Source organism: Sphingobacterium sp. UBA7625 (assembly GCF_002484085.1).
GTDB lineage: Bacteria > Bacteroidota > Bacteroidia > Sphingobacteriales > Sphingobacteriaceae > Sphingobacterium > Sphingobacterium athyrii.
This window is the reverse complement of record NZ_DLJD01000045.1, coordinates 1-57,671: the sequence shown is the minus strand read 5'-3', so window position 1 is coordinate 57,671 and position 57,671 is coordinate 1. Positions and strand designations below refer to the sequence as shown.

Genomic DNA, 57,671 nt, shown 5'->3' with positions numbered 1-57,671 from the left:
AAAAATCACTACAAGAACTTAGTAGCGCCAATGCAAATGATGCAATTATTATTTTGTTAAATTTCTTAATCATGGCTTTTCGTCTTAAAATGTTACATTTAAACCAACTACCCATTGTTTCATTAAGGGATAAGAGACACTGGCGTTCTCCGGATTATAACCTTTGAACTTTGTGAATGTAAAGTAATTCTCCAGATTAGCGAATACACGTAACCTATCCACTTTAAATTTTGCCGAAGCCTCTTTTGGCAAAGCATAGCCCAGCTGTAGCGATTTTATTCTCAAAAACGAGGTATTATGCAGCCAGTAGTCACTGTATACGGTATTTAAAGCACTGCCCGAAGTACGCAGTCGCGGATATTCGGTAGAATGGTTTTCAGGTGTCCAGCGGTTTAATATTTCCGCATTCTGCAAGAAACCTTCATTGATGTTGAAGGTATTAAAACCATCGTTACCCCAATATTGCTTCACACCACTAACACCTTGTGCCACGACGTTCAGATCAAAACCCTTAAAACCTGCATTCAGACTCAATCCATAGGTAACTTTAGGCAATCCCGAATAATTCTTGACAACCCTATCCTCCTCATTGAACACCTTGTCGCCGTTCACGTCTTTGTACAACATATCCCCCGGTTTAGGCTCTCCGCCCACATATGTCCCAAAAGTATAACCATCTGTCTTCAATTGATCAATTTCACTTTGGTCCTGTATAATTCGATCAAATTCAAGCATATAAAAACTATTGAAAGGCTTTCCTTCCATGGTAATATAACTTTCATTGATTGATCTATTGCCGTTGAACTTAATCACTTTATTATTCAGGAAGGACAGGTTACCATTTAAACCGTAGGACCAATCTGCACCTATTTTCCCAAAATATCCAAGCTGAAGATCAACCCCTCTGTTACGCATCTCGGCAATATTCTGCCAGGGTGGCGAGAAGTTACCCATAACCATCGGAATAGGGATCTTTGTCAGGATATCCGAGGTGTTACGATCAAAATATTCCGCGCTAAAAGTCAACCTATTATTTAACAAAGCAAGATCCAAACCGATATTAGCGATCGTTGTCGTTTCCCACTTAATTTTACTGTTCGCAATTTCCTTTGGCGCCACCCCTTGCTTCAGCTGACCACCAAATGGATACAAATAGGAACCGTATACGACTTGATAAGTATAATCGCCGATTCTATTATTCCCCAGCTTACCCCATGAACCACGAATTTTAATTTCATCAAATATAGCTTTCAAAGGCTGCGCAAACTCCTCTTCCGTTACACGCCAGCCCGCTGAAAAGGACGGGAAGAACCCCCACCTATTCTCCTTTGCAAATCGGGAAGAACCGTCATAGCGTGCATTTGCTTCAAATAGATATTTCCCTTTAAAATCATAATTCAAACGGCCAAAATAAGACTGAAGGGCATCATCTGTTCCGGAACCATTGATCGCTTCAAGGTTTGCCCCCGCATCCAGAATATAGATCGCATCATCCCCCAATATATCATTCTTTTTTGCATCAAATTTGTCCATACGGTTATACTGCTGATCAAAACCCAGCAATACCGCCAAATGATGATTGTCCGCAATTGTTTCACGGTACCGCAACAGGGTATTCAGCACCGTTGTATAATTACGGATGCTACCATTGAACAAACTACTTACGCTTGGCTTTTTTTGATATTCCAATCCGGTCTGTAAGTTCCACAAGTAGTAAGGCCGCACATATTCCCAATTCCGGTTATTATTGTAATTAAAGCCAAAACTACTCTCCCACTCCAGATTTTCCATGAAATTCACTATACTAAAAAACTTAAGCCCAAGCTTTTGCCTTTCGTAGTCACCCCGAATATTATCTACATAAGCTCTTGGATTAGACCCCTGAGGCAGCCCTGGAAACATCTCCCCTCCATAACGGCCGTCCTCATACTGTGGCACAACTCCCGGCGTCGTATTACGGATCGCTCCAAAAAAGCTATTCACATCCAGAGGCTGCCGGTTTGACCAGGTACCAAAAACATTTCCGCCCAAGGTCAAGATATTCTTGATCTTCGTATCGGCATTGATCCGAAAATCATATTTTTTGAAACCGGAATTATCCACCACTCCCTTGTTATCCAGAAAACCCAAGGACATGGCAAAATTTCCTTTTTTACCGCCGCCACGAACAGACAGTGTATGTTCGGTTAACGGCGCGGTATTCAGCATTTCCTTGTACCAATCTGTATTTGGATACAGCGGATTACCTGCCGCCGACTCCTTTCTCCAGGTATCAATTAATTCAGCGCTATATTTTTCCCGCCCTTCCGACTCGTTAACAAGCTCCATATGGGTTGCCATATCAGTTATAAAATCGATATTTTTAGCCACTTGCTGGCGCCCGAAGTACCCATTATAGGTTACAGTAAAATCTTCTCCCTTCCCGCGCTTGGTAGTTACCAGTATAACGCCATTCGCAGCCCGGGAACCATATATTGCAGCCGATGACGCATCCTTCAACACGGATATACTTTCCACATCATTGGGATTGACATCATTCAATGCACCGGGCACCCCGTCAATGACAACCAAAGGGGAAGCATCATTCATTGTCCCCTTACCACGAATCAACAGATCAAATCCTTCTGCACCGGGACTACCGGAGGTCTGCGCAATATTAAGTCCAGATGCCTTACCGACCAAAGCGGATGCCAAATTCATGTTTGGCCGGCTCACCGTTGACTCATCAAACCTAACACTGGAAACAGAACCCGTCAGCGTCTCTTTCTTCTGCTTACCATAACCAATTACAACGACTTCATCAAGCGTACTTTCATTCGTTTCAAGCACCAAAGCCTGCACATCCCTTGCCAAAGCCACCTTTGTACTAAAACCGATCAGGCGAAACTGAATCTGATCCGAAGAAGACCCATTCAATTTGAACCGCCCCTCCTGATCTGTCACCGTAACGGATGAGTTTTTAAGATTGCGCACCTCCACTCCAGCCAGTGGCTGACCTTTCGCATCGAGCACCTGCCCAACGATCTGCTGTTGAAAATTTGCTGCGCCCCCTGTCGAAGTAAGAACGCGTTGAATGGGAATCTTTTCCAGGTGAGGAAAAGAGGGAACAGTGGCAAACGCACCCATTGAAATAAAAGGCAGTCCAACCAAAAGGCAGTTCCTGTTTATCACATCCCGGATTTTAATCTGTTTTAGTATCATGAATACTCAGGTTAAAGTGGTTAAATAAATGATTTATAAGCTCTTCAGTTTATTGGTATTTTAAAGAAGCGGCATTTCGTTTTATAATTTACAATGACTTCGCTCCTATACTTTATCATAGTGAATACAATAATATATATTTTTTGTATACAATTCAATATTTTTTTTACTTTTTTACAAAGCATCCTCCCTAATAAACATAGGCCAACCTAGTAAAACTATCTATAGAATTAACTAATAACAACACTAAATCGAATTTAGCAATGCGTATCTAATAATTTTGTATACAAATTACATTATTTTTTGTATATTTATTTTTAATAAACTAATTTTGACATAACCAGATAAATCAAAAAAGTAACCATTGACCGACAATGAAACAACAAATAAACTATGTTTGGTTATTGCCATTGATGTTCTTCCTGTCTTCCTGTTCTACAAGGGACGAAAAGGAGACAGTGATAATCAATAGCATCCAATTGGAGAACAGCATACTTTCTTTATCCAAAGAGGCCACTGGCCTACAAGTTCCATGGGACTTACAATACGATCATGTAAACGGGGCTATTTTATTTTCGGAAATTGGCGGAAGTATCCGAAGGCTGGATATACAAACAAAAAAGGTCAGTTTAGTCGACAGCCTAAAAGACGTCTACCATCAGCGTACGCTCGGCTTGTTAGGTATGTCCCTGTATCAGCCTGAACACGAGCAGGCCTACCTCTATCTGTCGTATACCAGTAAAAGAGACAGCCTTATTTTTTCAAATTTATACCGCTACGATTATAGCGCCGATGGCAGACTGTCCAACCCAAAGCTCCTGTTGCAGATACCCGGCAATAGCGGACACAATGGTTCGCGCGTCATTGTATCTTCTGACAAGAAAGTGTATTGGGCGACAGGCGATGCGGCAAGTGATACCTTTGCCCAGGATAGCAGTTCGTTAAATGGAAAGATCTTACGGTTAAACTTGGATGGTACGATTCCTTCGGATAATCCGATAGCAAACAGTTATGTTTATGCCTGGGGTTTCCGTAATATGCAGGGACTTACCCATAACGACAAAGGAACAATCTACACCTCCGAACATGGGGATGCCATTGAAGATGAGATTAATCTTATCCAGCCCCTTAAAAATTATGGCTGGCCGCAAATTGAAGGTATGATTGATACCGAAAAGGAAAAAGCTATAGCCAAGCTAAGCCCTCGAACTGAACCGATAAAATCGTGGACACCAGTGGTTGCCCCCTCCGGAATGGCTTATTATGGTGCCGCAACCATTCCTGAATGGCAGAACAGCTTGATTTTAGCAACGCTAAAAAACCAGTCCTTACGGATTCTGAAATTATCAGCCGATGGCAAAAAGATAACCGATGAAAAAGTTTTATTTAAAGATCAGCTTGGCCGCTTGCGCTCGGTATTGGTTTTACCCAACGGCGATATCTATTTCTGTTCGAGCAACCGTGACTGGAATCCGCAAAAAGGATTTCCAAAGCCAGATGACGATGTTATTTATCGGCTTCGGCTTTCAGACAAGGCGGCCGCTCCCATCCTTAAGCCACAAACGGCCAACAGTATCGCGCCGACCGTAAAAAACGGGCAAACATTATACGATTCCTATTGCGCTTCCTGTCACAAATCTGACGGTAAGGGACTGACAAATACATTTCCGCCATTAACACAGTCAGCCACGGTCATTGGTGAGCCCAAACCCCTATTAAAGCTGCTTTTACATGGACTGAACGGTCAGTCGATCAATGGGGTCAACTATGAGGGTGCAATGCCGGCATTTTCGTTTCTCAAAGACGAGGAGATCATCGCGGTTGCAAATTATATTCGAACTCATTTTGGGAATAATGCCTCTAAAATCAACCAACAGAACTTAACCTCATTACGCTAAATTTATGGAACAGCAACAAGCTCCCAAACGCTCCTTATTCAAGAACTGGTTATCCATCCTGGGACCGGGTGTCATTACTGCGGCTCTGGTTTTCGGCCCAAGTAAAATGACCATTACATCAAAAATGGGCGCCGATTACGGTTTTTCACTCCTTTGGGTCGTCGTTGTCGCCATCTGTTTTATGACAGTTTTCACCAATATGGCGGCACGTATCGGCATTGCCCGTGACGAATCCCTCCTCACTTTAATCCGAAATAAATTCGGGAAGACAATATCCATTGTTATTGGCATCGGTATTTTTCTCGTCGCCACCTGCTTCCAATCGGGCAACGCCACCGGGGTATCCATTTCCATTTCGGAGGCAACAGGAACAAATCCGCAAATTTGGATTATTGTGTTCAATGTGATCGGTATTCTGCTACTCTTCTTTAAATCATTCTACGCACTGCTGGAAAAATTAATGCTGGCATTGATTATTCTTATGCTCTTTGCCTTTCTTTCAACAGCGATTATGATTGAGACCCCTGTAGGCGACTTTCTTAAGGGATTTGTACCAAGTATCCCACCCGGCTCAGTCGGCCTGATCATTGCTTTTACGGCTTCCTGTTTTTCCATTGTGGGCGCTTTCTATCAGAGCTATCTCGTACAATCCCGGCGCAAATTATCCGGCGACCAGCAGACGACCCAAAGGCAGCTCATGGGAAGCCGGATCGGTATCATTATCCTGGGCATTATGAGTGCCGCCGTAATGGTATGTGCGGCGAACACACTCCATCCTCAGGGCATCAAACTGCGTTCGGCTGCTGAAATGGGTCGTGCGCTGGAGCCACTTTTGGGAACTTATGCTTCGCACCTCTTTTTCGTCGGACTGTTTGGAGCCTCTTTTTCGTCCTTAATTGGAAACGCCGTCCTCGGCGGATCATTACTCGGTGATACCTTTGGTTATGGCAATAACCTGAACCATCCGAAAGTCAAGCTGTTCATTTCCATGGTTATGATTTTTGGTTCTGTCATTGCCCTTATCTTCGGAAACCTACCCTTGGAACTAATTGTTTTTGCACAAAGCATCACCATTTTCCTTGTCCCTTTTATTGGTATTATCCTATTTCTCATCGCCAACGATCAGGAGATCATGGGCGATCTCCGAAACAAACCATTGACGAAATTGTGGGCCGTCCTGGGACTTGTATTGCTCGTCGCCCTCGCTATCAGTAATTTTTACAATTTAATCAAATAAATCAGCTATGGATAACAACACTTTAGCAGCATTAGAGCAACAGATACTCGCGCCATCGGCGGAGCTCATTGAAGACATAAAAAAAATCCAGGGAGACATCCTATTCTTAGGAATCGGCGGAAAAATGGGGCCAAGCATGGCTAAATTGGCTATTCGGGCGATTGAGGCTGCTGGCATTGAAAAAAAGGTTATTGGCGTATCGCGCTTTTCAACGACAGAATTACAGCAGGAATTAGAAGATATCGGTGTCTCGACTATTGCCTGCGACCTATTAGATCCCAATCAGCTCAAGGAGCTTCCGCAGGTCCCCAATGTCATCTATCTGGCTGGCCATAAATTTGGCACAACGGGAAATGAGGACTTCACCTGGGCGATGAACACCTACCTCCCCGGAATGGTTGCCTCCCATTTCGAAAAATCCAATATTGTCGCCTTTTCATCGGGTAATGTGCTTCCTTTTGTGCCCATCAATCGTGCCGGAGTATCCGAAGAAACTACCCCAGAACCTGTGGGTGAATACGCACAATCCTGCTTGGGCCGAGAGCGCATTTTCGAATATTTTGCCAAGAAAAACCATACACCGACCCTTATCTATAGACTAAACTACGCTGTCGATTTTCGCTATGGTGTATTGGTTGAAATAGCAAAAGCTGTCAAGGAGCAATTGCCCATAGATCTGACAACCGAAAACGTGAATGTAATCTGGCAAGGGGACGCGAATGAAATTGCTTTAAGATCCCTATTGCACTGCCAGACTCCTGCAAAAATATTGAATGTGACCGGTCCTGAAATCCTATCTATACGTTGGATTGCTGAGCGATTTGGCGAACATTTCAACAGTACACCGGTATTTATAAACCAAGCTGCAGGAACAGCCCTGCTCAACAATGCCTCTGAATGTCACCGCCTATTTGGCTATCCAAAAACGACCATCCGGGAAGCCATTGCTATTACGGCACACTGGTTAATGAACGGCGGTGAGCTCTGGAACAAAGACACCCATTTTCAAGAAAGAAAAGGGAAATTCTAAAGAAAAACAATTATTCCAATGAAAAAATTAGACGCTAATTTACAACAACATCTCCAGGCCGGAACAGTCATCCCCGCCCATCCCCTGGCTCTTCATGAAGACCGCAGCATAGATGAAGAGTCTCAACGCCTTTTGACAAAATATTATATCGCAAGCGGAGCTGGAGGAATTGCCGTCGCCGTACATTCTACCCAGTTCGAAATTCGTGATCCAAAAATCAACCTATTCGAAACTGTTTTAAAATGGGCCAGCGAAGAGGTGGACAAGGCGCAGCTTCAACGCCCCTTCCTTAAGATTGCGGGCATCTGCGGACCTACCGAGCAAGCGATACAGGAAGCAAACACAGCACTTATATATGGCTATGATATTGGCTTATTAAGTATGGGCGGGCTCAACGGATGGACAGAAAAGGCTATACTTGATCGGGTACGTGCAATTGCCGCTGTCATTCCGGTATTTGGATTCTATCTCCAACCCTCGGTGGGCGGACGTATTTTTTCCTATTCCTTTTGGCAGGAGTTTGTTGCGATAGAAAATGTTGTTGCTATCAAATGTGCTTCTTTCAATCGCTACCAAACACTGGATGTCATGCGTGCGCTCGCAAATTCAAATCGTAGTGATCAAATCGCCATGTATACAGGCAATGATGACAATATTGTCAATGACCTAATGACCACTTATCAATTTCCAGTGAACGGGAAGATTGTTGAGATTGATTTTAAAGGGGGCTTACTGGGTCATTGGGCCGTGTGGACGCAAAAAGCAGTAACACTTCTGGATGAAATTAAGGCCTACAAATGCAATCCTGATAATCAGACAGCAAGTCACCTATTAAGCAAAGCTATTGCAATAACCGACAGCAATGCTGCATTTTTTGATCCGGCAAATGCTTTTCACGGCTGTATACCGGGGCTCCATGAAGTCCTTACGCGTCAGGGCTTGATGAAAGGTACTTGGTGTATCAATCCAAAGGAACAACTATCGCCGGGGCAAAAAGAGGAAATCGACCGTGTGTACAGCGATTATCCAGAACTAAACGACGATGCATTCGTACAAAATTTCTTAGGTCTAAGATAACTTACTGCGTACTACTTTATAAACTAAATTATGGCAAAATTAACCAATATCTCCTGCCTTTTGCTCTGCGCAACATGTGGCGCCAGCCCGCTGTTTTCAGTAGCCCAACAAGCAATAACCTACGATGGTTTAGTCAAGGATAAGCAGCTTAATGTTGGACTAGCTGGAGCTACCATAAGAACCTCCAGCGGAAAGTACACCTCAACAGATAACGAAGGAAAATTTAAGCTCTTGGCATCACCTGGGGATTCCCTGACCATCACCTCCGTGGGATATGATAGCTATCGGGTAGCTTTGACCAGTACCCCAACGCTTATTATCCCCCTAGTCAAGTCGGCCACCCAGTTGGAGGAAACCGTTGTCATTGGCTATGGTTCGATCAAAAAAAGCTCTCTAACCGCCTCGGTATCAAAAATTGAAAATAAAAATTTGGACCAGGTTCCAAGCGCACGGCCGGAGACCGCACTTCAGGCTAGATTACCAGGATTAAATATCTCGCAGACCCGAAGTACCCCTGGTGCCGCTCCCGTCATACGGATTCGTGGTATAGGCTCAATTTCTGCTGGAAATGATCCGCTTCTGGTGGTTGACGGATTCCCCGGGGCGAGCTGGTCCAATATCAATGCAAATGATATTGAATCCATCGAAGTATTAAAAGATGCATCAGCGGCATCAATATATGGGTCACGAGCCTCTGGTGGGGTCATCATCATTACCACAAGAACAGGGAAAGCGGGCAAGCCCGTTGTACGTGCAAATGTCCTGGCAGGATGGTCACAACCTATCCTACATGACGATTTTATGAGCAGCCAAGAGTATTATGAAACCATTATTAAATATCAGAATCGGGAATACTTTTATGTAGGTGGCGATACCAGCCTCCCACTGTGGGGGGACTCACGCCGCCCGGCAGGCTACCAGGTGAATCCGGACATACTGAATGGTAACGACGTCAACTGGCAAAATGCAGTAACCAAAAATGCGCCTTTTCAAAGTTATGATCTTTCTGTAACCGGGGGTACTGAACAGACTAAATATTACCTCTCTGCAGTTTATAAAGACCAGCAGGGAACGCTGTTAAACACCTTTTTCAAGAGTTATGGCATGCGGGCTTCCGTAGATACGAAAATCAACGAACGGTTCCAGATCGGTGCAATGCTCAACCCAACCTATCAGTCAGCTCGCACCTCCCCGTTGACAATGGACTCCTACAATAAATACCCCCCTTTTGTTGCGATCCAAAATCCGGATGGAAGCTACCCTAAAGCACGTGATTATTGGGGCTTCAACGTATCCTCACAAGCCAACCCAATGGGAATCTTGATGGGAACCAATAATCAGGGACAGACACTCAGTGCATTGGGCAATATCTATGCCGTCTACAAAATCCTCGATGGCCTGACATTTAAAACGACCCTGAATGCAAATATGTTTTACAACAATACGGATAAGTTTCAGGCTTCTTGGGCATCCAATACCGGACTTTCCTCAGGCAATGCCGCAGATTCCCGCATCATCACGCTGCTCAATGAAAACACGTTAAATTATAACAGGACGTTTGCTCAACATCATGATGTTTCTTTAATGGCAGGCGCTTCTTACCAAAAAGCTACAAGCCGAAATATCAATTTGCTGGCCGTCAACGGAACATTCAACAACAATATAATTGAAACATTAAATAATGCCTTGATCAATCCCAACGGAAGCAATACCTTAAAATCCGTCTGGGGAATGATTTCTTATTTTGGACGTGCAAATTACGCTTATAAAGAAAAATACTTACTCTCTGCGTCCATCCGTACCGACGGTTCGTCGCGGTTTGGACCCGATAACAAATGGGGGCTGTTTCCCTCAGCCTCCGCGGCCTGGCGCATTAGCAAAGAAAACTTTATGCTGGACCAAGATCTGATCTCAGACTTTAAATTGCGTGCAAGCCTAGGAAATTCAGGCAATATGAACATTGGCGATTTCGCTTATTTAGGCCTGGTCACTGGCGGATTATATACGGTAAATGATCAAACACAGAACTGGCTAGCACAAAGCAGTTTTGGCAATAATAAACTAAGCTGGGAAAAAACCAATGAGTTTGACCTTGGCATTGACCTGTCGTTTTGGACAAATCGACTTTCGATCACCGCCGACTACTACCGTAAACGTACAAAAAACCTGCTCTACCAAGTCTCCATCCCCGGTACAACCGGCTTTACCAGCTCTCTATCCAATATTGGCGAAATCGAAAACAAGGGCTTCGAATTTGATCTGAACAGCAAAAATCTCATTGGCAAATTGAAGTGGAACACAAATTTCAACTTCTCCATCAACCGCAACAAAGTGATTAATCTGGGCGGTGTCAATGAAAGGATGACGTCCATTTCCTATGGTATGAACTGGCTACTTCGCGTGGGCGAGCCGATGTTTTCCTACTACGGATATAAACATATTGGCGTTTTCCAGAGTGAGGAACAACTAAACAGTTTACCGAAACTGACGGGCGAAAAGCTTGGTAATCCCATTTATGAAGATATCAATAAAGATGGTAAAATAACAGCTGACGACCGCAGCATCCTTGGTAACTTTATGCCTAAAAGTTACTGGGGGATGACCAATACATTTTCTTACCGCAACTTCGATCTTTCTTTCACCCTGCAGGCCGTAATCGGATCAAAAATGTACAATTTCGAGAATCAGTTTTATCAGGGTTCTGTACTGGGGAATATGAGAAAATCGCTGGTTGCCGGCTCTTGGTGGTCGCCACAAGACCCTGGCGATGGCCATACTCCAGCCTTGTCTCTGAGCCAACTAAGTTTTAACGCCAATTCGGACCTTTACATTGAAGATGCCTCCTTTTTGGCTTTACGTAATATCAATTTTGGGTACACTTTCCCGACAGATTTATCTTCAAAAATGGGCATAAAGAGCCTTCGGCTATTTACCTCGGTAAACAATGCTTTCTTGTTGACAAAAAAAGGTTTTCACGCCTACAATCCTGAAGGTTATACGGGTGGTGAAGTCGGTGGTATCAGCAGTACGCCCGGTTATAATGTGGGCTCTGAACCCATAAGCCGTGTATACACCTTTGGATTAAATCTCAGTTTTTAATTATTAATGTGTGCCTATCATGAAATTAAACATAACAACCCTGCTACTGGCTTCAAGTTTGCTGTTCGGCAGCTGCACGGATGAATTATTGAACACAATTCCACCATCATCACTGACAGACATCAATTATTACAATGATGCCAACGATATGGAAAAAGCCGTCCTCGGTATTTATGCTAAAATGCAAAGCCGAAAGCCAAATGATTATCAGTTGCTGGAGCTTTGTTCCGATAATTTATATGGATCAACCAATACCGGTTTTGCGGGTATTCCTGAAATAGATGCATTGGCCATCTCTCCGACCAACCCTATCCTGACCGCTTTCTGGCAGGAAAGCTATGCGGGAATTTTTAGGGCCAATGCCGTGATTTCGAATATAGACAAACCTAAAGATTATACCGAGAGCAAAAAAAATCAACATCTGGGCGAAGCTAAGTTTATGCGGGCTTTATTTTATTTTGATCTGGTCCGAACTTTTGGTGCTGTTCCTAAAGTACTTACAGCATTGTCGATTGACGAAGCCAGACAATACAAAAGAAGTGCTACGGAGGCGATTTACGATCAAATTATTCAGGACCTGAACGATGCGATTGAAAAACTTCCGTTAAAATCCGCTTTATCCAGAAATCGGGCAAGCAAGGAAGCAGCTCTTGCACTGCTTGGCAAAGTATATGTGGCAAAAAAAGACTGGACGAACGCTGAGACAGTGTTGCGACAATTTTTCACCAGTTATGGAGATAATTATACGCTGGTCGCTGATTATAATCAGTTGTGGTCACTGGAAAATGAGAACAATAGTGAGGTTCTTTTCAGCATTGGCTATACGGACGGTACCAACGGTCAAGACCTGTCTACAGCATTTGTTCCTAATGGCGGAATTTATAATTTGGTGTCCCGCGGTTCTGAGGTTGCACTCCCTTCCTGGAGTCTACATAAAAAGATTCAGACTGATGATAAACGTCTTCGCAAAACGATTGAATCAAATTATTTTTCCGCAGTATCAGGTGGACAAAATGCCATCTATTTTCCATATGCCTCCAAATTTATTGTCAAACACACGGCATTGGCAGCGGGATTGGATCTTCCCATTCTTCGATTGGCCGATATCATTTTACTGTATGCAGAAGCGCTGAATGAAAACGGCAAACTTGGCGATGCAATAACACAACTCAATAAAATACGTCAAAGGGCATTCGGAAATCAAAATCATAACTACAGCATTGATCAGCTGACGCAAAAAGACCAATTTGTTACCGCATTGCTCGATGAACGACAGATCGAGCTAGCCTTTGAATGCGAACGCTGGTACGATTTGGTCCGTAAAGGAAAAATGACGGCAGTGATGAAGGTCGAAGAACGTAATTACAATCCTTCCTCACAAATCGCTCAGAAAGTCACGTTATCACCCAAAGATTATATGCATCTTTTCCCGATTCCACAAACAGAAATCGATCTGGTCGGAAAGACCATCCTTGAGCAGAATCCAGGCTATTAAAACGCATATATAGCAATGTTGGCCATTGCCAGCATTGCTATCCTGGAAGTTTGCCGCACAGGCTGTTTGATTTTCACAATAATTTGTTTGAATTCTATATATTTTGTTTCCATCAATGGAATTATTTTTGTCGACAAATTATCAAGATGAAAAAAAACGCTAAACCCCGCCAATCTTTTATTCCGACGATACTGGCTTTTGCACTTGTTCCCATAACAGGGCTTGCTACTGACATCTATCTACCTTCGATGCCACAAATGGCTCTGGAACTCGGTCTCAGCGAAGGTCACATCCAGTTAACGCTTTCATTGTTTCTAATCAGTTATGGTGTCGCACAATTCTTCACTGGCGCACTTGTAGATGCCTGGGGACGATATAAAATTAATCTGATTTCACTGTTTCTCTTTGTCCTTAGTTTTTGGATAACCGCAACTACACATGATATCTGGGTCATTTACGGTATGCGTATTCTCCAGGGAATTCTGTCTGCGTTCGTTGTGATTTCCAAACGGGCCTACTTTGTGGATGTGTATGAAGGAGAGCAGCGCAAACATTACCTCAGTATTATGACCATCGTCTGGTCGATCGGACCTATTATTGCTCCTTTTATTGGCGGATACCTGCAAACACAGTTTGGATGGCGGTCTAATTTTATGGTTCTTGCCGTTTATAGCGCTATCCTTTTTGTGCTGGAATTGATCTTCTCCGGAGAGACGATCAAACAAAGAAAACCATTGCACATCAGCTATCTTATCGGCGAATTTAAAATGATGTTAAAGACAAATGACTTCACGTTCGGCGTATTGATGTGCGGGATATCTTATGGACTTGTTATGTTTTATAACCTTAGTGGTCCATTTTTCATCGAGCACCAATTGGGTTACGGGGCAATCACGACGGGGTACATATCGCTTATCATGGGATTGGCCTGGATGTGTGGAGGCTTTATTGGAAAAGTATTGATCAAAAGAGCCCTCCTCCCTAAATTGCGAATGGCAAATTTTATTCAGATCATCTTGGTGTTAGTCATGATTGTGGTCTCTCCCTATATAGCAAATTTATATACCTTGACATTCTTTGCGTTTGCCATCCATTGTACAGCCGGATTTATATTTAACAACTATTTCAGTTATTGTCTGGGCAGATTCCCCTTGTCGGCGGGGATTGCAGGCGGATTAGTCGGTGGAATTACCTACCTGGTCACATCCTCCTTAAGTTATGGCACTGTCAGCTTGGTCAACCCTTCGTCTCAGCTTGAAATCGGACTGGGCTATGCTTTATTTGCGGTACTGGGCTTGCTCACTCTTCTTTTCATTAGTAAGTTAGCTAAAACGAATAGGCTGTAATATAAACAGATAAAACTACATTGTAGATTTTAAGCCACACATTCCGATAAGGGTGCTATTTTATTTTTGGAATAAGTTTAAAAACAGTTATCTTTGTATCATCATAATTTAGGTTTATAATTGGTTATTGAAGGTTTTCATTCTCCCCGTTTGAAAACCTTTTTTTATGCGATACAATTTCTCTTAATTTTCTTTCACACTCAATTTTTCGATGTACGTACGCGGGCTTTCTTTATAGAATTTCTTAAAGGTCTTACTAAAATATTTTGGATCATTGAAACCGACTTGATAGGCAACTTCACTGATACTCAGTTCGCTGTTGTGTACTAATATGTGGGCGGCCTTTTTTAGACGGACCATATTGATAAATTCGACCAGATTGAGACCAGTTTGCTGTTTTATTTTGCGGTATAAAACGGATCGGCTCACCCCTATTGCCTTCGTCAATTCCTGTACCCCGAAGTTTTCACAGCCCAGGTTTTCCTCCACGATACCCAATACCTGATCCAAAAAACGCGTTCTTTCGGTTGTCTCTGTTCCCTGGCCTCCCAGCAGATAATTCTGCACAAACTTTTCTTCCAAACGTTTTCTTGTCTGTATAATGTTGGCTATTTTCTGAATCAGGTGTGGCATACTAAATGGTTTGGTAATATAATCGTCGGTACCAACTTCAAAGGCTTCAGTAATATAAGGATCTGCCGTTCGGGCAGTCAATAAAATAACAGGGATGTGGTTTGTGCTATTATCATTTTTTATTTGCTGCAACAATGTTATCCCATCGCAATTGGGCATCGTTACATCAGAAATAATAATGTCAGGTTGCCTCGTATGAACTAATGCCAGCGCCTCATTTCCGTCATTGGCCTCTAAAACCACATATTTCTTGCGTAAATTTTCAGAAAGGAAACATCTGAGTTCCACATTATCTTCGGCAACGAGAATAACCGGTTTTTCATCCGCTATGTGCTCCGCCTCGATATCGTTTTTGTCGTGATTATCCACCTGTTGATCCGTGTGTACGGTCACGTCGGATTCAGCCATATCTGTTAAAAGATCCGTGGTACTTGAGGTATCCATACTCAAATTCTGCTGTGGCAGACTAATCCGGAAAACAGTATTGTACGCCAGAGCTTCTTTTGCCATATTACTTTCAACAGTTAACAAGCCCCCATGTAAATGGATGATGGATCGTGACAATGCAAGTCCAATGCCACTGCTGGTGGCGACGATTCTGTCGGTATTTGCCTGGTAAAACTGTTCGAATACATGGGGAATATCTTTTGCCGGAATCCCTCTACCGGAATCCCATACGGAAATAAGTAGTCTGGTATCACCTCCAACATCCTGCAATTCGCTTTGTACTTTTATCCGTCCCCCCTTATCTGTAAATTTAAAGGCATTGTAGATTAGATTGACAAGTACTTTTTCAAACTGTTCAGGATCCAGCGTTGTCCTGTAATCGACGGGGATATTATTTTCGAGAAAAAACTGGATATTATTCTTTTCTGCGATAAAATGGAAGTTTAATAAAACATTTTTAAGGTATTCGGCGACCAGGACTTTCTGATAATTCAGTTTCATTTTTCCACCTTCCTGTTTTCGAAAATCAAGCAGCTGGTTAACCAGATTCATTAAGCGGTCAGCATTCCGTGTGGCATATCCCAAATGTTCTTTTGCGTACTCCGATAGGGAATAATCCGTTTTCAACTGGTTCAAGGGACCTATAATCAACGACAAAGGTGTACGGAACTCATGTGAGATATTTGTAAAGAAATTCAGTTTAGCCTCGTGCAATTCTTCTTGTTTTTCTGAAGCGAGCTTCCTGATCAAAAGGTCGCGTTTTAGTTTATTTCGACCATGAAAAAAACGAATAATCAAAAATACAACAAAGCCTAAAATCAAAAAATAACCGGTATAGGCCCACCATGTTTTCCATGGCGCAGGGAGAATCCTTATTTTTAATACCCGTGGCTTTTCATTCCAAATGCCATCGTTATTAGATCCTTTTATCCAGAGTTCATAATTGCCCGGATCTAAATTCGTGTAGGTTGCTACCGGATTTGTTACGTAATTCCAATCCTGATCAAAACCTTTTAAATAATAGGCATATTGGTTTTTTTCGGGATGAACATAATTTAACACGCTGAATTCTAAGCTAAATACATTCTGATTATGATCCAGCACCAATTCATCAATCATGGAAATATCCTTGGCGATTACGCCATCCACGTCAGGCCTGACAGTACGGTTAAACAATTTGAGATCAGTAAACTGTATCGGCGGCACATAACTATTCACACTCAGACTATCGGGATTGAACAGGGTAAAGCCGGAAAAACTACCGAAAGCGAATTTTCCGTTGCGCAGTATCGTGGCTGCATTTTGAATATACTCATTCCCCGGCAAGCCATCCACTTTTGTATAACTTCTAACACTCCCCGCTTGCGGATCGAAACAGGTAATCCCAGTGTTGGTACTCAACCATAATTTGTTTTTAAGATCGCTCAAAATACCAAAAACATTATTTATCGGTAGACCATTCTGTTTATTGAAACGCTTAAAGGCTTTCTTTTCGGGTAGATACCGATTTAAACCACCCATATAGGTTCCAATCCAGATTTGTCCTTTTCTATCTTCATGAATACTAATAATATCATTACCACTAATCGAAAGGGAGTCATTTTTGTGATTCAAAAACGATATGAATTTATCGGTACCTGCTATTTTAAGATTTAGTCCATTAGAAGTGCCGATCCATAAATTACCTCTGGAATCCTCCATGAGTGCTCTGACCATATTTGAGCTCAACTGTTTACCGGCGACGTTGAAGGTCTGGAAATAACCGGATTTTTGATTTTTCCGCTGTACCTGCAAACCGCCACCAAATGTTCCGATCCAAATATCGCCCTGGCGATCTTCCAACAGCGCATAGACATTATTGTTAGCTAGCCCATTTGCCGCATTTGGATCAAAACGAAAATGTTCGTATACCTGCTGCCCCTTGTGTCTCAAATTTAATCCACCATCATAGGTACCGACCCATAAATTTCCCTCCCGATCGCGACAGATAGATTTCACATTGTTATGGCTTAAGCTTCCAGCATTATTTTTATCGTGTCTTTCATTAAAAAATGAACCATTATATCGGTTAAAATAATTCAATCCACCACCTTCTGTGCCTATGACTAGCTCTCCATTCGGGTTCTCCAAAAAAGCGCTGACAACATTATAGCTCAAGCTATTTCTTCGGGACTGATGCGTAAAATTTTGAAAATTAGGTATATCCTTATCATAGATATTAATTCCGCCAAAATAGGTTCCGATCCAAATAGAACCTCTTTTATCCTGAAAAATTGGTCGAATAGAGTTGTTACTTAAACTATTGGGATTATTATCGTCAGCCTGTATAAATAATAGCTTTCCATTTCGATACAGATAGAGACCGTTGAATGTTCCAATCCATATGCTGCCATCATCAGCCTTCTTTAGTGAACGGACATCTTGGTTTGCTAAATTTGCAGTCTGGCCATCATGCCCCATCAGGGAAGATACTTCGCCCGTATTTTCATTGATTATTTTTATTCCATTATATTTTGTTCCCACCCAAAAGACTCCGGGAGCAAATTCCAGTACAGCCTGAAATCGCTGATTTACTTTATTAATCAATCCTTTCTGATTGAAATAGGTGCGTAACACTTTCAACCTATTGCCGCCTCTAGAAGCTGACTGCATGAGTACAATTGCATCATCTGTGCATAACCATAATCTTTTCTTCCCGTCTTCGTAGATTGTTCTAAAATTCCTAAAATACGAACGCCCATTGCTCCCTTCTACCGTAATCTCATTAAAAACAAGCTCAGCTTCCAAATGAGCTCCTTCTTTTATCCGATATAATCCAACATTTGTTGCGATCCAAATTAGGTCTTTAGAATCCTGAAAAATCTGATGCACATTTACTTCTATTTTCCCACTGTTGCTCTCTACTACGGGCAAGGAGATCCGCGCAAAATTATCTGCATCACGATTGTATAAGTTAAGACCGCCTGTTGTACCTACCCAAAGTCGTTTTTTTTTGTCTTCAGTGATCGCCTGTATAAAATTATGCTCTAAAGAAAGACTATCCTGCGGATTGCTTCTATAAATTGTAAACTTGCGGCCATCATATTTATTCAGGCCGTCGCGGGTGCCGATCCACATAAATCCCAAGTGGTCCTGTTCAATAGCAAAAACACTCCCTTGCGATAAACCTTCGTTTACATCCAGATGTAAAAAACGATAGTTCTTTTCCTGTGCATGAGAAATAGAAAAGGTAATCAGTGAACTAAAAACCCAGAGTATATAAATACGCAATGGCATCATAAGGAATATAATTGAAATGGATAGGCTAAAAATAATCATTCCATTTTATAAAGCACCAATAGTTATTTATTTAACCTATCGTTTAATTGTTGCTCATAAAGCGACTCAATCTGCATTTTTTTGTTTTGATTTTCCCAAAATCCAATGGGCCTATCTTTAAATCTTCCGGGGATTTTTTCGCCGCTTACTCCTATTGCAAAATTTTGTCCTGATGCCCAGGGTCGCTGTACCGCCGCTCCCCGGACTTTGCAATTCCATAATACCTGTGTGACTCCGGCCCAGCCGTGCCCACTTCCCCAGTTGCCCCGGTCCTGAACATTAATTTCGCCATCGGTCGTAATCTGATCGTACAAGGTACCTACAGCCCAACGATGATGTGGACCAATATCCGCGTGCGTATCCGTTGCAGCAGAAATACTAAATACATTTGGCCCCAATGTTCTCGCCCCAGTGACGTAATCATGCCTTCCTTCTGTGGTATATAATTGCGTAAACAGATTGAGCTGTCCATTGTTATTGAAAGAGTACCGACGCCCCCCTGTAATTTGAGATTTAGCATCAAGACATTTTGACCTGATGACTGTTGTCTGTTTTGCTAAGGGTCCCAAGCTTACTGCCGCATAGCCGAAATAGCGAGCTGTAACGTTGCGCACCCAGGCATTTTCAACTTTATCAAGCTCAACGGCTATCCAGCCATGATTTTCGTCCGTTTCATTGGTAAATTCGGATTCAAAACGTAGATTTTCAACCCCTACTTCCTGAATACGTCCCGGAAACTTAAAAGGTACGACCGATACTTTACCAAACTGCGGATCTATGGCCATAACGACCGGATTATCCAAAAACAACGTATCTCCGCTAATGGCTGCGATAACACGTTCAAATTTCAATTTATATTCTTTGGTTGTCCATTGTTTTGTTCCTTCCCTTGCTATAATTTGGTCCATTTTAACTGCTTTAATCCAGTCCGCATTGAGTTCATAAGAAAGAAGTATTGATGCCCCTTTCTGAAAATCGCGACTGTCGTCCACAACGACATACTTACTTCCGACGGGGATATATATTGACTGAACCACATGTCCTTTAGCCTGGTCTTCGACATAGTTACCATCACCTGAAATTTTCAATAGGCTACGCTGTTGCTTTCCTGTGGCACGCAATAGCGTTTCACCTTCATCATCCCCTTCTCCTCTCAATACGATACCACTCGATTTGATCAGTAGACTGCCGGGTATATTGTAAATTCCTTTTTTCAGCGTTATCGCCCCTCTATATCCGTTTTTATCAAGGGGTTTGTTTGAGATTTCATCGATGGCACGTTGTATCATCTGCTGATCAGTTCCATCTGCTGTAGGATGCAATGAAATAGTGCTGGCAACAGCTGGGAGCGGTCGATCGCCCTGATGATAACCAACCCGACTGAAATCAGGTACCATATTTCCCTTATCATCCGGAAAATAGATGAGTTTACCTTCGGGGTCTTTTCGAACCAGGCTTGATTGTGCCCGTCCCGAACGCAAACTTTCCTCCCGAAGCAGGGCTTCTAAAAAATAGTAATCTGCGTAACTTAATGGCTTATCCACCTCTGAATTAGAGGGTTTCGACCCGGTACTATGCAGTAATATAAACCCTTTATTTTTATTTGGAGGAGACATATAGTGGTCAATCAGATTAGACATTATTGTCCGCGCTTTGCTCAAATAGTCTTTACCCTGATTGCTAAATGTACTCAGCTCCAATAGTCCCGACGCGATTACGGTGGCAGCTGAAACATCCCTCGGTTCATTCGGAATATGAGGTGCATCGAAATCCCAATAAGGGATTAAATCCTTGGGCATACGTGGATGGCCAAAAAGCCAGTGTGCAACCTTTTCGGCTTGCTGCAGGTATTTTGGATCACCGGTCTCGCGATAGCACATGGTATAACCATAGAGTGCCCATGCTTCTCCCCGAGCCCAGGTAGACTCATCACTAAACCCTTGATGTGTATTTTTGTGTTGTACTTCACCTGTTGCAGGATTATAGTCAATAACATGATAGGTACTATAATCCGACCGAAAATGATTTTTCATCGTTGTGTTTGCATGACTTACAGCGATATGATAATAGCTAGAGTCCCCAGTCAATTTTGTTGCTTCAAAAAGCAATTCCAGATTGAGCATATTATCAATAATGACCGGGAAATCCCAACGGTGGCTATTATGATCCCAGGAACGGATGCATCCGACCTTAGGATTAAAGCGTGTTGCCAAAGTTTTAGCGGATTGGATAATGACATCGCGATAATGTGCATTGGCCGTAAGACGATAACCGTTACCAACACTACAGAAAATCTTAAAGCCCATATCATGGGTTTTCCCGTTATACTGTTCGTCTTCGATACCTCCGGTCAATTCACCCGCCAGTTCTTTCCATTTATGTTTTCCGGATTTCTCGTATAAATACCATAAAACCCCAGGATAAAAACCACTTGTCCAATCGCCACGTTTAACGGCCACCAACTCGTTATTTTCGGAGAGTGTACGTGGAGATGCTAATGTAGAATCAGCTTTTTTTAGCACCTGTAGTTCTTTATAGAGCAATTGCGACTGTCTATCCGCACGATCCCAAGCTTTTTTCAATTGGTTTGCGCTCTGCGCTTTTGTTTCCTGAATGCCACAAAGGATAGTTGTCAAACTCAGTATCGAAACAATAAATCGTCTTTTTCGGATAAAACGATTCGAAACATCGACATGTTTTGACAGCAGTATATTCATATTGAAAATCATATTACATTTAGGTTTGTTTAAATAAAAGGTTAATTGGTAAGATTTATAGCTGGATAAAATTGGTATCCCAGCATTACAACCATATTAAAGGATTACGGATGGGCAAGTTACGAATGACCTCTTCCTCCTTGGGATTATGATCGAGCTCAACCCAAAGTTTCAAATAGCTGCCGTCTTGGTAAGCGGTTGCAGCAAAGATAAGAGCAGGTTGAGCAATAGGCCATTGCTCCCAGTACATCACGTCTTTTTGATAAGGCCATTTGTTCTTATCACTAATATAAGGTATCATAAAATCCACCCCTTTTTTGATTGTACGTCCATCGGGTAACGTATATTGCCACAACGGTTCATTTGTTGTAGACAGGATATGGCAAATCATGGTCATGGCATCTAGATTAAAGAGGGAATATCCAAAAGGCTTGGTCCGTTGGAGCTCCCGGGGAAAGCTACCATCTTTTTCCATCTGGCTGGGTAATAAAATTTGCTGGTAGCGTTCAGCGCACATCTTGAGCAAAGCTGTATCCTGCACTAGACTGGCAAAGGATGCGACCTGCATAACCCAACAGGTGCCATGATTGTTTGCTGCATTCATTTCGTCTTTACCATATTGGTGCTCAGTCAACCAGCGCAGATATGTTGCAAACCAACGATGTATAACATCTTTGGTTGACTGTGGAAAGTTTGGATCATTTTCGAGCACTTTGACGCCCTGCGCCACTTCCATTAAATGAATGGTATCAATAATGCCGATACCGCGACCTGTAAATCGTCCTTGTACTGCTTGGGCATACAGCAGATTTGGATTCATCATCGTCTCCGAGTCGACAAACCAAGCTTTCAAATGAACCAACGCCTGCTGCACATATTTTTTATCCGGATTCAAACGGTAGGCCGAAGCTAGGGCGCCGATAATTCGACTAAAACGGATCATGGCTTTTCGATGGTCAACAAAGTTGGCTGGATTGCTCATACCATCCCGTTGGACATAGGGGGCGCCCGCATCCATTGGATCTGGCCACCAATAGTCGCCTTCCGAGTAAAAGTCATGGATACCACCGCTACTTCGAACTGCAGGGTAAGCCGTCACGGTCAAGGGCTTTTGCTTCATGGCCCATTTTGATTGCTTTTTTATAATAGGACGCAAAACCGTCACGATTTTACTCTTGAAAGATCGATTGGGTTCATTCGCCCCAGCGAACAGGGGGAGCAGCACAATCCCAATAAATGTGCACGCTAGTCTGAAGATTGATTTTAAATTCATTTCCTTAGATTTTTATATGCTATATCGGGATAATTCGGTACTCCTTGCCCTTGACTGTTTGAAATTCAATTTCAAAAGTTTCTTTGATTGATAAAGGCGATAATTTTTCGCGGTCAAGGATATGGTATTTCAATGAACCTGGTTTGTATAGCAATTCATTTTCAGCCCCATTGACTTTATTCCCACTCGTTCCAATTACCTTCACTGGCATAGAGGTGCGCAACTTGCATATTCCACCTATATTGGAAACGATGCGTGTCTGTTGCAATTTATTATCCTTCCAATCGATGTCTACTGTAAAGTTTCCCCTTGCCTTAATTCCCTTGATATGCCCTGTCGACCACTCATCGGGCAGCGCTGGCAATAGATGAATAGCACCATCGTGACTTTGCAAAAGCATTTCAGTCATTCCAGCTGTTGCGCCAAAATTGCCGTCGATCTGAAAAGGGGGATGTGCATCAAATAAGTTCGGATAAGCACCACCACCGCTCATCTGAGCGCGATCCAGTTTGGGATCAATAAAGTTCAGCGCATCCTTAAGAATTTTATAAGCGTGGTTTCCATCCTGTAATCTTGCCCACCAATTTGTTTTCCATGCCATCGACCAACCTGTACTCACATCACCACGCAAAAGCAGTGATTTTTTTGCCGCAGCGGCCAATTCACTATTTTCTGTAACGCTGATCTGGTTACCAGGATAGAGTCCAAAAAGATGCGAAATATGTCTATGCTGATCTTTGGGATCATCCCAATCTTTAAACCATTCTTGCAGTTGACCATACTGTCCAACCTGATAAGGATATAATTTTGCACTCGCCTGTTCCAATGTCGATTTAAACTCAGTGTCGATCTGCAGTACATCGCAAGAGCGAATAACCGCAGTAAATAGCTCGCGGATAATGGCCATATCCATCGTCGATGCCCTAGTCAATTGATATTCTTTTCCCGCTATTTTAATTGTATTTTCAGGTGATGTAGAAGGATTTGTTATCAAGTATTTGTTAGCAGGATCAGCGATCAGCCAATGCAACATAAACTGAGCCGCCCCCTTCATCAGTGGATAGGCTTTATTTTGGAGAAAAGATTTATCTCCTGTAAAACGATAATGCTCCCACAGATGTGTGCTGAACCAAGCAGCGGCCATTGGCCATGCAGACCATCGTGGCATACCTTTAGGGTCCCAGTCATACCCTCCCGGAGGAGAGGTCTTGGCCCACAAGTCCGAATTATGGTGAACTACCCAGCCTTCCTTTATGTTGTAATTTACGGCAGCAGTTTTCGCTCCATTGACGGCCAGTTCCTCCATAAAATCAAATAGCGGCTGATGGCATTCAGACAGGTTGGTATTTTCCGCCAGCCAATAATTCATTTCGGTATTGATATTCGTGGTGTAATTACTTCCCCAAGGCGGCTGTACATGATCATTCCAAATCCCCTGTAAATTGGCGGGTCTTCCCCCTTGTCTCGAACTAGCGATCAGCAAGTAACGTCCAAAATGATAATACAAAGTCAGTAAATCCAGATCTGTAGGACCTTTTGAAAATTGCACAATCCGCTGGTCGGTCGGCAAATTTGCATGTGTTGAAATTCCAGCCAGTTCAAAATCTACCCTGTTAAACAGCGATCTATAATCCTTCTGATGATCAGCAAGCAGTGTTGTAAAGTTTTTTACCGCGACCTGTTTCATTAAACTGCTAACTGTCGCCTTTACATCTTTTCCAGCTTGGCTCGGCGATTTGTCGAAACCATTAAAGCTGGTCGCTTCTGTCAGTAACAATAGCACCTCATCAGCACCAATGATACGAAGCTTATCCTTTTCTTGCTGTACCTTCCCTCCTTTTGCCTGTACTTTAACACGCATTTCGAAAGTCATCCCCTTTCCCTCAATGCTATCGTAAACCACCTGTTTAGGTTCGTAATCCCGATTGGCCACAAAACTGGGGGCTTTGCCCACAAGGCTTAGTACATCGTTGCCGAGTGCCGAAACGGTACTTTTCAGTTTACTGGTCATGGACAGATCCAAAGTGATCGATTTCGTTTTATTTGCTTTTAAGCGAATGACCAAAGCTTTGTCGGGGTAGCTGACAAAGCTTTCTCTTTGGTATTGGACACCTTGATACGTATAACTCACCGTACTTACAGCCCCTTCCAAATCCAAATCCCGTCGATAAGCATTTACCTCCTTCTCGTCTTGATGAAAATCCAGCCACAGGTCACCCATAGGTAAATAACGTGCTGAATAAGGGCCTTGCATTTTCTTCCAGAGCACAGCAGCCTCTTCATATTTCCCAGCTAAAATAGCTTCACGTACCAATGGTAAAATTTTCGGACCATTGGGATTGTTTCCAGCCTCAGGTTCGCCCGACCACAGGGTATTATCATTAATCTGAAAACGATCCCTGCTCACCCCGCCAAAGACCATTGCTCCTGTCGTACCGTTACCCAATGGTAGTGCCTCCTCCCAATATGCAGCAGGTTTATCGTACCATAGTTGGCGCTTCTTTTGTTTATGTTGTGCATGACCACTGGTAGCAATGGCCATTATCCCGAGCAAAAGAAAAAAGCTCAAATTAGTGTTTAATTTTATCATCTCCCTATTTTTCAATTGTCAACAACGTACTTTTTGATTCGTCCATCCGTCCAGACACAACTGCTTTTCCTTCGGATAAGCGAAGCCGTATCAAGGCTCTTCCATTGTATGCCTGTACTTTTCTCGCCCCTATGGATGTTCCCTGATCAATGATCAGCTCACCATCTCCTGTAGCATCAAAATAGATCCAATTTTTGGCATCCAGACAAAGAATACCATCTTTATCCAATACCTTGGCCTGCACCGTTATGATATCATCTTCCTGTGCAATTTCTTCAACCTGTAATTTCGCGGGTTTGCCCCAACGCTGTGTCTGATACACCTGCTCAATTTGATCTGTCATAAGCTCCTTACCATTTTTGCTAACCGCTTTGATGAGATTTTTCCCCTCGCGTAACTTTACCATCCAACGTAATCCGGCAGCAGGAAAATCTTGGCTATTTCTTTTCTTTATCCCCTGACTTTCGCCATTGACAAATAATTCGACTTCCTTTGCATTAGAATATACTTTGACCATCTTTGCTTCATCTGGCTCCCCCCAACGAACAGGCCAAGAGTGTCCATAGATATGCAACATCGGTTTTGAAGTCCAATACGACTGAAACACATAATAGGATTCCTTTTTTGTAAAATCACGTTCGACGACACCTTTCTGGTTGACGTAGGGAACTGGATTATCCGGCCGAACAGGTGTCGAAAAATCTTTAAAGGGCCAATATGCGGTCCCCGTAAGCCAAGGCATGGTTTCCTGCTCCTTGAGGTGCCAATCAATCAAATTACAGATATAGCTTTCACTCCAGTCACCATCTTTGGAAACTCTTGCAGCACCCCCCACGAGAGATGCATCGCCAGCCCGTTCATCCGTGGTACCATCGCCTTCTATTTTGGCAAGTGCCCGATCCGGATCCTCTGCATGGCGACGAGCATGGCTATCTCCGCCCCATTCCACATGAAGAAAATGTTTGACCTTTTTCATTTCCTCTGCCGAGGCCGTTTTATAGTCTGTATACACTCCACGATACCAACCAGCCCAGATAGAGGGTGAATACACATCAACAATATCTTTACAAAAGTCACAACGTCGTATGGCCGTTTTTCGACTGGGATCCAATTGGTGGGAAAGTAAATGCAATTCCCGCATAAATGTCCTGATTTTCTCCTTGTCGAATTCGGGGAAATCGCCGGGCCAATCATTTTCATTACCCAGCCCCCAAATAATGATCGAAGGGTGATTATAGTGCTGCTCAATCATATTTGTCAACATCCGCTTCCCTTGTTGCTGATAGATTTCACCGCCCAAGCCACCGCGACACCAAGGGATTTCCTCCCAAACCAAAATACCAAGACTATCACAGGCTTCGAGCACCCTGCGGCTTTGTTGATAATGCCCCAACCGAATGAAATTGACGCCCATCTCTTTCATCATCGTCATTTCTTGTAAAATCTGTTCATCTGTCATCGCCGCGCCTACAGCAGCATGATCTTCATGACGATGCGTGCCCCGAAGCAAAAGTCTTTCTCCGTTTAATAAAAAGGGGCCATTATCTTTAAATTCTACATGCCGGAAACCAAAAAGGCTCTCTTCTTTAAATGTCTGTCCATTGCTTTTGACGATGGTTACCAAACGATACAAAGCGGGATGATCTGGGCTCCACAATTCAGGTTTTTTAACCGTTAATTTTCCAAAGTCAAGAGATCCTTCCACCGAACGAACAATCGGTGTCTGACTCAGTAGCAATTTACCTGAAGGATCATAAAGCTGTGTTTCGACATCAAAATTTGAGCTGTTGGATGGTGTTAATAGGCGACCACGGATTTGCAATACCCCCTGTTTTCCATCTGCATCCACTGTAGGGCTAACAAAGACTTTTTCTAAGGCTGTCTGTGGTACATATTTTAAATTCAGATGGCGATAGATACCTCCATATAGGTTAAAATCGGATAGATCTGAGGGAATCATTTCGAGGTCACGCGAGTTGTCTACCCGAATTGAAACCGGTATCTTCCCTTTAAACTGTGTTTTATAGGCTTCCGTTTTTTTAAACTGTTCGACAGCCTCAGTAATATCCACTGTCCATTCGTCATAGCCACCGACATGTTCCCCAACCTTTTGCGTATGGATATAAACCGTAGACTTTTGTCCTGCACCTTCAAAATGAAGCAATGTACGACCATTTGGATACGGATTTTCAATGGTTAATGTCTTTCTATACCAACCTGGGCCCTGATAATAATTGACAGCTGGATCAACAGCATCTAAGGCATTGTAACAATGCGGCAAACTAACTGTTTGCCATAGTGGAACGGATTCTGGATTGCCCGCCCCGACCGGCCGTACAGCTTCCCAAATCCCCCCAAGATCGCTCTTCAGAAAGTCCCATTCCCGGTCGATTCGCTTTGATTCCTGAGCTTGGAGCTGTAAAGCTCCAAATCCCAATAGCAATGCAAGTATTTTATAAAACTTATTTTTCTTTATCATTAAATATGGTTCTCTTTTCTTAATCTTTGGATTCAGATTATTCATCCAAGGCTCCGGTTTTCATTTTCTTTGCTGTGGCTGTCTTCTCTCTTTCTAGTTTTCCAGCCAACTCAATTTTGATCACAGTTGCGACAGGATCAATTGCCTGTTTGGGAACTCCAATTTTGATCGTATCAGACTGCGATTTCACTTTAAGCGTTTTACCATTCGCTAAAAAACTGGCTTTTAAAACTTTATTTTTTATTGGAAGAACGATCGTTCCATCTTGAGGCCAATCAAATATGGTTAGGTAAAGCAGGGTTTTGTCGCCCTGTTCCTTCATTGTGCATCTTCCCCACTCAAAGGGTTGCAGCGGACTGCTATTGGTTGCGTAAATTGCTTCACTGTTTATTTTCATCCACTTGCCTATCGTCGCCAACCTATCTATGCTTTCCTGCGGAAAGCTTCCATCTGGTTTCGGGCCGACATTGAGCAAATAATTCCCGCCTTTTGATGCGATATCAACCAAATTACGGATCAATGTTTCTGCCGACTTCCATTTCTGATCAGACGTACGAAACCCCCAGGTTCCATTCATGGTCATACAGGTTTCCCAATGCTTTCCTTCCAACTCGCTCCAATCTGGGATTTTCTGTTCTGGCGTCTTTGTATCACCCGGAAAATTTGGTCTTTTCAAGCGATCATTGGTAATAATATTGGGTTGCAGGCGCAGTTGTTCCTGTAACATGCTTGCCGCTTCATCGGTCATATTTGTTGGTGTATCCCACCACAAGACGGAAATATCACCATAATTACTCAAAAGTTCTTTCACCTGTGGTACAGATATATTTTTGATATAGTCGTCAAAACTCGCAGTTTCTTGCTTTGGGTCCCAATGGCCTTTATGTGCTAAGGTATAGGCATCTATTTTGGCTGAGTCAGGATTGGGCCAGCCTTCCCGCATTACCTTTCGAGCAGCTGAACCTCCAGGGTTATTCCAATCTTGTGCTTGCGAATAATAGAAACCTAATTTGACGCCGTACTTTTTACACGCTGCAGCCAAAGGCTTTAACAGATCTTTACCATAAGGAGTCGCATCAACCATATTCCATTTGCTGGTTTTGGTTTCGAACAATGCGAAACCGTCGTGATGTTTGGCCGTAATAATGAGGTATTTCATGCCAGCATCTTTCGCCATCCGCACCCATTCATCGGGGTTATATTGTACAGGATTAAATTGGCCTGCCATAGCCTGATATTGGTCAACAGGGATTTTTGAACGGTTCATAATCCATTCCGCTCCACCCCGAGCCTGTTCATGACCACGATAGACACCGCCAAATTGTGCATATACACCCCAATGGATAAACATCCCAAATCTGGCTTCCTCCCACCATTTCATCCGGAGACTATCAGGTAGTTTATTTTCCTGCGCTATTGAAGCGCCACTGGATATTCCTGAGATCAGGAGTATCAGGAATAATATTTTATACATCTTGAGTTTAGTTTTCATGCCTATAATGGTTATATTTTAGAAACCTTTTGTCTGCGTAAATTTATCATTGGGTTAGGATTAGTCGCAATTCGTTTATTCAGCACTTTTCCGTCTACTGCAGCAACTGCTCCCGTCAAATTGCTCTTTTTCATACCGTTTTGGTTATCGGTGCTATCATAGTTGTCTTGGTTTATTTGGTTATTTAACTCAATAAATGAAACCAAAGATCAAGAATAGCCTCCGTCCAAGCGGGGTATTTTTCGTTCAAATAGGTGGAAAAAATGTCTTTTTCCTTGATTTATGACAGAATTGAATGGATTTTGAAGAAAATTAAATTTTCAATCGCTGTTTCTTTGTTGACGATAGCATAAAAATGCGATGTCTATACTCAAAAAGAAAATATCAACCTATTTATAAGTTGATATTTTCTTTCATTTAGCTTCAAAGTAGTCTGATACTGGTATTTTAATACCCTGGATTTTGGGGGAGTAAATTTGTATTACGTGCGATTTCATCCTGAGGAATAGGCATCAGCGCATGAAAATCTTTTACTTTTGGCTGGCTTTCATAGGCTCCCTGCCTAGTAAATGCATCCACTACTCGTCCCCAACGTTTGATATCATACCATCTTTTCCATTCAAAAGCTAATTCAACACGACGTTCTTCCTGCACAGCTTTTCGAAAGTCCGTCTGCGACATACCCGTTGCCAGGTCGGCAGGATAATTCTGTACGCCCTGTGGCGTATACCTTGCTCTAGCCCGAACGGCATTTATATAGCTATAAGCCTTCTCTGTTGGTCCGCCTTTACTTTCATTTAATGCCTCAGCTGCCATTAAAAGAACTTCAGCATAGCGAAAGATAACATGTTTGATATCAGAGTCCGAACCATCCGCTCCAGCATTCGTACCCGGATGCAAACACCACTTTGCGGTATGTATACGAGGCCATTTCCATTTCTGATAAGGTGTCATCACTCCTTTTATCGGTGTTTCGGTCAGAAAACTGATTTTCTTTCTGTAATCTTGATCAGAAAAGCTACCATACACACCAGTTGATGGTACAAGAACGCTCCATCCCAACATATCGGCATCCCGCACACCGGTCATAGGCGCCGTATAATCCTGGTTGGATGCATTTTCCCCAGTAATACCGCCCAGAAAATCAACCACCCAGACATGCTCGGTCTGAAAACCCAGATCGGCATCCCATAGGTTATTATAATCTTTGACCAGAGCATACTGGTATTTGTTTGCATCATTGATTATCGCCTCAGCCATCTTAGCGGCATCATCCCATTTTTTCAAGACCATATAGACCGAGGCCAACAAAGTCTGAGCGGCTCCTTTAGATGGCCTCGCTTTGTTATTATTGGCATGGGTATCCGGCAAATTTGCAATCGCATATTCACAGTCTGCGATGATATTGTCATAAACCTTTGCTGCCGGAGTTTTGCTGATTGCAATTACTTTACTTGGATCACTGACGAATTCACCTATATAGGGGATATCCCCAAATAGCTGCACCAAGTGATAGTAATACAAAGCCCGGAGTAGCCTAGCTTCGGCAATAAGTGCCGATTTTTTAGTCTCATTCATTGTTACGGCCGGGATACCATCTATTGCGGCATTTGCCGCGCCAATACCCAGATAAGCGGTTTTCCACACAGCGAGCAGATCCTGATTGCTCGCATCATGCGTAAAACTGTTCAATTGAATCCGACTAGACTGCGTACCTATATCAGCAATATCAATGTCATCCCCCAGCAATTGCAGTACCATGGTCAATCGCCGCCCATAAAAATCTGCATTGGCTAACAGCCCATAAATCCCCATTACGGAAGCTTCTGCATCCGCTTCCGTCTTAAAATATTGCTTGGGATCCAAAATACTTACCGGTTCCTCGTTCAGTTTGGTACAGGAAAACAGGCTGGTAAAACACAGCGTCGTAAGTATAATACGATATATCGTTATCTTTTTCATTAGCATAAATTATTATTAACAAGTGCGTATTTCGATTTGTTAACTGAAATGATACACTCTAATTATATATTATTTATCTTTAATTCACTCATCATTAACACCTTAAAATATTATCCGTGCTATTAAAATCTCAGATTTAGGCCAAGGGTGTACGATTTAATGTTGGGGTAGCCCATGTAATCTAATCCGACATTTCGGTTAGAGTCCTGATAGCTTACCTCAGGATCAAAACCCGTGTAGTTGGTCCATGTCCATATATTTTGTGCACTGACATATATTCTTAAATATTTTAGATGAATTTTTTCGAGTGACTTTTCTGAAAAATTATAGCCTAGAGCAAGATTCTTTAACCGGAGGTAAGAGCCATCTTCTACCCAACGTGAGGAAACTTCGGGATTGTTGGTTGAGCTTGCCCTTGGTACGTTAGTATTGGTATTTTCGGGTGTCCAGCGTCGTAGTGCATCCTTTGTAGCATTTCCTTTTCCGGCCATCCAGTCCAGTTCCATTCGTGTGATGTTCAACATATCATTGCCATAACTTCCTTGCATAAAAATATTCAGATCAAAATTCTTATACTTAAAATCATTGTTAAAACCGAAGGTGAAATCAGGATTTGGATCGCCTATAATTGTACGGTCATCGGCATTCACAACACCATTGGCACCGGCTGTCAACTGATTATTTTTATCGCGGCCAAATAAATCCTTATAGCGAATATCACCGGGTTTCTTATTTGGCTGTGCGCTAAAATCATCACCCTGCTGATAAATTCCATCTGTCACCCATCCAAAAAATGCACCGAGTACCTCTCCTTCACGTAGCAGCTGCGAATCCGTTGAAAGCATGTGACCAGGGATTGTATTATATCGAATCTCGCCTCCGGGAAGCTGCAAAATCTTGTTGCGATTGAAACTGATGTTAAAATCTGTTTTCCATCCAAAGGCGCCATTGAGATTAGTTGTCTGCAAACCAAATTCCCAACCTTTGTTTTGTACACTTCCTACATTCTGAAGTGCCGTAGTAAAACCCGAATAGAGCGGCAGTGGCACCTGATACAAGAGATTGATTGTTTTTTTGTAATAATAGTCTACCGATAGGTTGATTCGGCTCTTTAGAATACCGATATCCAGTCCTGCATCTGTCTGCTTGGTCGTCTCCCAAGTCAGATTCGGATTAGCGACATTCGTAGGACGCACTGCGTTAACTGGGCTTCCGCCCATTGTTGTCAACGTAGGGGAGAATCTGGCTAGGGACTGATAGGAACCAATTTCAGAATTTCCAGTCTCACCATAACTTGTTCGCAATTTTAAATTGCTCAGCCAATCGATCGATTTCATAAACGGCTCCTGGCTTACATTCCAGGCGAGTGCTCCCGAAGGAAAGAAAGCCCATTTATTATTATCTCCAAATTTGGAAGAGCCATCGTACCTTCCTGTCGCGGTAACGAAATAGCGATTCTTATAATTATAATTCAACCTACCATAAAAGGAAGACATTACCCAATCTTCAAGATTCGAAGATGCATTTTGATAATTGGAACCAGCCCCCAGATTCCAATAGCTAAAGCTGTCTGAAATGAAATTTCGATTATTGGCCTGCCAGGTTTCATTTCTAGAACTCTGATAGGAATAACCAGCCATCGCATTCAGATTATGGTCTTCGTGAAAGGTTTGCGTATAGGTCAAGAAGTTTTCATTGATCAAATTGGTGTTTTTATGTGCCGCGATCGATCCAACTCCACCGAAATTCCTCCCTTCGACAAGTTCTTTTGATACATAATTACCTGTACGTTGATTACTGACCTGTACACCAAAGGTGCTACGAAAGATCAGATTTTTCAGAATCCCCAACTCCACAAATCCATTCCCCTGAAATAGATCTGTAATCACCTCGTTTTTTCTTTCCATAGCAGCAGCCACCGGATTATCATGCGGATCACCGAACTGCTTCAACGTATATTTTCCTTCCTCATCGTAAACTCCCTGTGTGGGTTCAAAGCGCAAGGCTGCAGAGATCACTCCCGCACCTGTCGTTCCGCTACTTCCCTCCTGTGTCCTTACACCATTTAACTTATTGCGATTAAACAGCAGTCTGGTTCCGATTTTGATTCGATCAGAAACCTTCATTTCTAAATTTGAAGTTCCGGAAAGCCTTCTAAAATCGGAATTGATCACAGTTCCTTTTTGTCCAAAATGACTGACGGAAGTATAGTATTTTATATTGTCACTGCCTCCCGACACGGAGACTTGATTATTCAACTGGTTTCCGTTTCTAAAAATAAGATCCTGCCAATCGGTTCCTTCACCCAGGGATTTCGGATCTTTGAATGGTAGATTATTGTTTCCAGCATTCGTATAGGTATCGTTAATATAGGAGGCAAATTCCGACGCATTTAATAGCGAAAGGCGCTTCCCTACTTTCTGTGAAGCAAAGGAATTATTTAATTCAATAACAGGTTTGCCTGAACGTCCTTTTTTTGTTGTTATCATGATCACTCCATTAGCCCCTCTGGAACCATAAATAGCTGTTGCAGAAGCGTCTTTTAATACTTCGATAGATTCAACATCTTCAGGAGCGGGGGCCGAACTACCTGGAAAGCCATCAACCACATACAATGGATCACTACTCGCATTGATGGAACTACCACCCCTAATCCGTACACGAGGAGCTTTACCGGGCTCTCCATTCGTGCTGGTCACAGAGACTCCGGGAGCTCTTCCCTGCAATGCTTGTGCAGTACCGGCCAATGGAAACGCATTAATTTGATTTGCATTAATGGAAGAGACAGAACCTGTTAAATCACTTTTTCGTTGTGTTCCATAGCCCACGACGACAACCTCATCCATAAGTGACTCGTTCGACTGTAAGGTGAGCTGTACTGTCTTTTGATTCGCCCCAAGTTTAATTTCTTGTCCAGCGTAGCCTATGGATGAAAAAGTTAAAGTTGCATGTGCAGGCACCTTGATCATAAATTCCCCTTTATCGTTGGTCTGGGTACTCCGATCGGGGATTCCTTTTACACTTATGGATACTCCCTGCAAAGGAGAATTATCTTTGTTGACAACCTTACCTCTGATTTCTGATTCTTCCTGATTAATTTGAAGATGGGTACTTCTGTCTTGGCTTTTAGTTATTCCCAATGATAGTCCCGGTGACAAAAATATTGCCATGGAAGCATAGGGAATAAGCGCACAGGGCCCTCTTCCGAAAAGCTTTGATTTCATAATTTTACTGTTTAGTGTTTTTTGGGTTTACGTTTTGATTGATGGATTCCCTCCTTGAGCAATTCGTTTGAATCCAAATCTAATTTTTAAAGATTTGTTCAAGTCATAGTCGTCTTTTGTTTGGTTATTTGTTTCCAAGGTAATTAAAAAACAAGTAGACTTCATGAAATTAGGGGATTAAAAATGCGAAAACGATTTCGACTATTTTGTTTAAAAAAATAGCTTAAAATGTCTATAATAACAATCATCTGCGGCTCGCATTCGCCCATTTGCGATAAAATCTATATATTGCTTTTCAAATCAATTTAAAGTGAGATATTCGATGATATCAAAAAAATATAGCATTGCCTGTATCTTTTGGTTTTGCGCTTTTTTTATTCTTAATATGGATACCGGCTATTGCCAGACAATCATACCTACGGGAACACCATTTGTAAAGCAATACAAAAAAAGCCAATACAAAGCTGGAAACCAGAATTGGTCATTGGCTATCGATCAAGAAGGACGGGTCTATAGCGCCAATACAGAAGGTTTGCTACGATTTGACGGACAATTCTGGCGCATGTACCCACTTCCCAACCACTCAACAGTACGTAGTGTTGCTGTTGATAAAGCTGGAAGAGTATATACAGGCGGACGAGGTGAATTTGGCTACTGGACTTCAAAGGCATTTGGAGAGATGACCTATCATAGCTTATCCAAATTGGTAGCAGACAAGACTTATTTTCCAAATGAGGAGATCTGGAAAATTATCGTGGAGGATCATCGTGTATTCTTCCACACTTTTTCTAAGTCCTACATCTGGGAAAACAATAAAATCAGACCACTTATAGCTAAAGGTGAACCATTCTTATTTCCCCATCAACTCAACAATCAGCTATTTTTTGAACAGCTCCCCAGTGGTCTACATGAATTTAGAGCCGGAAAGCTGGTACCTGTACAAGGCAAGGAGATCCTCCGGGATAAAAATATTTTAGCGATATTACCCTTTGATAAGGATCACTCAATAGTTGCTACTGCCCGACACGGGCTTTATCTGATGGCGTCCAACGGTTTTATTAAACAATGGTTAATTCCAGCCAATGCTATTCTTAGTCAATCTCAAATAAATAACGGTATTTATTTATACGATGGTCAATATGCTTTTGGCACCATTCAAAATGGCGTGATTATTATCAATAAAACTGGAGAAATTGTTCAACATATCAATAAAAACAATGGTTTACAGAATAATACGGTACTTAGCATAGTAAAGGATAAACAACAAAATATCTGGGTAGGCCTCGATAATGGAATTGACCGTATCGAAATCAACTCATCTTTATCTTTCTACACCGATTTTGTAGGCAAGATAGGTACTGTGTATACTTCAATTATTTACCAGGGGAAAATTTACTTAGGGACAAATAAGGGCTTATTCGTCAGTGAATGGAAGGGTTTAAACAATTATAATTCATTAGATTTTGTACAAGTCCCCAATTCAAATGGTCAAGTCTGGACATTGACCATTTTCGGTGAAGACCTCATTTGCGGTCATAATGAAGGCACCTTCAAACTGGTCGGTGGTAAATTGGAAAAGATCTCCCAAATTACAGGGGGCTGGATATTCAAACCTATCTTTGGAACAAAAAATATTCTTCAGGGGAATTATACCGGATTATCAAAATTCGTTTTTGATGGTACACAAATTCAATTTGTGCAGCAATTTTCTTCAATCAAAGAACCCGTTCGATTCCTTGCCCAAAAAGATAACCATTCATTTTGGATTGGGGATTGGGGACAGGTACAGTTAATTGATTTTGATCCGAGCTTCCAAAAAGCACATATCCAATTTACATCGATGCAAGACAGTCTAGCTGCTAAACGAAGATTTAATGGAATTTATACCTTAGAAAATAATCTCGTTTTCGCCACAGACAGTGGCTTCATGCAGTTTGATAACATTGTCAAACGCTTTAGCTACTCCGATGAATTGAACAATGCATTAGGAAGTTACAAAAATTCAAATAAGATAATTCCCATCAACACCAATAGTTATTGGTTTATTCAGAAGGCAAAAATTGCCAAAGTGGATTTTGATAGCAAAGGAAAACTGAAGATAGACTCCAATCTCCTCAGCCCTTTGCAAGATCGTATGATGAATAATTATGAAAACATCCTACCCATAGAAAATCACTACTATCTCATTGGCTTGGACGATGGTTTTGCCATTTACCGAAATTCTGATGAGCCCGCTAAATTTATATTGCCGCCACCGCAGATTGCTCAATTGACCAATCTCACAACCGGAGAAACGATCTTACCGGGGGCTGACCTTAAATTGGCCTCATCCGAAAACAATCTCCGGGTGAGCTTTTCAAGCCCTTATTATTCCTCTTCACCATTACAATACCAATATTACCTCGACGGGTATTCAGGAAAATGGTCTGAATGGAGTGAAACAGCCTTTCAAGATTTTACAAACTTGCCCTATGGGCATTTCGAAATTAACGTAAGGGCCAGAACCAACACTGGCTTGACTTCGGAGGTACAGACGATTGCTCTCACCATTAAATATCCCTGGTACCTCTCCTGGTGGGCAAAAAGTATTTATATTTTGATGTCCGGCGGAATGGTTTATCTTCTTTATAATTTTAATCTTCAACGAGAAAGAAAGAGACAGTTTCAGGCGAAGCGAAAATGGCTGGAAGAGAAGAAAATTGCATTGGAAAGAGAAGCCGAACAGCAGGAAAAGGAATGGATTAAATTGAAGAACCAACAACTGGAAGATCAACTTAATCTAAAGAACAAGGAACTGGCCAACGCTGCACTCAATATTGTCTATAAAAATGAAATGTTGAACAATCTGCACGATGAACTCAAGCAGCTTAAAGATGCAGAAGGCAACAAGCTAAGTTCTGACGAACTGAAAAAAATAAATAAGCTGATCGAAGATGCCCATAACGATGATCGTGACTGGCACATTTTTGAGAAGAGTTTTAATGAATCGCATGAGAATTTCTTTAAAAAATTAAAGCATGAATTTCCAGACCTTGTCCCCAATGATCTAAAATTATGTGCTTACCTGCGGCTCAATATGTCGAGTAAAGAGATTGCTTCATTACTCAACATTAGTACGCGGGGTGTAGAAATCAGGCGCTATCGTTTGCGTAAGAAATTGGGTCTTCCAACAGATAAAAACCTCTCTGAATTCCTATTGGAACGTTAAAATTTCGCTACAAACACTACATCATTACCACACACATGCGTTAGTGTCAGCTTCACACTAACGCATGCTTTTTTTTGTATAAAAACACTTCTTTATATTCTTACTATCAGCTATTTAAAATAAAAACAAATTTACCTTGAGAAAGTAGAAATTAGCTGTAGTAGTGATGTGAAAATGTTAAATTTTGGCGAAGTTGTACTACATCAACATATTTGCTTCAGGGAAATAACCAAAGCATTTTAAACAAACACCAAAAATTTACGATATGAGGAATCTATCCGCATTATTTTTGACATCCATGGTCGTCTCGGTAGCCTATGGACAAACTTCTATACAAGGGGTAGTCAAAGATGGCTCAAGCATGGTATCCATGCCTGGGGTCACCATCAGTATTAAAGGGAAAACAGTATCTACAAAAACCGACGCAACGGGGAAATTTCAGATCAATGCCGCTCCTACCGATTCACTGGTATTTAACTTTCTGGGTTATCGCAAACAAACGGTATACATCGGTAATCAGACGCAACTCAATGTATTTTTAGAGAATGAAAACCAAGCCCTGGAAGAAGTTGTTGTCATCGGTTACGGTACACAAAAGAAAGCTGACTTGACGGGATCAATTAGTTCCTTGAAGTCATCCGATATTACGAAGCAACCGGCAATGTCAGCGATGCAATCCATACAAGGTAAAGCTGCAGGTTTAAATATCATCGCAAATGAAGCGCCAGGCTCTTCGCCAAATGTTATCATTCGTGGATTGGGAACAGCTTTAGGCGGAAGAAATCCATTGTATATCGTTGACGGTATTGCGCAAACGGATATCAACAATATCAATCCTTCGGATATTGAATCGATGGATGTTTTAAAGGATGCATCTTCGGCTTCCATATATGGTCTTCGGGCAGCAAATGGTGTCATTATTGTGACTACAAAAAAGGGGAAGGCTGGTTCTGTTAACATCAATTATGAAAGCTATGCTGGGCTGAAGAAAATTCTCAACCGTGTTAAAATGGCTAATGCATCACAATTTGCACAATATGCAAATGAATATTGGTCTTCGACCGGGGAAAAATATAGCCTAAAAAAAGAACAAACCTATGATACGGATTGGTACGATGAATTATTAAAAACAGGCTCAGTATTTAATAATTCGGTTAATATTTCCGGGGGCACTGAAAAAATAGACTACTTCGTATCTGCCAACAATTTTACCGAAAATGGAATTTTGGATGGTTCAAAATTTGTTAGAAATACCTTACGAAATAATAATGTATACAAATTTTTAGATAATCGTCTGAAATTCAGTCAAAATTTAAATTTAACTTTAACAAACGCCACTCCCAAACCGTTTAGTGCATTTAACACCGCTTATCGACAAGCGCCAATAATGCCCGTCCGGTATGACAATGGTCGGTATGGCACTGGATATTATAATCAAACTACCGGTCTGGGGGGAATAACTGGCAAATCTGGTGATATTATTGCCAAATTAAATGATGAAGGAAATCCCTTGTACGAGGTGCTACGTCAAAATGAAAGAACAAATACACTTCGTCTACAAGGCAGTTTTGAAGGTGAATTTAAAATTACCGACTATTTAAAAGTCAATTCACGCATTGGTGGCAATAAATTTTATTCCAAACAACGTATTTTTACTGATATAAAAGATCGCTGGCTTAACGCTAATCCACAGAAAACAGCAGAAGATTTTGCCTCGAGCAAAGCGGCATCTCCGGATGATATTCAATTTGCTAACAACAGTTTAAACTACGTTGATTTAGAACAATTTCGTTGGTCATGGGAGAACTTTTTGACATTTAATAAAAGTTTCGAAAAACATCATATTGAAGCTGTTTTAGGTATGTCACGGGAAAAATATGATATCAATAGCATGACGAGCATGACTGGATATGATGTTCCTGAAAAAGAACAATATTGGAATATTAACCTTGCTAATAATACACCGGGAGCAGACTATGATCGTATTGCATTACAGACCTATTATACCCCCCGAGCACTAGCCTCCTATTTCGGACGTGTCCAGTATAATTATGATAGTAGATACTATTTAACTGCAACATTGCGACGTGATGGTTCTAGTGTCTTTCGCAATACAGGAAAATATTGGGGTACTTTCCCTTCCGTTGGCTTAGGATGGACTGTTACCAATGAAGATTTCATGAAAGATGTTAGCTGGATCAACCTATTGAAGGTTCGTGGAAACTGGGGAAAACTTGGTAACCAAGATATCCCATTAAATGTATCTACCATTCTACAGAGTCCGGAAAGTTCAAATTACAACTACGTATTTGGCCCCGAACAAACGATGGTATTTGGAAGTGCTTATGGTACCCCTGCAAAAAATTTGAGTTGGGAGGTTACAGAAGAAACTGGAGCTGGGCTAGATTTTGCATTTTTAAATAATCAACTTTCGGGTTCGATTGATTATTATCATAAAATGAATACGAATGCAATCTTATTGGTCACTCCGACGTTCACTTCTGCTTATGAAGAAAAATTTTATGATCACGGGGCCAAAATCTTAAATCAAGGGGTTGAATTCGCCTTAAACTGGAATAAATCAATTTCTCCGGATTTCAGCTATACAGTTGGCGTAAATTATTCTTACAACAAAAATACTGTTAAGGAAGTCAAAGCAGCATACGATGGTGATCAAGGCGGCAGTCTCAACAATGGAGAATTAACAAAACAATTACGTGTTGGGCAACCCATTTATGGATGGTGGATGTATGAAACAAATGGTGTATTTCAGAATGCGGAAGATGTCAAAAATTATCCATCGAATGGTCCAGCTAGACCGGGATATCTGAAATTTAAAGATCAGAATAACGATGGTATCATTGACTCACGTGACCGTATATTCTTTGGTTCATTTTTACCATCGTCGACTTACGGTATAAATCTGGGGATCAATTACAAAGCAATAGACTTTAATCTTTCGGGATATGGGGTTTCGGGCAACAAAATCTACAACGGATTAAGAAGTGCACGTATGAATGCTGGTCAAAATGTTGATTTAGAAACTTTTGAAAATCGCTGGACTCCAGATAACCATACAAATGCGCATCCGGGAGCAGACAGATCGTATTTACCTTCTAATTATTATTTAGAGTCAGGAAGTTATTTCCGAATCAACAATATCACTTTAGGTTACACCTTTAACAATTTATATAGCTCGAAATCTAAATTACGTTTATATGTAACGGCTCAAAATCCGTTTATGTTTACAAATTATAGTGGTTTTTCACCAGAATTAGCCGGTGACGGAAGCCCGAATTTAACTTCAGGAATTGAGCTTTCAGCTTACCCAACCACGCGAAATTTCCTCTTTGGACTTAATATGCAATTTTAATCTCTAAATGATGATCAACATGAAAATTAATAAACTCTATATAGCAGTTCTTCTAACTTCGGGATTTGTATTACAATCCTGCAAAGACAATAGTTTTCTTGATGTTCCGTCAAAAGAACGTGTGGAAGCAGAAGACAGTGAAACTGTAAATACCCCAGAACAATTTGTCAATGGGATTTATGGCATGTTTACAGATTGGGACTATGCTTTTTCTTTTCTAGGAGTGACGGAAATGATTTCTGATAATGCAGATAAGGGTAGTTCTTCTACTGATGCAGGTGGTGATAAATTATTATTGGATAACTTAACCTACACATCAACAGCAGGATCTTTCCTATCGATGTGGAAGCGGTGGTATAAATCTATTGGGCGAGCTTCTCAGGCCATCGATTATACAGAAAAGTATGGGTTAACGGACGAGGCTTATAAAAATCGTCTGATTGGCGAAGCTCGTTTTCTGCGCGCATTAAATTACTTTTATCTAGTCCGCGGTTGGGGCGATGTGCCTATCCAAGATCGTGATTTGATAAAACGAGAACCGGCATCTGAGGTCTATGCCTATATTGAAGCCGATCTGCAATTTGCTATTGACAATCTACCTATTAAATCTGCATATGCAGCTAAGGACCTAGGAAGAGCAACCAAAGGTGCTGCGCAAGGATTATTATCAAAAGTGTATTTGTATCAGAGCAAATGGCAACAAGCTGCCGACCTGGCAAAAACAGTTATCAACTCTGGAGGCTATAGTTTAGAAACTGATTATGCAAAAATCTGGAGATTAGAAGGTGAAAATGGTTCGGAATCGCTCTTCGAATGGCAGGCCCGAGGAAGCTCCATTGCCCATGGAATTCAACAATATAGTCAAGTGCAAGCACCTCGTGGAGGAGCTGTCAATTTAGGTTGGGGTTTTAATATCCCAAGTCAAAACTTATTGGACGCCTTTAATGCCGAAAAAGATAATATTCGTCGCGATGCAACGATTATTTTCAGAGGCGAAACACTTTACGACGGCCGTCTGATTGACAATGGCGTAGAAAATCCGATGTACAATGAAAAAGCGTATTCGTCTGCGAACGGTGGAGCTGGCGACACAGATAAAAATGTACGTTACCTGCGTTTGGGCGAAATTTACTTAATATTAGCAGAAGCTTCCAACGAATTAGGAAACAGTAACGAAGCTTTAAATGCTTTAAACACTGTCCGTAAACGGGTAAAATTAGCAGAAATAACGACTACAGATCAGACGCAGCTTCGTCAATTGATCTGGAAAGAAAGGCGCCTTGAACTCGCCTTTGAACATGACCGCTGGTTTGATCTCATCCGTACTAAACAAGCAAAAACAGCGATGGCCGCGGACGGAAAAACCTTCCAAGACAAAATGCTGTTATTTCCGATTCCGGAAGACCAACGTATTCAGATTCCGGAAATGCCGCAAAATTCAGGCTGGTAATACACACAAACTATAACTTTGGTTCAAACGACCATAGGTCGTTTGAACATTTTTTTAAGACTTTAAACAACACTAGCCATGAGAAATCGAACAGCATATCCTTACTTAACTGGTATTGCTCTGGCGCTTCTTCTCAGCAGTTCATGCCAAAACGCCTCCAATAACCATACAGACAGCCCATCAAAAACTGATTCAATCAATGGTCATCATTTCAACGAAGATTCGTTGTTGACCAGTATTCAACAACATACCTTTCAATATTTCTGGGAAGGCGCCGAACCTACTTCCGGCCTTGCTCGGGAACGTATTCATATGGACGGTGTCTATCCAGAAAACGACCGTAATGTAATTACCATAGGTGGTAGTGGATTCGGGATTATGAGCATGATTGTCGCCATGGAACGTGGATTTATCAGTCAGGAACAAGGTGTCCAAAAGTTGGATCATATCATGAATTATCTAGGCAAGATCGAACGGTTCAAAGGCGCATGGGCACATTGGTATGATGGAGAACTGGGGACGGCCAAACCTTTCAGTGAAAAAGATAACGGAGGCGACATTGTGGAAACCGCTTTCTTGGCTCAAGGTCTGGTTACCATCCGTGAATATCTAAAGGATAAAGGTGATTCAGCTCAATTGGTTGCTCAAAAAGCCGACAAGCTCTGGAAGGGAATAAATTGGAATCATTATACGAATGGACAAAACGTCATTTATTGGCATTGGAGTCCAAAATTTAACTTTCAGCAAAACCACCCTGTTAGAGGATATGATGAATGTCTTATTACTTATATCTTGGCTGCCTCCTCTCCCACTCATCCCATTGCACCCGCTGTATATCATGAGGGCTGGGCAAGATCTGGAGCAATCAAAAGCACAGCCAAAAAGTATGATATTCCGCTCATACTTAAACATAATGCCAAAGAAGGTGAAGTTGGTCCGCTTTTTTGGGAGCATTATTCCTATTTAGGACTAAGCCCCAAAGGATTAAAAGATCAGTACGCAGATTATTGGGAAGCAACAAGCAACCATGCTAAGATAAATTTAGCCTATGCCAACCAAAATCCAAAAGGATATAAAGGTTATGGTGCTGAAAAAGGCTGGGGTTGGACAGCCAGTTATTCTATTAAAGGCTACGATGCACACCACCCGGACAACGATCCCGGTGTAATCTCACCAACAGCAGCCTTGTCATCTATGCCCTATACACCTCATGAAAGTATTCAGTTTGCCCAATACTTGAACAAACAATTTGGTAATAAAGTCTGGGGAAAATATGGATATTATGACGCTTATAGCGAAACTGCAAATTGGTACCCTCAACGTTATCTTGCCATCGATCAAGGTCCCATTATCGTCATGATCGAAAATTATAGAACAGGAAAAATCTGGGACTTATTCATGCAAGCACCAGAGATTCAGCAGGGATTGAAAAAACTTGGTTTTACAAGTCCCTATCTAAAGTAGTGGGAAATTCGGAATCATTTTTAATCTGTCACACGTTGAAAATGGTTCCCTCCACGAAAATATAAAATTGTCAACAAGAAGCTCTTAGTCAACACAAGCTTATTTTATAAAATCAGCAACTAAATCGGGTGTTATGCACTCAATTAAAACATTTAGTTCATAACGTACAAAAAAATACAATGAAAAAAGTAGTAGGAACATTCCTTCTTGCATTTCTTGCTTGGCATGTGAGTCCAGCACAGTCAAATCAAAAAATGGATGAGTTCATTAACCAGCTTATGGCCAAGATGACAGTCGAAGAAAAGATCGGGCAGCTAAATCTTGTTACCGGCGGCGAGGCGACAACAGGAACAACGGTTTCCACAGACGTGGACGCTAAAATTCGAAATGGCCAGATTGGTGGTATCTTTAGTATGAGTACGCCATCCAAAATTCGCAAGACCCAGGAAATTGCAATCAAGCAGTCTAGGCTAAAGATTCCAATTATCTTCGGTATGGATGTCATACATGGCTATCGCACTGTTTTCCCTATTCCTTTGGGCCTTGCGGCGACATGGGATATGGGTTTAATTCAACAATCTGCCCGCATAGCGGCAGAAGAAGCGACAGCAGATGGCATTAACTGGGCTTTTTCGCCGATGGTGGATATTTCCAGAGACCCGAGATGGGGACGTATCTCCGAGGGTGCTGGTGAAGATACTTACCTAAGCTCAAAAGTAGCTGAGGCTATCGTCCAAGGCTTCCAGGGGGATAATTTAGCAGCACACAACACAATGATGGCCTGTGTCAAACATTTTGCACTCTATGGCGCAGCAGAAAGCGGACGGGACTATAATAGCACGGACATGAGCCTCCATCGCATGTACAATGAATATCTACCACCTTACAAAGCAGCTATAGATGCCGGAGCTGGCAGTATAATGACCTCCTTTAACGATATTAATGGCGTACCCGCATCAGCCAACAAATGGTTGATGACCGATGTGCTACGCAAGCAATGGGGTTTTAAAGGCTTAGTTGTAACAGATTATACGGCTGTCAATGAACTAACAGCGCACGGCCTCGGCGATCTACAACAGGTTTCGGCATTAAGTCTGAACGCTGGTGTTGATATGGATATGGTAGGTGAAGGTTTTCTCACAACACTGAAAAAATCGCTTGACGAAGGCAAGGTTAAACTCGCTGATATCGACAGAGCTTGCCGTTTTGTGTTGGAAGCAAAATATAAATTGGGGCTATTCGAAGATCCATACCGTTATTGTAATGATCAGCGTGCGAAAACTGTGATAGGTTCGGCTGCAAATCATGCCAAGGCAAGAGAAATTGCCGCTAAATCATTCGTTTTGCTGAAAAATGAAAATCAGATTCTTCCGTTAAAAAAAACGGGCACAGTTGCCGTCATTGGCCCTTTAGCCAATTCAGGAGCTAATATGCCGGGTACCTGGAGCGTGAGTGCAGAATTAGAGAAAACAGCATCATTAGTAGAAGGAATGAAGGCGGTGCTGGGTAATAAAGTAAACATCCTGACACATCTTGGAACGAATCTGCTGGAAGATCCTACCTACCAAAAGCATGCGACAATGTTTGGGCGTACAATAGTAAGAGATCCTCGGAAAGAAGAAGAAATTATCGCAGATGCCGTAAAAGTTGCTCAACAATCAGATGTTGTTGTTGCCGCACTCGGAGAATCTTCAGAAATGTCCGGAGAAAGCTCAAGCCGCTCCGAGCTGGACATACCTAAAAATCAACAAAACCTTTTAAAAGCATTATTATCAACAGGAAAACCAATTGTGCTCGTATTATTTACAGGGAGACCGCTAACGCTTACTTGGGAAGATGCCCATGTTCCGGCGATCTTAAATGTTTGGTTCGGCGGCTCGGAAACGGGAAAGGCTGTTGCTGATGTCTTATATGGAGATGTTGTTCCTTCAGGAAAGATTACAGCGACTTTTCCGCGCAATGTTGGTCAGATCCCAATCTATTATGCACATAAAAATACAGGAAGACCTTATGGAAACTCCGGGGATTTTGAAAAGTTTAAATCAAACTATTTAGATGTTAGCAATTCCCCACTCTACCCTTTCGGTTATGGATTGAGTTATACGACCTTTGCTTATGGAGAGATTCATCTGGATAAAAACACATTGGACAACGATGGCACCATTCAAGCACGTATTGATATTAGCAATACAGGTAACTACGACGCAGAGGAGACCGTTCAATTATATATTCAGGACTTAGTTGGTTCTGTCACCCGTCCGGTTAAAGAATTAAAAGGTTTTCAAAAAATATTTTTGAAGAAAGGCGAAGTCAGGTCAGTTAAATTTGATATTCAACTCAAAGATCTCAAGTTCTTTAATAATGATCTTAATTATGTTGCTGAACCCGGGGATTTTAAAATTTACATTGGTCCCAATAGTCGAGATGTTAAAGAAGTTTCCTTCAAACTGCTTTAAGCTAAAGCAAAAAAAGCGACACCTTTTTCAAAAGGTGTCGCTTTTTTTAAAATTTGATTCATCTTTTACTTCATATTTCCATCAAAGCCCTCGAACAAGGTTCGAAGTTCTTGCGCTATCTCCGGATAATCCATTATGATATTCGTTCTTTCGCTCGGATCCCATGCAATATTATGTAATTCTTCTACCGCATCATAAGGTTTTCCAGATATCTGGTTGACACCAGCTGGTATACGCCTATATTTCCAATCTCCCGACCGGACAGCTTCTACATGGCCGTAGTTTACCAAAAATATCGGGCGATGTGGTGTTTTTAGATCTTTCGCTTTACCATTTAGTAAGGCATCTATCGCCTGACCGTCGATGGATTTTTTTGGGAGAGGGGCCCCTGTCCATTTTGCTATCGTTGGCAACAGATCCAAATTACTGATCGCTTGTCTAATTACCTTACCTTCCTGTGCATATCCTTTTCCGTACACGATGAATGGAACACGGACCCCACCTTCAGTAGTTTCAGCTTTCGATCCTTTAAATACACCGGCTGTCCCCGCATGCCAGTTTTTGGTCGCATGGTCGTCCGACATCCTTGAAGGATATGCAATCCAAGGACCGTTATCACTGGAGAAAATCAAAATCGTATTATCCGCCAATCCTTTTTTCACTACGGTCTTCCAGAGCTCGGCAAAATTATGATCTAACTCACGCATGATTGCGCCCAATGGTCCTGCATTCTGCTGATCAACAAACTTATTCTTTTTGTTGGCAAAAGCCAATGGTAAATGAGGAAAATTATGCGCATAATACAAAAAGAAAGGATGATCTTTATCCTGGTTTTCTATAAAACTCACCGTTTCCTTATGATATAATGTACTTAAATCTGAATCATCAGGTGCTACAACCTCTGGCTTCCTATTTCTAAAAATTTTTATGACTGAATCTGTTTTTACATAAGGGTCTCGATAATCATGGCTATATAACATACCATAAAAAAAATCGAATCCTTGCTTATTGGGATGATGATACGCCTGTTTATCGCCAAGGTGCCACTTACCGATCAGACCTGTCCTATAACCTACTTTTTTTAGCAGCTCGGCAATGGTTTCTTCTTCATCAGGTAGTCCGAGATTTGATCCCGGACCAATTGGCGCCGGTAGATTATAACGAGAAGCATATCGGCCGGTCAGCAAAGATGCCCGAGAAGGGGTACAAGAGGGAGTTGACACCATAAAGTTTGTTGCCCGCACGCCTCTATTAGCGATAGAATCCAAAAAAGGGGTTGAAATATTTGGACTCCCATAGCAGCCGAGGTCACTATACCCTAAGTCATCTGTAAGAATCAGAATTATATTGGGCTTCTTATTTTGTGCATTAACAAATGTAGCGAAGAGAAACATGGTCATTGCCATGAAAAGTTTGGTATACCGTATCATGATAGCATTATTTAGTTGGAAACATTGTCACAATATAAGAAATTACCAATTTGGATTTTATGCTAAATTAGTATTTTGGTTAGTCTCATTTGAAAAATGGATGACGAGAACTATTTTTTGGTCAAAAACATGCTTTTCTAATGTTTTCTTCAATGATAATCTCAACATTATTATTTCGATCAATAATGTCAAAAACATCTAAATAGGATGTTATTCCTGAATACGAACAAGTGCCAACGCCAATCGAAAACTTGTTTCTATTTTGAAGACATTGAGGGAGGCGAGCGCCTCCCCTAATGTCAATTTGAGAAAAGATAAGGGAAATTTATCCTATAATACACATTCCCATTTTTCTTACAGAAGAGGATTTAGCCATTAAAGACTTTACAGTAATATTTATAAGGAATGTGATTTTACTAATGTTGATATAGTTCACCATGTATTAAAATTTTATTCTGCCAAGAAGACACCATTTTTTGTCTTTAATATCTTTGTTGTCTCCCACAAATATAAAAGATATTTCAATATAATCTACTAATTCTATAGATATTATTAAAAACACAGGCAAAATCCGATCCGCGATGAACAAAAAAAAGCTCATAATAAACTAATTATCAATGCTTTAAAAGTCTATTAAATATTTATTTGAGGGACTGCAGATAGCCTTTAATTAGCGTTATACCCTCCTCATGAAGTAGAGTGGTTCCTTTTTGAGGCATGTGCATCTCTCCCAATACCGACATTCGTCCAATAATTTTTGCCTGTTTAAGCCAAATTCCGGTTTCGTTAATCGGACTTTCGAATCTAAGATCCAGCATAGTCATATAGGCTGTTCCCATAGGGTTATGGCAATGTGCGCAATTCACCTCCAGATAGGCTCTTGCCCTATGCGCAGTAGATTGGTTCAGGTCATCGTAGCTGGGCAGCGAACCTAGTCTCAATGGTGGAATATCTATTATACCTCTAGCTTTCAAATATTCCAATTATTGGATTGTATCACGGTCCCGCAAGACTACCCGATTTAAATTTCTGATCTTGGGACCTATAGGTAATATGCGATCTCCCTGACGATGACAGGCAATACAATCTGTGCGGGAAGGAATAATATAATTTGTCTGCCTTTTTACGCTTTTACCATCTAAAAATAAAACGGGAACCGCTGCGCTGTCAGCTAGTAAGAACGCTTCATCTTGAGTCGAATTCCATTGATAGGTCGCTGCATTCCATTGCCCACTTTCGTTAATCAGGAGGCGCGTTTCCAACAATATTGATTTTGACTCTTGGGAAGTACCCCTTTTCGGGTAGAAAAAAGTTTTAGCAATAATGGTTCCGTCCGGAAAATTTGGCAATCCATGATCTGATGCCACAATTTTCTTTCCTTTTGGAAGGAAAATAACACGTTTTTTTTCGGCATAATCTGTAAATAATGCCGAAGCTAATTCGTAAGAAATACCTTGGTCATTTGGTACAAGATCGGCTATTTTCCCTTTAAACAATCCATAGTCGGATAATTTATCCCGAAATATGATATTATCCTTCGAAACTTTTCCCCTGGCCTTATTGTTGAGCACAATAAAAAGTATAGGTATCAGCAAAATACCCATTAAAATTATCGCTTTTTTCATGTCTCCGATGTTTCTCTTCCCTTTTGCTATTTTCCATTATTTGGACGAAGATAAGACAAAAAAACAGACTTATTAAAAAGGGTATTTTATCTGGTCGATCGCTGATCTATTTTCTGTTATGGATACAAGTTAACGACAGTTAATTTATTCGACAATATTGCATTTTATCAAAAAAAATAAAGCGAATTAAGAGGCCGGCACGACAAAAAAATGGTTATATTTAAATGTCATTAACCAAAACTTCGGATCCATGGAAGACATGATTCTTTATAATCGGCTTCAATTTGCCTTTACAATCACATTCCACTATTTATTTCCCCAATTGACCATGGGATTATCATTGATGATTGTCTATTTCAAATGGAAATTTCTACAAACTCACAATGAAGATTACAACAATGCTTCAAAATTCTGGATGAAGATCTTTGCACTCAATTTTACCATGGGTGTTGTGACAGGTATACCCATGGAATTTCAATTTGGCACAAATTGGGCAAAATTCTCTGAACTTACAGGGGGGATCATTGGACAGACCTTAGCAATGGAAGGTATGTTTTCATTTTTCCTGGAGTCTTCCTTTTTGGGAATGTTTCTCTTCGGAGAAAAATTACTTGGTCACAAGCTACACTTTCTCTCCGGTTTGATGGTATTCATTGGGTCTTGGGCCAGTGGATTTCTAATTATTGCCACGCATTCCTGGATGCAGCACCCTGTAGGTTATGAAATTCTCGAAAATGGCAAGTTTGTGCTGAACAATTTCAGTTCTTTATTTAGCAATCCATGGTTATGGCCTTCTTATCTCCACAATCAAGCTGGATCTTTGGTTACAAGTTCTTTTTTTGTTGCCTCTATCGGAGCTTTCTACCTCCTCAGCGACAGACATAGCAAATTTGGAAAGATATTCGTAAAAAGCGGCGTTATCTTTGGCGCCATTTCATCCGTTATGCTCGCATTCCCAACAGGCGACCTTGCCGCCAAAAATGTTGTTAAATACCAACCTGCTGCATTTGCGGCCATGGAAGGAATCTTTAAAACAGAGAAGGGAGGATCTGAGATTGTCCTTATCGGCCAACCTGATATGGAAAACAAAAAACTTGACAATAAAATTGCTGTCCCAAATGTCCTAAGTTTTCTTACCTACCAACGCTGGGATGCTGAAATAAAAGGGCTAAACGAGTTCGACGGCTCATTACATCCCACAAATGTTCCTGGGCTCTATTATAGCTATCACATCATGGTTGGTTTAGGGACAATATTCATTGGAATCATGGTATTGGGTAGCTTTTTACTTTGGCGAAATAAGTTGTATCAGACCAAATGGTTACTGTGGATTATTATGTTTATGATCCCTTTTCCCTATATCGCCAATACGGCAGGCTGGTATACATCCGAACTAGGACGACAACCTTGGTTGGTCTACAATCTGATGCGTATGGTAGATGGTGTATCGCCCACGGTATCTTCTGGTAATACGTTATTTACCTTATTGGGATTTGTCGGACTCTATATTCTTTTGGGATTGTTGTTCCTTATGTTAGTATTGAAAATTATTCGAAAAGGCCCCGAGCCTCATACTCCTATCGCTTTAAACTAATTTGTCATGGAAATATTCTGGTTTGTTGTATTAACTTTCATGTTGGGTATCTATGTAGTCCTCGACGGTTATGATTTTGGAGCGGGAATTGTGCATTTATTTTTTGCTAAAACCGAACAGGAGAAGAAGGCTGTAACAAATGCAATCGGTCCATTTTGGGATGCAAATGAAGTTTGGCTGATCGCATCGGGTGGAGTTTTATTCTTTGCTTTTCCCACACTTTATGCGTCATCTTTCAGTGGATTCTATCTCCCTCTCATGCTGGTATTATGGTTACTGATCTTTAGGGCAATAAGTCTTGAACTGAGAGGTCAAGTGCATCATAGGCTTTGGGAAGCCTTGTGGGACAAAGCTTTTGGTCTGGCGAGCCTGCTTCTTGCGCTTTTTTTTGGAGCCGCTTTAGGCAATGTGGTCCGCGGAGTTAACCTTGGCATGGTCGAAAATGGCGTATCTACTCAGGAACCGCATTATTTCTTCCTGGCACTCTGGAATCCCACCTTTGATCCTCTGGCCGAACATCAAGGCATTATTGACTGGTTTACGGTAATATTAGGTTTAGTGGCAGTCGTAACGCTGACAATCCATGGTGCTGGATGGGTCATATTAAAAACATCCAGTACTTTAAATCAACGGCTTAAAAATATCATATTTAAACTGAATTTCGTATTACTTGCATTGGTCCTCCTATCGGCTTATGTCTGGCATTATGTAAAACCGATATCCCTGAATAATCTGCAAAATCATTATTGGCTTTGGATCTTCCCATTGATCGCAACTATTGGCTTATTTGGACAGTTTTGGATCAGAACATTCAAAAAAGATGGCATCGGTTTTCTCTTCTCAGCGCTATTTATACTAGGAAGTTTTGCGACGACAGTAGCCTCCATGTTTCCTACCCTACTTCCTTCGACCAATACTATAAACCCATCACTGACCATACAGAATGCTGCTGCACATGAATATGGGCTCGCTGTAGGTTTAGGATGGTTTATTTTTGCGGCAATTTTGGTAGTCGCTTATTTTATCATCCAATTTCGAGTCTTTAAAGGAAAATTAGATGATGTAGGTTATGGTGAACATTAAAACAATTATATGACGTTTTAAAGACCTAATAATTTGTGCTTCAAGGCAAGTTGCACCAATTCGACCATATTTTTCACCTTAAATTTTGTCAAGAGATTGCGTCGATGTGTTTCTATCGTAACGGGACTTAAAAACAGCTTCTCCGCAATCTGATTGCTGGTATGGCCATTGGATATCATAATTAAAATCTCCTTTTCCCTTTGTGTTAAACGAGGAAGAGATTCCATAGAAGATATTGCCCCAACATAAAGCGCCCTCGCACTATCGCAGAGCGCTTCTTGTCCATTTAATGCAAGCTCTACACAACGAAGGAATTCTCCGTTAGACACATCTTTTAATATGTAACCTTTTCCCCCATTTCGCATAAACTGAAAAATAAGATTACGATCTGCCAGATTACTCAGTGCAATAACCGGAATCATGGGAAACAGCTTCTTCACTTGCAAACAGACGTCCAATCCGCTGGTATTCACAAGCTGCATATCCATAAGCACCAAATCTACACTTGTACAATCCAAAAATTCGATCAATGATACTTCCTCCAGAAATGAATATACTTTATACCCGTTTTGGTTATTGAGAAAAGACGTTACGCCTTCCAATAATAAAGGATGGTCATCCAATATGGCAATAATTTTCATACATTAGTTTTTAACTAAACACTTACTCCTACTTCAATTTGGGTACCAGATCCAATTTTACTCTGCATATCAATAGATCCATTAATCCATTTAATTCTCTTTACCATATTATTTAATCCCATTCCATAATTTGCGACGGAAGAATCAAACCCTTTTCCATTGTCTTCTATCAAAATCTGCAATATCCCCTGTGATTTACTTACCTGAACAATAATGAGGTCTGCATCTGCATATTTCAATGCGTTTGAGATCGCCTCCTGGACAATCCGATATATTGCCAATCCTTTTTGGAAGTCCAGGCGCACTTCGTCCTCATAATTTTCAAATTGGATCTGAACCTTACTATTTCTCATCGAAAGACACAATTGTTCCAATGCTGCTATCAGACCAAATTGCCGTAATGACTCGGGCATCAGATTATGCGATATCCGTCGAACTTCGCCCAAAATATCGTTCAGTTTGTGAGGTAATTCATCCGTCAAATTGAATTCATCAGTCTGCCCTCCAGCGATCTTAAACTTTAATCCTGTCAACATTCCGCCAATACTATCGTGCAAATCCTGTGCGATACGCTGCCGTTCCTGCTCTTCAGCTTTGAGCATGGACTCGGAAATTTGCAACTGCTTTTCCTTTGCCAATTTCTCTAAAGCAATCTCATGGTTCATCTGGATCTGTCCATTCAGTTTCCGTTGTTTTTTATAGGAAAATGTAACAAATAAAACAACGATAAAAAGTAAAATAGCAATACCTAAAACAAGCAAGATCTTTAATTGATTGCGATCTTTTTCTGCACGTAGATTTAAAATCAATTTTTCTTTTTCTACGGTTTTGTATTTAGCCTCCATTTCGTTCATCTTCTCCAAAAGCTGTACCTTCTGTATACTATCAGAGAGCTTACTCGCCACATTGGACATCTTAAGTGCTTCTTTATAATCCCCCATGAGTTCATTGACCGCTGCCAATTGACCATAAACAATTTTACTGTTGTAAAGATCGCGTGTCAACAATCCATTTTTTATAATTTCCTCCAATGGCAGTTTCGCTTCAGCATATTTTTTTTGCATCAAATAGACATTAAACTTTCTAAACAGCATCATCTGGTAGGATTTCCAATTGTTCATTTTCTTCGACCAGTCCAAACCAATATCCAGCATTCGTAACGCTTCATCCGTCTGTTGTTTCGTCGTAAAATAGAGCGCTTCATTGTAATAGTAATTGGGTAGCTGAGAAGAGTTTGGATTCTTACCTAAAAGGAGCTTAGCTTTATCCAATAGCAATCGAGCCTCTTTTGATTTTACCTGATAACAATATGTACTAACGGCATTTAAATAGGCTACCAGTAATGCTGTGCTCGCTGGTTGTTGTTCAAGCTGTTTGATCGCCATCTGATGATACTCATCTGCTTTTACCAATTGATTGGATGACATAAAGGTCATACCGATCATCGTATTTATCGCACCTTCCATGAGGGGATCGTGTGCTTTGGCATATGGCAGACATTTACCATTGAGTATATCCAAAAAATCAGCAAACCCTTTTTTCGGAAATCGAATTAAGCCCAGATTATACCAAGCTTTGGCTAAGAGCTGCTGCTGAAAGGGCTGCTTGGCATTCCCCAGGATATCCACGCATTTTTGGGCTTCAACCTCTGCACGCTCACTATCTAAAAATTGGCCATAGAAGAAGCTTTTATAAAGTGCCCCCATGGCCTGAAGGCTTTTGAATGGTTTGGCCATCTGCTCCCCCCGCCGCATATTTTCCCAGAATCTCGCTGTATCACGAAACCTGTAGTAATCCGCCAAATAAAAGTACTGTAGTGTTTTTACGCTGTCATCTGAAGTTGATTTCAACAGCATTTCGGCATCAGCCCGATATTTCTCCTCATTTAAGGGCAGAAAACCCTGCGCTTTTGTCGTCTGTACAGCAAAACACATCGCACAGCATACAATTAACTTTAACAAAACCCGACATTGTAAGCCCATTTAATCAGATACCTTATATAACATGAACAATAAAAACAGTTTATTGCATTTTTAGCGAGATGCGCCTCGTTAAATGTGTGATTCTGGAAAATTCGGTGGACACGAACTCTTCGACACATGGTCCTTCAAAACTAAGCAATTTTAAAAATATATAAAGCACCTCGATAGTGATCAAGGTGCTTTATATTCTCCGACGCAGCAATTATCTAAACTGCTTTTATCAAAATAAAATTTTTATGAACGTCCCGATAATGTTTCAAACACTGCCGTTCTAGTTGTTGCGATATTAATCAACAGGTCTAATTTACATTGATACGTTGAAGAAAGCTTCCTTGAACTAGAGGTTTCAAATAGTCCACTTTTAACAATAGGCACGCTAAAAGGCAGGGTCCATGCCCGTAATGATTTTGCTATCGTATCCATTGCGTTGATCCCTTGTAAAGCCTGCACCCCATCTGCCCAGCAAACCAGCCCAATATTTTTATCCGTAAGATATGCCGGACTATTTTTTGCGCTTATCTCCAGCCAATCCAAACAGTTTTTCATTACACCAGGGATACTTCCGTGATATAAAGGAGATAGCCAAAAATGTACATCTGCCTCTAAAAAAAGATTATTCATAATCTTTACACTATTCGGTATCCTGCTAAGACTACTATCAAAAAGTGGAATACCACTATCAGCCAGATTAAACACGCTGTTCGCTATCCCAAGCTGATTCAGTTGTTCAGCGAAATAATCAGATAATATACCCGAAGTAGATTCTTGTCTCCGCTCCAAAGCTCCATTAAATATTAATGCTTTCATGATTTCTTTATGTTCTTTTAAAAATAACCTTTGGCATACCGATTTCCCCGTACATCAATGTTTTGACAATCGGAATTAAACGTGAAGTAGCCAATATATAAAGTGATTCAGGCATATTTGGTCGCGCCCTTATAACAACTTTTTGATCCCGATACAAGGAAAGATCCGCAAGCTTCAAATGCTGTGTCCATAACTCCAGTTCCATTGTTTCCACACTTTTAAAATCATAATATACTACGTCAGGATGGAATTTTTCGGCTAACGCCATATATACCCAAGGTGGAATAATTGCGTCAACGGAACAAGTAAATGCGACTGCTTTGCCCATAAAAGGCTTCAGGTCCAACGCAGCCAGGGAAGCCTTAAATTCCTTTTCGCGGACAATCATTTCTTGGTAAAAGAGTATTTTGATGTCAAATTCTATAATTTCAACTATATTTTTGAAATCAATGAGATCAAACGCCAATATACCCGAATTTTCAACCTTATTTACAAACATGTTATTTTATAATTAGTATATCCGCTTAATTGAATGTTCAAGGTTTTAAATCAATTTATCGATCACTTCTTCGTACTGCTTTTCGACGGCAGACCAATCTAAGACAGACCAAAACGCATCCAAATAGTCTGCTCTTTTATTCTGATATTTCAAATAATAGGCATGTTCCCATACATCAACACCCAAGATAGGCACACCCCTACTCGTCAATTGGGTATCCATCAAAGGATTATCCTGATTGGGCGTCGCTACTACATCCAAAGTACCATTGTATTTAATATAAAGCCAAGACCATCCAGAACCAAATTGTCCGAGTCCTGCGTTTTTTATCCTTGTTTTCAACTCATCTAAGGAACCAAAAGTTGCATCTATTTCCTTTGCTAACTTTCCAGTAGGTACTGTTTTCGGTGTTGCAGATAAAATTTGCCAAAACAAGGAATGATTGTAGTGCCCTCCGGCATTGTTGCGAATAGCTGGGCTATATTGGCTCACCTCCGCCAGGATATCCTGCAATTCAATAACTTCAGCACCTGTACCGACTACGGCTTTATTTAAATTATCAACATAGGCCTGATGATGTTTTTGATGATGAATCGTCATTGTCTCCTGATCAAAATAAGGTTCAAGTGCCCCATAGGCATATGATAAATCTGGTAATTGAAATTTGCTCATGTTATTTTAGTTTTATTGTTTTAATAATGAATCAAAACTAACTAATAGACATTAATAAAACAACCAAATAGTTGTTTTATTAATGTCATAAAATTTATCCTCTGCTAGACAAAAACTTTAATACTATTGATTATAGCAACAATTTAAAAAATAGTATCTTTGTTCAGAAAACATTAAAACAACTTTTTAATTGTCAAATGCAGAAGGCTCCAGCAGATAGAATATTAATGTTATTAAAAATGCGAGGCGAGGTTACGGCTGCGCTTATTGCGGCAGAGTTGGGTATTACAAAAGAGGGCGCCCGCAAACACCTGCTCAATCTTGCTAATCAGGACCTAATAGAATCTTATGCGAGAAGTGAAGGCATAGGCCGACCATCCACCTATTATTGCCTTTCACCATTAGGGCTTGCAAAATTTCCAGATAGTCATGCTGACATTACTGTACAACTCCTGCAATCCATTAAACAGGTGCTTGGTGAGAATGCCTTGGATCTATTGATCACCGACCGCGAGTCAAAAGTATATCAGAAATATATGAATGCCATATCTGATACCAGATCTATCGAAAAAAAACTTGATATTATCGCTACCAAGAGAACGGAAGAAGGATATATGGCAGAATGGAAAAAAGAAGCCGAATCTTATCTCCTCATTGAAAATCACTGTCCCATATGTGCCGCAGCAACTGAATGTCAAGGTTTTTGTCGTTCAGAACTTCGCAATTTTCAACAGCTTATCGGCCCATCATATTCGATCAGCAGAATAGAATACATTATCGAAAATGGTTCCCGTTGCACTTACCGCATAACGGAAAGAAAATAATGTAACTTTTTCAGTCGCATCCTACAGGGCTAACGCATTAAAAAT

General features: G+C 41.2%; 34 protein-coding genes (1 of these 34 running past the window's edge). 15 read left to right on the top strand and 19 right to left on the bottom strand.

Annotation, left to right across the window (positions count from 1 at the left end):
• Both B4G94_RS18750 and B4G94_RS18745 read right to left on the bottom strand, forming a co-directional pair.
• A protein-coding gene (locus B4G94_RS18750) for a RagB/SusD family nutrient uptake outer membrane protein (protein WP_286860922.1) crosses the window boundary here: on the bottom strand, positions 1-73 show its 5' end (the start). 1,544 nt of this gene lie to the left of the window's left edge; only the first 73 of its 1,617 coding nucleotides appear in the window; the start codon lies at positions 71-73; its stop codon lies off the left edge, out of view.
• Positions 74-84: 11 nt separating this feature from the next.
• Positions 85-3,201 (bottom strand): SusC/RagA family TonB-linked outer membrane protein, encoded by a 3,117-nt coding sequence (locus B4G94_RS18745; protein ID WP_286860919.1) that lies wholly within the window; start codon positions 3,199-3,201, stop codon positions 85-87.
• 374 nt (positions 3,202-3,575) lie between these two features.
• Between B4G94_RS18745 and B4G94_RS18740 the strand changes: the two genes are divergently transcribed.
• The 7 genes from B4G94_RS18740 to B4G94_RS18710 all read left to right on the top strand — a co-directional run bounded on the left by B4G94_RS18740 (position 3,576) and on the right by B4G94_RS18710 (position 14,383).
• Positions 3,576-5,099, top strand: a complete 1,524-nt coding sequence (locus B4G94_RS18740; protein ID WP_286860916.1) for a PQQ-dependent sugar dehydrogenase — start codon at positions 3,576-3,578, stop codon at positions 5,097-5,099.
• Between the two features lie 4 nt (positions 5,100-5,103).
• The gene (locus tag B4G94_RS18735) at positions 5,104-6,336 is read left to right on the top strand and encodes an Nramp family divalent metal transporter (protein ID WP_286860913.1); all 1,233 of its coding nucleotides are present in this window, start codon (positions 5,104-5,106) and stop codon (positions 6,334-6,336) included.
• A 7-nt stretch (positions 6,337-6,343) separates the two neighbouring features.
• On the top strand, positions 6,344-7,366 hold the full coding sequence (locus B4G94_RS18730; protein WP_286860910.1) for an NAD-dependent epimerase/dehydratase family protein: 1,023 nt from the start codon (positions 6,344-6,346) through the stop codon (positions 7,364-7,366).
• 18 nt (positions 7,367-7,384) lie between these two features.
• On the top strand, positions 7,385-8,443 hold the full coding sequence (locus tag B4G94_RS18725; protein ID WP_286860907.1) for a dihydrodipicolinate synthase family protein: 1,059 nt from the start codon (positions 7,385-7,387) through the stop codon (positions 8,441-8,443).
• A gap of 30 nt (positions 8,444-8,473) precedes the next feature.
• Positions 8,474-11,542 carry a SusC/RagA family TonB-linked outer membrane protein gene (locus tag B4G94_RS18720; RefSeq protein WP_286860904.1) on the top strand — a complete coding sequence of 1,023 codons (3,069 nt, stop codon included), beginning with the start codon at positions 8,474-8,476 and terminating at the stop codon, positions 11,540-11,542.
• Positions 11,543-11,561: 19 nt separating this feature from the next.
• The gene (locus B4G94_RS18715) at positions 11,562-13,037 is read left to right on the top strand and encodes a RagB/SusD family nutrient uptake outer membrane protein (RefSeq protein ID WP_286860902.1); all 1,476 of its coding nucleotides are present in this window, start codon (positions 11,562-11,564) and stop codon (positions 13,035-13,037) included.
• Positions 13,038-13,183: 146 nt separating this feature from the next.
• Positions 13,184-14,383, top strand: coding sequence for an MFS transporter (locus tag B4G94_RS18710; protein ID WP_286860899.1), 1,200 nt, complete (start codon positions 13,184-13,186; stop codon positions 14,381-14,383).
• A gap of 183 nt (positions 14,384-14,566) precedes the next feature.
• On the opposite strand, the gene B4G94_RS18705 is transcribed toward B4G94_RS18710, so the two are convergent.
• The 9 genes from B4G94_RS18705 to B4G94_RS18665 form a co-directional block, all read right to left on the bottom strand.
• Positions 14,567-18,742, bottom strand: coding sequence for a hybrid sensor histidine kinase/response regulator transcription factor (locus B4G94_RS18705; protein WP_286860898.1), 4,176 nt, complete (start codon positions 18,740-18,742; stop codon positions 14,567-14,569).
• A 62-nt stretch (positions 18,743-18,804) separates the two neighbouring features.
• A complete protein-coding gene (locus B4G94_RS28000; RefSeq protein ID WP_313533318.1) occupies positions 18,805-21,498 on the bottom strand; it encodes a glycoside hydrolase family 88 protein in 2,694 nt (897 codons plus the stop codon).
• A gap of 85 nt (positions 21,499-21,583) precedes the next feature.
• A complete protein-coding gene (locus tag B4G94_RS18695) occupies positions 21,584-22,771 on the bottom strand; it encodes an alginate lyase family protein (protein ID WP_286860895.1) in 1,188 nt (395 codons plus the stop codon).
• A 19-nt stretch (positions 22,772-22,790) separates the two neighbouring features.
• Positions 22,791-25,361, bottom strand: coding sequence for a glycoside hydrolase family 95 protein (locus tag B4G94_RS18690; protein WP_286860892.1), 2,571 nt, complete (start codon positions 25,359-25,361; stop codon positions 22,791-22,793).
• 4 nt (positions 25,362-25,365) lie between these two features.
• Positions 25,366-27,885, bottom strand: a complete 2,520-nt coding sequence (locus tag B4G94_RS18685) for a glycoside hydrolase family 2 TIM barrel-domain containing protein (protein ID WP_286860890.1) — start codon at positions 27,883-27,885, stop codon at positions 25,366-25,368.
• Positions 27,878-29,332: an alpha-L-fucosidase gene (locus B4G94_RS18680; RefSeq protein ID WP_286860887.1), complete on the bottom strand. Its 1,455-nt coding sequence runs from the start codon at positions 29,330-29,332 to the stop codon at positions 27,878-27,880. Before B4G94_RS18680 ends, B4G94_RS18685 begins: the two co-directional genes overlap by 8 nt.
• A gap of 11 nt (positions 29,333-29,343) precedes the next feature.
• Positions 29,344-29,466, bottom strand: a complete 123-nt coding sequence (locus tag B4G94_RS18675) for a hypothetical protein (RefSeq protein ID WP_286860884.1) — start codon at positions 29,464-29,466, stop codon at positions 29,344-29,346.
• Between the two features lie 313 nt (positions 29,467-29,779).
• The gene (locus tag B4G94_RS18670) at positions 29,780-31,294 is read right to left on the bottom strand and encodes a RagB/SusD family nutrient uptake outer membrane protein (RefSeq protein WP_286860881.1); all 1,515 of its coding nucleotides are present in this window, start codon (positions 31,292-31,294) and stop codon (positions 29,780-29,782) included.
• A 122-nt stretch (positions 31,295-31,416) separates the two neighbouring features.
• On the bottom strand, positions 31,417-34,518 hold the full coding sequence (locus B4G94_RS18665; protein WP_286860879.1) for a SusC/RagA family TonB-linked outer membrane protein: 3,102 nt from the start codon (positions 34,516-34,518) through the stop codon (positions 31,417-31,419).
• Between the two features lie 322 nt (positions 34,519-34,840).
• Between B4G94_RS18665 and B4G94_RS18660 the strand changes: the two genes are divergently transcribed.
• The 5 genes from B4G94_RS18660 to bglX all read left to right on the top strand — a co-directional run bounded on the left by B4G94_RS18660 (position 34,841) and on the right by bglX (position 46,469).
• Positions 34,841-37,726: a triple tyrosine motif-containing protein gene (locus tag B4G94_RS18660; RefSeq protein WP_286860876.1), complete on the top strand. Its 2,886-nt coding sequence runs from the start codon at positions 34,841-34,843 to the stop codon at positions 37,724-37,726.
• 265 nt (positions 37,727-37,991) lie between these two features.
• Positions 37,992-41,099, top strand: a complete 3,108-nt coding sequence (locus B4G94_RS18655) for a SusC/RagA family TonB-linked outer membrane protein (protein ID WP_286860873.1) — start codon at positions 37,992-37,994, stop codon at positions 41,097-41,099.
• A gap of 19 nt (positions 41,100-41,118) precedes the next feature.
• Positions 41,119-42,549: a RagB/SusD family nutrient uptake outer membrane protein gene (locus B4G94_RS18650; RefSeq protein WP_108633700.1), complete on the top strand. Its 1,431-nt coding sequence runs from the start codon at positions 41,119-41,121 to the stop codon at positions 42,547-42,549.
• A gap of 78 nt (positions 42,550-42,627) precedes the next feature.
• Entirely contained in the window at positions 42,628-44,013 is a 1,386-nt protein-coding gene (locus B4G94_RS18645) for a glucoamylase family protein (RefSeq protein WP_108633130.1), read from the top strand.
• Between the two features lie 179 nt (positions 44,014-44,192).
• Positions 44,193-46,469 (top strand): beta-glucosidase BglX, encoded by a 2,277-nt coding sequence (gene bglX, locus B4G94_RS18640; RefSeq protein ID WP_108633129.1) that lies wholly within the window; start codon positions 44,193-44,195, stop codon positions 46,467-46,469.
• 65 nt (positions 46,470-46,534) lie between these two features.
• Here the strand turns inward: bglX and B4G94_RS18635 are convergent, their stop codons facing one another.
• The 3 genes from B4G94_RS18635 to B4G94_RS18625 all read right to left on the bottom strand — a co-directional run bounded on the left by B4G94_RS18635 (position 46,535) and on the right by B4G94_RS18625 (position 49,524).
• The gene (locus B4G94_RS18635; protein WP_286860867.1) at positions 46,535-47,899 is read right to left on the bottom strand and encodes a sulfatase-like hydrolase/transferase; all 1,365 of its coding nucleotides are present in this window, start codon (positions 47,897-47,899) and stop codon (positions 46,535-46,537) included.
• A gap of 641 nt (positions 47,900-48,540) precedes the next feature.
• Complete coding sequence (locus B4G94_RS18630; RefSeq protein WP_286860865.1) at positions 48,541-48,873, bottom strand: hypothetical protein; 333 nt, start codon at positions 48,871-48,873, stop codon at positions 48,541-48,543.
• Between the two features lie 9 nt (positions 48,874-48,882).
• Positions 48,883-49,524, bottom strand: a complete 642-nt coding sequence (locus B4G94_RS18625; RefSeq protein WP_286860862.1) for a hypothetical protein — start codon at positions 49,522-49,524, stop codon at positions 48,883-48,885.
• Between the two features lie 250 nt (positions 49,525-49,774).
• Between B4G94_RS18625 and B4G94_RS18620 the strand changes: the two genes are divergently transcribed.
• The gene (locus tag B4G94_RS18620) at positions 49,775-51,118 is read left to right on the top strand and encodes a cytochrome ubiquinol oxidase subunit I (RefSeq protein WP_286860860.1); all 1,344 of its coding nucleotides are present in this window, start codon (positions 49,775-49,777) and stop codon (positions 51,116-51,118) included.
• A 6-nt stretch (positions 51,119-51,124) separates the two neighbouring features.
• Positions 51,125-52,201: a cytochrome d ubiquinol oxidase subunit II gene (gene cydB / locus B4G94_RS18615; RefSeq protein ID WP_286860857.1), complete on the top strand. Its 1,077-nt coding sequence runs from the start codon at positions 51,125-51,127 to the stop codon at positions 52,199-52,201.
• Positions 52,202-52,218: 17 nt separating this feature from the next.
• Here cydB and B4G94_RS18610 read toward each other — a convergent pair whose 3' ends face one another.
• From B4G94_RS18610 to B4G94_RS18590, 5 genes are all read right to left on the bottom strand, one after another.
• Entirely contained in the window at positions 52,219-52,842 is a 624-nt protein-coding gene (locus tag B4G94_RS18610) for a response regulator transcription factor (RefSeq protein ID WP_286860854.1), read from the bottom strand.
• Between the two features lie 14 nt (positions 52,843-52,856).
• Positions 52,857-54,803, bottom strand: coding sequence for a sensor histidine kinase (locus B4G94_RS18605; protein WP_286860851.1), 1,947 nt, complete (start codon positions 54,801-54,803; stop codon positions 52,857-52,859).
• A 255-nt stretch (positions 54,804-55,058) separates the two neighbouring features.
• Entirely contained in the window at positions 55,059-55,631 is a 573-nt protein-coding gene (locus tag B4G94_RS18600; RefSeq protein WP_108633121.1) for an NADPH-dependent FMN reductase, read from the bottom strand.
• Between the two features lie 7 nt (positions 55,632-55,638).
• On the bottom strand, positions 55,639-56,130 hold the full coding sequence (locus B4G94_RS18595; protein WP_165308181.1) for a DUF2480 family protein: 492 nt from the start codon (positions 56,128-56,130) through the stop codon (positions 55,639-55,641).
• A gap of 45 nt (positions 56,131-56,175) precedes the next feature.
• Entirely contained in the window at positions 56,176-56,802 is a 627-nt protein-coding gene (locus tag B4G94_RS18590; protein ID WP_108633119.1) for a superoxide dismutase, read from the bottom strand.
• 227 nt (positions 56,803-57,029) lie between these two features.
• Between B4G94_RS18590 and B4G94_RS18585 the strand changes: the two genes are divergently transcribed.
• Positions 57,030-57,626, top strand: a complete 597-nt coding sequence (locus B4G94_RS18585; RefSeq protein ID WP_286860847.1) for a helix-turn-helix transcriptional regulator — start codon at positions 57,030-57,032, stop codon at positions 57,624-57,626.
• The last annotated feature ends 45 nt before the right edge of the window (positions 57,627-57,671 follow it).

Coding starts and splice junctions, on each gene's coding strand:
- B4G94_RS18735 (WP_286860913.1), top strand. CDS start 5,104: ATGGAACAGCAACAAGCTCCCAAACGCTCCTTATTCAAGAACTGGTTA.
- B4G94_RS18670 (WP_286860881.1), bottom strand. CDS start 31,294: ATGAAAAAGATAACGATATATCGTATTATACTTACGACGCTGTGTTTT.
- B4G94_RS18650 (WP_108633700.1), top strand. CDS start 41,119: ATGAAAATTAATAAACTCTATATAGCAGTTCTTCTAACTTCGGGATTT.
- bglX (WP_108633129.1), top strand. CDS start 44,193: ATGAAAAAAGTAGTAGGAACATTCCTTCTTGCATTTCTTGCTTGGCAT.
- B4G94_RS18740 (WP_286860916.1), top strand. CDS start 3,576: ATGAAACAACAAATAAACTATGTTTGGTTATTGCCATTGATGTTCTTC.
- B4G94_RS18665 (WP_286860879.1), bottom strand. CDS start 34,518: ATGAAATCAAAGCTTTTCGGAAGAGGGCCCTGTGCGCTTATTCCCTAT.
- B4G94_RS18710 (WP_286860899.1), top strand. CDS start 13,184: ATGAAAAAAAACGCTAAACCCCGCCAATCTTTTATTCCGACGATACTG.
- B4G94_RS18655 (WP_286860873.1), top strand. CDS start 37,992: ATGAGGAATCTATCCGCATTATTTTTGACATCCATGGTCGTCTCGGTA.
- B4G94_RS18660 (WP_286860876.1), top strand. CDS start 34,841: ATGATATCAAAAAAATATAGCATTGCCTGTATCTTTTGGTTTTGCGCT.
- B4G94_RS18595 (WP_165308181.1), bottom strand. CDS start 56,130: ATGTTTGTAAATAAGGTTGAAAATTCGGGTATATTGGCGTTTGATCTC.
- B4G94_RS18725 (WP_286860907.1), top strand. CDS start 7,385: ATGAAAAAATTAGACGCTAATTTACAACAACATCTCCAGGCCGGAACA.
- B4G94_RS18645 (WP_108633130.1), top strand. CDS start 42,628: ATGAGAAATCGAACAGCATATCCTTACTTAACTGGTATTGCTCTGGCG.
- B4G94_RS28000 (WP_313533318.1), bottom strand. CDS start 21,498: ATGAATATACTGCTGTCAAAACATGTCGATGTTTCGAATCGTTTTATC.
- B4G94_RS18680 (WP_286860887.1), bottom strand. CDS start 29,332: ATGAAAACTAAACTCAAGATGTATAAAATATTATTCCTGATACTCCTG.
- B4G94_RS18625 (WP_286860862.1), bottom strand. CDS start 49,524: ATGAAAAAAGCGATAATTTTAATGGGTATTTTGCTGATACCTATACTT.
- cydB (WP_286860857.1), top strand. CDS start 51,125: ATGGAAATATTCTGGTTTGTTGTATTAACTTTCATGTTGGGTATCTAT.
- B4G94_RS18675 (WP_286860884.1), bottom strand. CDS start 29,466: ATGAAAAAGAGCAATTTGACGGGAGCAGTTGCTGCAGTAGACGGAAAA.
- B4G94_RS18720 (WP_286860904.1), top strand. CDS start 8,474: ATGGCAAAATTAACCAATATCTCCTGCCTTTTGCTCTGCGCAACATGT.
- B4G94_RS18715 (WP_286860902.1), top strand. CDS start 11,562: ATGAAATTAAACATAACAACCCTGCTACTGGCTTCAAGTTTGCTGTTC.
- B4G94_RS18690 (WP_286860892.1), bottom strand. CDS start 25,361: ATGATAAAATTAAACACTAATTTGAGCTTTTTTCTTTTGCTCGGGATA.
- B4G94_RS18695 (WP_286860895.1), bottom strand. CDS start 22,771: ATGAATTTAAAATCAATCTTCAGACTAGCGTGCACATTTATTGGGATT.
- B4G94_RS18600 (WP_108633121.1), bottom strand. CDS start 55,631: ATGAAAGCATTAATATTTAATGGAGCTTTGGAGCGGAGACAAGAATCT.
- B4G94_RS18685 (WP_286860890.1), bottom strand. CDS start 27,885: ATGAATAATCTGAATCCAAAGATTAAGAAAAGAGAACCATATTTAATG.
- B4G94_RS18745 (WP_286860919.1), bottom strand. CDS start 3,201: ATGATACTAAAACAGATTAAAATCCGGGATGTGATAAACAGGAACTGC.
- B4G94_RS18610 (WP_286860854.1), bottom strand. CDS start 52,842: ATGAAAATTATTGCCATATTGGATGACCATCCTTTATTATTGGAAGGC.
- B4G94_RS18635 (WP_286860867.1), bottom strand. CDS start 47,899: ATGATACGGTATACCAAACTTTTCATGGCAATGACCATGTTTCTCTTC.
- B4G94_RS18590 (WP_108633119.1), bottom strand. CDS start 56,802: ATGAGCAAATTTCAATTACCAGATTTATCATATGCCTATGGGGCACTT.
- B4G94_RS18705 (WP_286860898.1), bottom strand. CDS start 18,742: ATGATGCCATTGCGTATTTATATACTCTGGGTTTTTAGTTCACTGATT.
- B4G94_RS18620 (WP_286860860.1), top strand. CDS start 49,775: ATGGAAGACATGATTCTTTATAATCGGCTTCAATTTGCCTTTACAATC.
- B4G94_RS18730 (WP_286860910.1), top strand. CDS start 6,344: ATGGATAACAACACTTTAGCAGCATTAGAGCAACAGATACTCGCGCCA.
- B4G94_RS18585 (WP_286860847.1), top strand. CDS start 57,030: ATGTTATTAAAAATGCGAGGCGAGGTTACGGCTGCGCTTATTGCGGCA.